General features: G+C 72.6%; 42 protein-coding genes and 1 tRNA gene (1 of these 43 running past the window's edge). 22 read left to right on the forward strand and 21 right to left on the reverse strand.

Annotated features, from left to right (window positions below):
- The first annotated feature begins 222 nt into the window (after positions 1-222).
- From AB0412_RS33515 to AB0412_RS33545, 7 genes are all read left to right on the forward strand, one after another.
- Positions 223-1,608: a hypothetical protein gene (locus tag AB0412_RS33515; protein ID WP_366406373.1), complete on the forward strand. Its 1,386-nt coding sequence runs from the start codon at positions 223-225 to the stop codon at positions 1,606-1,608.
- An 11-nt stretch (positions 1,609-1,619) separates the two neighbouring features.
- The gene (locus tag AB0412_RS33520) at positions 1,620-2,684 is read left to right on the forward strand and encodes a glutamate ABC transporter substrate-binding protein (protein ID WP_366406374.1); all 1,065 of its coding nucleotides are present in this window, start codon (positions 1,620-1,622) and stop codon (positions 2,682-2,684) included.
- A gap of 76 nt (positions 2,685-2,760) precedes the next feature.
- Entirely contained in the window at positions 2,761-4,098 is a 1,338-nt protein-coding gene (locus tag AB0412_RS33525) for a hypothetical protein (RefSeq protein ID WP_366406375.1), read from the forward strand.
- A gap of 19 nt (positions 4,099-4,117) precedes the next feature.
- Positions 4,118-6,814 (forward strand): tetratricopeptide repeat protein, encoded by a 2,697-nt coding sequence (locus AB0412_RS33530; RefSeq protein WP_366406376.1) that lies wholly within the window; start codon positions 4,118-4,120, stop codon positions 6,812-6,814.
- 3 nt (positions 6,815-6,817) lie between these two features.
- Positions 6,818-8,455, forward strand: coding sequence for a protein phosphatase 2C domain-containing protein (locus AB0412_RS33535; RefSeq protein ID WP_366406377.1), 1,638 nt, complete (start codon positions 6,818-6,820; stop codon positions 8,453-8,455).
- Positions 8,456-8,590: 135 nt separating this feature from the next.
- A complete protein-coding gene (locus AB0412_RS33540) occupies positions 8,591-9,937 on the forward strand; it encodes a VWA domain-containing protein (protein ID WP_366406378.1) in 1,347 nt (448 codons plus the stop codon).
- 102 nt (positions 9,938-10,039) lie between these two features.
- Complete coding sequence (locus tag AB0412_RS33545; protein WP_366406379.1) at positions 10,040-11,137, forward strand: FHA domain-containing protein; 1,098 nt, start codon at positions 10,040-10,042, stop codon at positions 11,135-11,137.
- A gap of 7 nt (positions 11,138-11,144) precedes the next feature.
- On the opposite strand, the gene AB0412_RS33550 is transcribed toward AB0412_RS33545, so the two are convergent.
- Positions 11,145-12,140, reverse strand: a complete 996-nt coding sequence (locus tag AB0412_RS33550) for a methyltransferase domain-containing protein (protein WP_366406380.1) — start codon at positions 12,138-12,140, stop codon at positions 11,145-11,147.
- Positions 12,141-12,393: 253 nt separating this feature from the next.
- Between AB0412_RS33550 and AB0412_RS33555 the strand changes: the two genes are divergently transcribed.
- From AB0412_RS33555 to AB0412_RS33570, 4 genes are all read left to right on the forward strand, one after another.
- Positions 12,394-12,807 (forward strand): globin, encoded by a 414-nt coding sequence (locus AB0412_RS33555; protein WP_366406381.1) that lies wholly within the window; start codon positions 12,394-12,396, stop codon positions 12,805-12,807.
- A 156-nt stretch (positions 12,808-12,963) separates the two neighbouring features.
- Positions 12,964-16,257, forward strand: a complete 3,294-nt coding sequence (locus tag AB0412_RS33560; protein ID WP_366406382.1) for an ABC transporter permease — start codon at positions 12,964-12,966, stop codon at positions 16,255-16,257.
- 1 nt (position 16,258) lies between these two features.
- Complete coding sequence (locus AB0412_RS33565) at positions 16,259-19,084, forward strand: FtsX-like permease family protein (protein WP_366406383.1); 2,826 nt, start codon at positions 16,259-16,261, stop codon at positions 19,082-19,084.
- 52 nt (positions 19,085-19,136) lie between these two features.
- Positions 19,137-20,114 carry an ABC transporter ATP-binding protein gene (locus AB0412_RS33570; protein WP_366406384.1) on the forward strand — a complete coding sequence of 326 codons (978 nt, stop codon included), beginning with the start codon at positions 19,137-19,139 and terminating at the stop codon, positions 20,112-20,114.
- 45 nt (positions 20,115-20,159) lie between these two features.
- Here the strand turns inward: AB0412_RS33570 and AB0412_RS33575 are convergent, their stop codons facing one another.
- The 7 genes from AB0412_RS33575 to AB0412_RS33605 all read right to left on the reverse strand — a co-directional run bounded on the left by AB0412_RS33575 (position 20,160) and on the right by AB0412_RS33605 (position 28,995).
- On the reverse strand, positions 20,160-20,825 hold the full coding sequence (locus AB0412_RS33575; protein WP_366406385.1) for a hypothetical protein: 666 nt from the start codon (positions 20,823-20,825) through the stop codon (positions 20,160-20,162).
- A complete protein-coding gene (locus AB0412_RS33580) occupies positions 20,822-21,259 on the reverse strand; it encodes a thioesterase family protein (RefSeq protein WP_366406386.1) in 438 nt (145 codons plus the stop codon). Before AB0412_RS33580 ends, AB0412_RS33575 begins: the two co-directional genes overlap by 4 nt.
- 6 nt (positions 21,260-21,265) lie before the next feature.
- The gene (ettA, locus tag AB0412_RS33585; RefSeq protein ID WP_366406387.1) at positions 21,266-22,930 is read right to left on the reverse strand and encodes an energy-dependent translational throttle protein EttA; all 1,665 of its coding nucleotides are present in this window, start codon (positions 22,928-22,930) and stop codon (positions 21,266-21,268) included.
- Between the two features lie 111 nt (positions 22,931-23,041).
- Positions 23,042-24,448, reverse strand: a complete 1,407-nt coding sequence (locus tag AB0412_RS33590) for a Cys-Gln thioester bond-forming surface protein (RefSeq protein WP_366406388.1) — start codon at positions 24,446-24,448, stop codon at positions 23,042-23,044.
- 233 nt (positions 24,449-24,681) lie between these two features.
- Entirely contained in the window at positions 24,682-25,170 is a 489-nt protein-coding gene (locus tag AB0412_RS33595) for a single-stranded DNA-binding protein (RefSeq protein WP_366406389.1), read from the reverse strand.
- A 278-nt stretch (positions 25,171-25,448) separates the two neighbouring features.
- A complete protein-coding gene (locus AB0412_RS33600; protein WP_366406390.1) occupies positions 25,449-27,383 on the reverse strand; it encodes a YfjP family GTPase in 1,935 nt (644 codons plus the stop codon).
- Between the two features lie 4 nt (positions 27,384-27,387).
- On the reverse strand, positions 27,388-28,995 hold the full coding sequence (locus AB0412_RS33605; RefSeq protein WP_366406391.1) for a dynamin family protein: 1,608 nt from the start codon (positions 28,993-28,995) through the stop codon (positions 27,388-27,390).
- 320 nt (positions 28,996-29,315) lie between these two features.
- Here AB0412_RS33605 and AB0412_RS33610 point away from each other — a divergent pair.
- A tRNA-Arg gene (locus tag AB0412_RS33610) sits at positions 29,316-29,388 on the forward strand.
- A gap of 86 nt (positions 29,389-29,474) precedes the next feature.
- Here the strand turns inward: AB0412_RS33610 and AB0412_RS33615 are convergent.
- The 5 genes from AB0412_RS33615 to AB0412_RS33635 all read right to left on the reverse strand — a co-directional run bounded on the left by AB0412_RS33615 (position 29,475) and on the right by AB0412_RS33635 (position 34,907).
- Positions 29,475-30,779 (reverse strand): hypothetical protein, encoded by a 1,305-nt coding sequence (locus tag AB0412_RS33615; RefSeq protein WP_366406392.1) that lies wholly within the window; start codon positions 30,777-30,779, stop codon positions 29,475-29,477.
- On the reverse strand, positions 30,776-31,813 hold the full coding sequence (locus tag AB0412_RS33620) for a ThiF family adenylyltransferase (RefSeq protein WP_366406393.1): 1,038 nt from the start codon (positions 31,811-31,813) through the stop codon (positions 30,776-30,778). The genes AB0412_RS33615 and AB0412_RS33620 overlap by 4 nt, the downstream gene beginning before the upstream one ends.
- A gap of 263 nt (positions 31,814-32,076) precedes the next feature.
- On the reverse strand, positions 32,077-32,658 hold the full coding sequence (locus AB0412_RS33625; protein WP_366406394.1) for a nitroreductase: 582 nt from the start codon (positions 32,656-32,658) through the stop codon (positions 32,077-32,079).
- Between the two features lie 27 nt (positions 32,659-32,685).
- Complete coding sequence (locus AB0412_RS33630) at positions 32,686-32,961, reverse strand: hypothetical protein (RefSeq protein ID WP_366406395.1); 276 nt, start codon at positions 32,959-32,961, stop codon at positions 32,686-32,688.
- A gap of 188 nt (positions 32,962-33,149) precedes the next feature.
- Positions 33,150-34,907, reverse strand: a complete 1,758-nt coding sequence (locus AB0412_RS33635) for a BTAD domain-containing putative transcriptional regulator (RefSeq protein WP_366406396.1) — start codon at positions 34,905-34,907, stop codon at positions 33,150-33,152.
- A gap of 491 nt (positions 34,908-35,398) precedes the next feature.
- On the opposite strand from AB0412_RS33635, the gene AB0412_RS33640 reads away from it, so the two are divergent.
- From AB0412_RS33640 to AB0412_RS33650, 3 genes are all read left to right on the forward strand, one after another.
- A complete protein-coding gene (locus tag AB0412_RS33640) occupies positions 35,399-37,198 on the forward strand; it encodes a 2-isopropylmalate synthase (protein ID WP_366406397.1) in 1,800 nt (599 codons plus the stop codon).
- Positions 37,199-37,312: 114 nt separating this feature from the next.
- Positions 37,313-38,902, forward strand: a complete 1,590-nt coding sequence (locus AB0412_RS33645) for an amino acid adenylation domain-containing protein (protein WP_366406398.1) — start codon at positions 37,313-37,315, stop codon at positions 38,900-38,902.
- A 46-nt stretch (positions 38,903-38,948) separates the two neighbouring features.
- Positions 38,949-40,289 (forward strand): cation:proton antiporter, encoded by a 1,341-nt coding sequence (locus AB0412_RS33650; protein ID WP_366406399.1) that lies wholly within the window; start codon positions 38,949-38,951, stop codon positions 40,287-40,289.
- Positions 40,290-40,400: 111 nt separating this feature from the next.
- Here the strand turns inward: AB0412_RS33650 and AB0412_RS33655 are convergent, their stop codons facing one another.
- The 4 genes from AB0412_RS33655 to AB0412_RS33670 form a co-directional block, all read right to left on the reverse strand.
- Entirely contained in the window at positions 40,401-41,927 is a 1,527-nt protein-coding gene (locus tag AB0412_RS33655) for a hypothetical protein (protein ID WP_366406400.1), read from the reverse strand.
- 85 nt (positions 41,928-42,012) lie between these two features.
- Positions 42,013-43,773, reverse strand: coding sequence for a BTAD domain-containing putative transcriptional regulator (locus AB0412_RS33660; protein ID WP_366406401.1), 1,761 nt, complete (start codon positions 43,771-43,773; stop codon positions 42,013-42,015).
- Between the two features lie 175 nt (positions 43,774-43,948).
- Positions 43,949-44,935: a DMT family transporter gene (locus AB0412_RS33665; protein ID WP_366406402.1), complete on the reverse strand. Its 987-nt coding sequence runs from the start codon at positions 44,933-44,935 to the stop codon at positions 43,949-43,951.
- Positions 44,936-44,999: 64 nt separating this feature from the next.
- Positions 45,000-45,752 (reverse strand): thioesterase domain-containing protein, encoded by a 753-nt coding sequence (locus AB0412_RS33670; RefSeq protein ID WP_366406403.1) that lies wholly within the window; start codon positions 45,750-45,752, stop codon positions 45,000-45,002.
- A 157-nt stretch (positions 45,753-45,909) separates the two neighbouring features.
- On the opposite strand from AB0412_RS33670, the gene AB0412_RS33675 reads away from it, so the two are divergent.
- Positions 45,910-46,413 carry an Lrp/AsnC family transcriptional regulator gene (locus tag AB0412_RS33675; RefSeq protein WP_366406404.1) on the forward strand — a complete coding sequence of 168 codons (504 nt, stop codon included), beginning with the start codon at positions 45,910-45,912 and terminating at the stop codon, positions 46,411-46,413.
- A gap of 59 nt (positions 46,414-46,472) precedes the next feature.
- Here AB0412_RS33675 and AB0412_RS33680 read toward each other — a convergent pair whose 3' ends face one another.
- From AB0412_RS33680 to AB0412_RS33695, 4 genes are all read right to left on the reverse strand, one after another.
- Positions 46,473-47,327 carry an alpha/beta hydrolase gene (locus tag AB0412_RS33680; RefSeq protein WP_366406405.1) on the reverse strand — a complete coding sequence of 285 codons (855 nt, stop codon included), beginning with the start codon at positions 47,325-47,327 and terminating at the stop codon, positions 46,473-46,475.
- Positions 47,317-48,582 carry an aminotransferase class I/II-fold pyridoxal phosphate-dependent enzyme gene (locus AB0412_RS33685; RefSeq protein WP_366406406.1) on the reverse strand — a complete coding sequence of 422 codons (1,266 nt, stop codon included), beginning with the start codon at positions 48,580-48,582 and terminating at the stop codon, positions 47,317-47,319. Before AB0412_RS33685 ends, AB0412_RS33680 begins: the two co-directional genes overlap by 11 nt.
- Before the next feature lie 122 nt (positions 48,583-48,704).
- On the reverse strand, positions 48,705-48,932 hold the full coding sequence (locus AB0412_RS33690; RefSeq protein ID WP_366406407.1) for a phosphopantetheine-binding protein: 228 nt from the start codon (positions 48,930-48,932) through the stop codon (positions 48,705-48,707).
- A 53-nt stretch (positions 48,933-48,985) separates the two neighbouring features.
- Positions 48,986-49,960, reverse strand: coding sequence for a chlorinating enzyme (locus tag AB0412_RS33695; RefSeq protein WP_366406408.1), 975 nt, complete (start codon positions 49,958-49,960; stop codon positions 48,986-48,988).
- A gap of 404 nt (positions 49,961-50,364) precedes the next feature.
- Between AB0412_RS33695 and AB0412_RS33700 the strand changes: the two genes are divergently transcribed.
- The 6 genes in view from AB0412_RS33700 to AB0412_RS33725 are tightly spaced (at most 24 nt apart) and all read left to right on the forward strand, a layout consistent with a single transcriptional unit that may run on beyond the window.
- Entirely contained in the window at positions 50,365-52,377 is a 2,013-nt protein-coding gene (locus tag AB0412_RS33700) for a fatty acyl-AMP ligase (protein WP_366406409.1), read from the forward strand.
- Positions 52,374-52,649: an acyl carrier protein gene (locus AB0412_RS33705; protein WP_366406410.1), complete on the forward strand. Its 276-nt coding sequence runs from the start codon at positions 52,374-52,376 to the stop codon at positions 52,647-52,649. Before AB0412_RS33700 ends, AB0412_RS33705 begins: the two co-directional genes overlap by 4 nt.
- Positions 52,650-52,673: 24 nt before the next feature.
- Positions 52,674-54,035: a radical SAM protein gene (locus AB0412_RS33710; RefSeq protein ID WP_366406411.1), complete on the forward strand. Its 1,362-nt coding sequence runs from the start codon at positions 52,674-52,676 to the stop codon at positions 54,033-54,035.
- On the forward strand, positions 54,032-54,775 hold the full coding sequence (locus AB0412_RS33715) for an SDR family oxidoreductase (RefSeq protein ID WP_366406412.1): 744 nt from the start codon (positions 54,032-54,034) through the stop codon (positions 54,773-54,775). Before AB0412_RS33710 ends, AB0412_RS33715 begins: the two co-directional genes overlap by 4 nt.
- Positions 54,768-57,041 carry a molybdopterin-dependent oxidoreductase gene (locus tag AB0412_RS33720; RefSeq protein ID WP_366406413.1) on the forward strand — a complete coding sequence of 758 codons (2,274 nt, stop codon included), beginning with the start codon at positions 54,768-54,770 and terminating at the stop codon, positions 57,039-57,041. Before AB0412_RS33715 ends, AB0412_RS33720 begins: the two co-directional genes overlap by 8 nt.
- Positions 57,038-57,671 carry the 5' portion of an alpha/beta fold hydrolase gene (locus tag AB0412_RS33725; protein ID WP_366406414.1) on the forward strand. The gene runs 305 nt beyond the window's last position, so 634 of the gene's 939 nt are visible here — the first part of the coding sequence; the start codon lies at positions 57,038-57,040; its stop codon lies off the right edge, out of view. The genes AB0412_RS33720 and AB0412_RS33725 overlap by 4 nt, the downstream gene beginning before the upstream one ends.

Here is a 57,671-nt window from a genome sequence, read left to right on the forward strand (position 1 = left end):
GACCGAGGACGGACACCACCGCCCCGGCCCCGCCCCACCCACCACCCGTAGGCGCTACGCGCACCCCCACCGAAGCCGCACTGGCGCCGCAGGCATGGCCACAGCAACCCCCCACCACCACCAGGGAACCGAACCCGAACCGCCCGGCGTATTCGTAGGGAGGTGCGGATGTCAGTCCCAGCGGCAATACTTGCCGCGACGGATGACCATGGGGGAGGTCAAGTGACACTGACACATACACGGAACGGCGAGCCACCACAGGCACAACCGACGGCACAACCGACGGCACCACCGCGCCGCACCGCGCTGGCGGAGGGCACCGACCGCCTACGCCAGGCCGCCACCACAGAACCCGGCCGCCTCCGCATCATCGGCGCCGTCCTCGCCGCCCTCGTCCTCACCTTCGGCGCCGTCACCGCCTGGCAGATGACCGACCGCGCGTCCGCCGCCGACGCCGTCCTCACCAGCAGCCAGCCCCTCAGCTCCGACGCCGCCGACATCTACCGTTCCCTCGCGGACGCCAACACCGCGGCGTCCAGCGGCTTCCTGGCCGGCGGCCAGGAGACCGCCGCCTCCCGCGACCGGTACGAGAAGGACATCCGCACGGCCGCCGCCAAACTCGTCAACGCCGCGGCCAACGCCGACCCGGACTCCCCCTCCACCCGGACCATCGCCAAGCTCAACCGCCTGCTTCCCGAGTACAAGGGCCTGGTGGAGCGCGCCCGCACCTACAACCGCCAGGGCTTCCCGGTCGGCGGCGCCTACCTCCGTTACGCCAACGAGAAGATGCAGCAGGAGATGCTCCCGGCCGCGGAGGACCTGTACACCAAGGAGAACCAACGCCTGCAGTCCGACTACGCGAACGCGACGCCCTACCCCTGGCTCGCCATCGCCCTCGGCACCCTCACCCTCGCCGCCCTCGCCTGGGCCCAGCACCGCAACTACCGGCGCACCAACCGCGTCCTCAACCACGGCCTGGTCGCGGCCACCGCGGCCACCACGGTCGTCCTCCTGTGGCTGACCGTCGGCCACACGGTCGCCCGCTCCGGCCTGAACGACTCGCACGACCACGGCGTCCGTTCCCTGAAGGTCCTGCACGACGCCCGCATCGCCTCCCTGAAGGCCCGCGGCAACGAGAACCTCACGCTCGTCGCCCGCGGCGCGGAGACGAAGAAGATCGGCGACAAGACCGTCGACGCGTACGACCACGACTTCGAACGCGACATGGACACCCTCGCCAAGGGCCTCACCCGCGCCGGTGAACTCGCGGACGACGACAAGGGCGAGAAGCCGGTCACGTCCGCCGTCAGCAACATGACCGAGTGGCACAAGCGCCACGACGCGGCCCGCGAGCAGGACGAGAACGGCAACTACCAGCAGGCGCTGGACAGGGTGATCGGCGCGAAGGGTGCGACCGGCGAGTGCTTCGACAGCGTCGACGCCAACCTCGCCACCGCGCTCGCGCACGAGCAGAACGAGTTCAAGCGGGCGGCGACCGACGGCCGGGACGCGCTGACGGGCCTGCCGGTGGGCGCGGCCGTCCTCGCCGTCCTCGGCGCGCTGGGCGCCGTGCTCGGCATCGGCCGCAGGCTGTCGGAGTACCGGTGAAAGGGGGCGTGATGACGAAGGCACGACGTGTGCGAGCCGGCCTGAGGGGCTGGGGCGGAGTAGGCGCGATGGCGACGGCCTGCGCCGTGGCCCTGATCTTCGCGCTGCTGCTCACCTGCACGGGCTCCGCGGTCCACGACACGGACGCGGCACCCGCGGCCCAGGCGGCAGCGGGGACGGGGGCAAGGACGGCGGCGGAGGCGGACGCGGCGGAGGACTGCACAGCCCCGGAGAAGCAGACCCTCTCCCCCTCCGACGCCGACGGCCCCACCATCGAGGCGATCAAGAACCGCCAGGGCGAGAAGCGCAAGCTGATCGTCGGCGTGGACCAGAACAGCTACCGCTGGGGCTACCGCAACCCCAACGGCAGCGACAGCGCACAGCTCGAGGGCTTCGACATCGACCTGGTGCGCCGCATCGCCGAGGACATACTCGGCGACCCGGACGCGGTCCAGTTCAAGGCGATCCCCACCGACCAGCGCATCCCGGCGATCCAGGACGGCCGCGTCGACCTGGTCGTCCGCACCATGACGATCAACTGCTCGCGCCTGGAGGAAGTGGCGTTCTCCGCCCCGTACTTCGAGACGGGCCAGCAGGTCCTGGCGCCGAAGTCCTCCCCGATCGAGGGGTACGACGAGACCCTCGCGAACCAGGAGATCTGCACCGCGACGGGCTCGACGGCGTACGCGAAGCTGGAGGAGGACAAGAAGAAGGGCGACCTGCCGGCGTCCACGGACATCTCCACCACGGTCCCCAACCAGCTCGACTGCCTGGTGCGGCTGCAGCTCGGCGAGGTGGACGCGGTCGTCAACGACGGGGCGCTCGCGGCGAGCCAGGCCGCGCAGGACCCGACGGTGGAACTCAAGGGCGACGCCTTCACGACCGAGTACTACGGCGTGGCGATGAAGAAGGACGCGGACGATCTGGTACGCCGGGTGAACCAGATCCTGGTCGACTTCCGCAAGGACACGGCGGACGGCTGGCAGGCGTCGTACGACAAGTGGTTGTCGGCGACACTGGTCGGGGATTCATCCAAGTCGGAGCCACCGGCACCGGAGTACCTGCGCAAGAGCTGACCGTCCCCGACCGAGCCACGTCAGGAACCACGACCGGCCCCCACGACCGGACCCAACCCGCAACGAGAGGTGATCGATGGGCGACACGGACCCCGCCGGGCCGGTGATGGACCGGGACGAGGTGGACCGTGCGCTGGCGCGGCTCGGCGCCGAGCACGAGGCGATCGAGACCTCGCTCCTCGCCCTGCAGGACCACGCGGGCCGAAGACTCCTGGAGGGCGCCGAGCTCACGGGCCGCACCGCGGAGCGCTGGAAGACCACGGAGGCGGCGATCACGCTGCTGTGGACGTACTTCGACGCGTACACGGGCGCGTTGCGCACCGCCCGGGAGATCCGGTCCCGCCGCCGCTGGTCCAGCCGCGAGGACCTGGCGGAGCTGACGGAACTGCTGCGGGGCGAGTCCGTCACGGTCGCGGGCTCGGCGGCCGCCACCGCCAACGCGCCGACGCTGCACGGCGCGCGGGGAAGCCGCCTGACCGAACGCTACTCGCTCGCCACCCTCGTCGACCGGATGAACGAGCTGTACGCGTCCTCGCTGGACGTGGTCGTCGCCGCCGACGCGGTGTGGTCGGCGCTGCCCGCGCGGATAGATTTACTGGCCGCCGAACTCCAGCGCACCCGCAAGCTCGCCCACTCCGTGGGTGTACGCCCCGGCGAGCACCCGGCGGGCGACGACCTGGAGCGCATCACCCGCACCCTCAGCCGGCTGCGCGAGGAGGTCGTGTCCGACCCGCTGGCGTTCTGGCAGCCGGCCGAGGGCAGTTCGGCGCCGGGCGGCGGGAAGCCCGACACCACCGTGTACGACCGTGAGGCGCGCGCCCTGGAGGACGTGCGCCGGGAGATCGACGCGGTGCTGACGGTCCGCCAGGACGCGGAGAAGCGCATCGTGCGCCTGCGGGACGTGCTGTCCCGCGCCGACCGCACGCTCGCCGAGGCCCGTACGGCGCGCGGTGAGGTGCTGGCGAAGATCGCCGCGACGGAAGTGCCGGTGGTCAGCGGTCCGCCGACCGTGCTGCAGGAGCAGCTGGCGACGGCCGCGGAGTACCGCAGACACGCGCAGTGGCACCGCCTGTCGCCGCTGCTGGAGTCGCTGGAGCAGAAGGCGGAGGACGAACTGCTGCGCGCCCGGGAGTCGTTGACCGCGGTCACCGCCCCGCTGGCGGTCCGTGCCGAGCTGCGCGGCCGACTGGACGCGTACAAGGCGAAGGTGGCCCGGCACGGTCTGGCGGAGGATTCGCTGCTGGTCGAGCGGTACGAGAAGGCGCGCCGCATGCTGTGGAGCGCGCCCTGTGACCTGCGCGCCGCCGAGCAGGCCGTGCTGCGCTACCAGCAGGCGGCGGCCGAACTGCTCGGCTCCGCACCGCGGGTGCCCGGCCAGGGCGGTCCCGAGGACCGGCGGGGGTCCGGCGCATGAGCGACGAGGGGGAGGCACCATGACGGCGATCCAGCCACAGAACGAACCACCGAACCACCCACCGGCGCCGCCCCCGGGCGAGCCCCCGAATCATCCGCCGGCCCCACCGGTCCCGCCCCAGAGCGGCCCCCCGGCCGAAGCCGCGAGCCCCTCGGGGTCCGCGGCTCCCCGCGCCTGCCAGCGCCCCGGCTGCGGCGGCACGTACGAGGACGTGGGGGGCGGCGAGCTGTACTGCGACACCTGCGGCCTCGCCCCGGTCGTGTCGTCGAGCGGCATGGTCGGCTCGACCCCGACCGGCATCACCGCCGGCGGCAAGGGCTCGCGCGGTTCGGCGGGCAGCGGGAGTTCGCGTTCCAGCAGCCGCAGTGCGCGGACGTCGTCGCAGTCGTCGAAGTCCCGCCGCTCGGTGTCGGGGCGCCTCTCGCGCTCGCTGTCGGGCCGCAGCACGGGCCGCTCGGTGTCGGTGCGCAGCTCCGGCTCCGCCGCGGGCTCCTCGGGCCGTGGCCGACTCGGTGCCGGGCTGGTGTCGGTGCCTCCGATCCCGCGGCCCGATCCGCGGGCGATGGTGCTGGACAATCCGGAGGTGCCGGAGCGCAAGCGGTTCTGCTCGCGTTCGGACTGCGGTGCGCCGGTGGGCCGGGCGCGCGGCGGCCGGCCGGGCCGCACGGAGGGCTTCTGCACCAAGTGCGGGCACCCGTACTCGTTCGTCCCGAAGCTGCGCGCCGGGGACGTGGTGCACGGCCAGTACGAGGTGGTCGGCTGTCTGGCGCACGGCGGTCTCGGCTGGATCTACCTCGCGGTGGACCGGGCGGTCTCGGACCGCTGGGTGGTGCTGAAGGGTCTGCTGGACACCGGCGACCAGGACGCGATGGCGGCGGCGATCTCCGAGCGGCGCTTCCTCGCGGAGATCGAGCACGCCAACATCGTGCGGATCTACAACTTCGTGGAGCACCTCGACCAGCGCACCGGCTCCCTCGACGGCTACATCGTCATGGAGTACGTCGGCGGCAAGTCGCTGAAGGAGATCGCCAACGCACGCCGCACACCGGAGGGCAGGCGTGATCCGCTGCCGGTGGAGCAGGCCTGCGCGTACGGCATCGAGGCGCTCGAGGCCCTCGGCCATCTGCACAGCAGAAACCTTCTGTACTGCGACTTCAAGGTCGACAACGCGATCCAGACAGAGGACCAGCTGAAGCTGATCGACATGGGCGCGGTGCGCAGGATGGACGACGAGGAGTCGGCCATCTACGGCACGGTCGGCTATCAGGCGCCCGAGGTGGCCGAGGCCGGTCCCTCGGTGGCCTCCGACCTGTACACGGTCGCCCGGACGCTCGCCGTCCTCACGTTCGACTTCCAGGGCTACACCAACGTCTTCGTGGACTCGCTGCCCGACCCGGACACCATCGAGGTCTTCCGGCAGTACGAGTCGTTCTACCGGCTGCTGGTCCGCGCCACGGACCCGGACCCTGCGCGCAGGTTCGCCTCCGCGCAGGAGATGAGCGAGCAGCTGACGGGCGTCCTGCGCGAGGTGGTCTCCCTCCAGACGGGCCGGGCCCGCCCGTCGCTGTCCACCTTGTTCGGCCCGGAACTCCGCGTCACGGACACGGACCTGTTCCCGGTGCTGGACGGCGAGGTCTCCGCGCTGGGCGCCCGCCCGCTGCCCACCCGGCAGAAGGGCGCGCTCCCCTCCCCTGCTTCCTTCACCGGCGCCGCGGGTGCCCTGCGGCCCGGCGGCGGAGCCGCCCTTGCGCCGGGTGCCGGGGTGCCCACGCTCGTGCGGCCCGTCAACACCGCGGCCGCCGCGCTCGCGCTGCCCGTGCCGCACGTGGACCCGTCCGACCCCAACGCGGGTTTCCTCGCGGGCCTGTTGACCTCCGCTCCCGGTGAGCTGATCAACGCGCTCGCCGCCGCGCCCGCTCCGTCGGCCGAGACCCGGCTCCGGCAGGTCCGGGCCTGGCTGGAGACCGGCGAGTCGGGCACCGCGCTGGAGGCGCTGCGCGTGCTGGAGGAGCAGGATCCCGACGACTGGCGGGTGGTCTGGTACCGCGGGGTGGCCGGTCTGGTCACCGGCGACCACGAGGCCGCCGCGCTCGCCTTCGACGCGATCTACGACGCGTTTCCCGGCGAGATCGCCCCCAAGCTGGCCCTCGCCCTGTGCGCGGAGGTGCTGGGCCAGTTGGACAACGCCGCCGAGTACTACCGCCTGGTGTGGTCGACCGACCCGAGCTATGTGAGCGCGGCGTTCGGTCTCGCCCGGGTCCAGCTCGCGACGGGTGACCGGTCCGGTGCCGTACGGACGCTGGAGTCGGTGCCGGAGGCGTCGATCCACTACACGGCCGCGCGTGTGGCGGCCGTACGGGCGCGGCTGCGCGGACGCACGGCCGCCCCCGGTGACGTACGGTTCCTGGACGATCTGACCGCCGCCGCCGGTCAGGTCGAGGCCCTGGAGGCGTACGGCCTGGATCCGGCGCGCCGGGAACAGTTGTCGGCCGAGGTCCTCGGCTGTGCGCTGGACTGGGTACTCTCCGGGGGCCAGGGTTCCGTTCTCTCCCCGGCAGGGGGACGGACGCTGCTCGGCAGCGGGCTGGACGAGCGGGGCCTGCGCTTCGGTCTGGAGCGCTCGTACCGCATGCTGGCCCGGCTGGCGCGGAGCGGTGAGGAGAGGATCGACCTGGTGGAACGTGCCAACCGTTACCGCCCCCGGACGTGGGTGTAGTTGATGTCGCAGATGCCTCAGCAGGCCGCTCTGTCGAAATGCCCGAGCTGCGAGGAACCCCTCGAGTCGGGTGATCGTTTCTGCGGTGCGTGCGGATACGACCTGTCCGCCGTTCCCGCGCGGCCGCAGGACCAGCCCACGATCGCCATGAACGGCTCGGTGCCGTCCCCGAGCCCGCCGGAGCGCGGCTATCCCCCGCTCCCGCCCGGGCCTCCGGCCGCGCGCCCCGCCGAACCGGCCTGGCCGGCCGCCCCCGACGGCACCGCCGCCCAGACCCCGCCCCACCGCCCGACCGACCTCCCTGGCACCGACTCGGCCGGGGACGCCCTGCCCGGCACAGACCCGGGCGCCGCCCGGCCCGGTGAGCCCCACCGGCCCGGCCACGGCGGCCACGCCACCCCCGGCACGGCAGGACGCCTGGACGCGGCATCCGGTCCCGGCGGCCCCGCCGCGACCGGGCACACCGCCCCGGCCGGCGGCCCTGTTCCGCCTCCGGCGCCCGCCGCGCCTCCCGCGTCGGCGGCGAACCCCGCCGCGCCCCCGCCCTCGGGCGTGCGCTTCGACCGGCCGGCCGAGCCGGACCTGCCGTCGCCCGCCCCTGCGCACTCCCCCCGGACCCCCCAGACCCCCGGCGGGGTCTACCAGCCCGCCCAGCCCGACGACTACCCACTCCAGGCACCGGACCCCCGCGTGGCCGCCGACCCGGCGCGGACGCAGCCCGCGGACGGGGCCGTGTGCGTGGCCTGCCGCGCGGGGCGGGTGGACGACGACGGCTACTGCGAGAACTGCGGCCACGCCCAGCCGCGCGAACGGGACCATATGGAACAGGAATGCGGCCCCGTGGCCGCGGTCAGCGACCGTGGCCTGCGCCACCACCGCAACGAGGACGCGTTCGCCATCGGCACCACGGCGCTGCCCGACGGCTCCCCCGCCTCCGTGGCGATCGTCTGTGACGGCGTCTCCTCGGCGACCCGCCCGGACGAGGCCTCGCTGGCCGCCTCCCGCGCGGCGAGCGAGTCGCTGCTCGCGGCACTGCCGCGCGGCACGCACCCGCAGCAGGCGATGCACGACGCGATCCTCGCCGCCGCCGACGCGGTCAACGCCCTCGCCGACGAGCCCTCCGGTGCCCGGGAGCACGCCCCGCACCAGAACGCCCCGGCCTGCACGATCGTCGGCACGGTCGTCACCAGCGGCCTGCTGATCGTCGGCTGGGTCGGCGACAGCCGCGCCTACTGGGTGCCGGTGGACCGCTCCGCGCCGCCGGCCCGGCTCACCGAGGACGACTCCTGGGCCGCACAGATGGTCGCCGCGGGTCTGATGGGCGAGGCGGAGGCGTACGCCGACCAGCGTGCCCACGCGATCACCGGCTGGCTCGGCGCGGACGCCTACGAACTGGAGCCGCACACCGCGTCGTTCAAGCCGGACCGGCCCGGCCTGGTCGTGGTCTGCACCGACGGCCTGTGGAACTACGCGGAGTCCGCCGAGGAGATGGCCGAGGTGGTGCCCACGGACGCGGCCGTGCGCCCGCTGCACAGCGCCCGGGTGCTGGTCGGTCATGCCCTGGACGGCGGGGGCCACGACAACGTAACAGTGGCTCTGGTGCCGTTCCCCGCCGCCGCTCAGGGGGCAGGATCGGCCTGAGGCCGCGTACGGGCCGGGCACGAGCCGCGTAGGGCGGGCCTCTTGCGGGGAAGTATCAACGGGCCGGAGGGGACCGGTCCGTCATCCGACGTCGCCCCGCGCCTCGCGGGGGCATTGAGGGGGATCGAAGCTGGCATGGCCAAATTCTCGAAGTCGAACGTGCCCCAGTTCTCGGTGGACGTGTACCAGAACGAGTACCTGCCGGAGGGTGCCGGCGAGGTCAACGCCATCGTCACGGTGACCGCGACCGGCGGCGGCACCATCGGCAGCGCGGTGACGGCACCGCACCTGTACGCGCCGGGCGAGGGCCCGTCGGCGGCCGTCGTGCTGATGGTCGACTGCTCGGGTTCGATGGACTACCCGCCGACGAAGATGCGCAACGCCCGCGATGCCACGGCCGCCGCGATCGACGCCCTGCGCGACGGGGTCCACTTCGCGGTCGTCGGCGGCACGCACGTGGCGAAGGAGATCTACCCCGGCGGCGGGCGTCTCGCGGTCGCCGGCGCCACCACCCGCGATCAGGCCAAGCAGGCGCTGCGCAAGCTGAGCGCGGGCGGCGGCACGGCCATCGGCACCTGGCTGCGGCTGGCCGACACGCTGCTGGCGTCGGCGGACGTGGCGATCCGGCACGGCATCCTGCTCACCGACGGCCGCAACGAGCACGAGTCGCCCGAGGATCTGAAGGCGGCCCTGGAGGCCTGCGCCGGGCGCTTCACCTGCGACGCCCGCGGGGTGGGCACCGACTGGGAAGTGAAAGAAGTCACAGGGATCGCCTCGGCGCTGCTCGGCACCGCCGACATCGTCGCCGACCCGGCCGGACTGGCCGCCGACTTCACGCAGATGATGGAGACGGCGATGGGCAAGGAGGTCGCGGACGTCTCCCTGCGGCTGTGGACCCCGGTGGGCACGACTGTGAAATTCGTCAAGCAGGTCGCGCCCACGGTCGAGGAGCTCACCGACCGCCGCGCCGAGGCGGGTCCGCGGGCCGGCGACTACCCGCTCGGCTCCTGGGGTGACGAGTCCCGCGACTACCACGTGTGTGTCGAGGTGCCGCCCGCGGGCATCGGGCAGGAGATGCTCGCGGCCCGTCTGTCCCTGGTGATTCCGCAGCCGGACGGCAGTGTGGAGAACCTCGGGGCGCAGGGCCTGGTGCGGGCGGTGTGGACCGACGACATGGCCGCGTCGACGTCCATCAACCCCCAGGTCGCGCACTACACCGGGCAGGCCGAACTGGCACAAGCCATCCAACAGGGGCTCGATCTGCGCAAAGCGGGCGATTTCGATGGAGCAACGGCCAAACTGGGCCGTGCCGTTCAGCTCGCGAGTGCCTCCGGCAACGCGGATACTGCGAAACTGCTTGCGAAGGTGGTGGACGTCGTGGACGCCGCGACCGGTACTGTGCGACTGAAGGCGAAGGTCGAGGAGGCCGACGAGATGACGCTCGAGACTCGGTCCACCAAGACTGTTCGTGTAAAGAAGTGACCTGTACGTCCCGCACGTGCCTGTAAGTGAACGAGCCTGACCCCTTGGGGTTGGAGAAATCCGGTCGGATGCGGCCGGAAAAGGAGAGGGGGAAGCGCCGACATGCCGACCTGCCCGAACGGACACCAGTCGGGTTCCGACGACTGGTGCGAGGTCTGCGGTCACCGCATGGCGGGTGCCGTGCCTCCACCTCCTCCCCCGCCGCCCGCGCCCGGCGGCGGCTACGGCTTCCCGTCCCCCGGCGGCCAGCAGGGGCACGGTGGCCCCGGCGGTTTCGGCGGCGGCCAGCCCGAGCTGTGCCCGCAGTGCCGCACGCCGCGTGAGGGCGGCGCGCCGTTCTGTGAGGAGTGCCGCTGGAACTTCCTGACGAACACGGCGACCTCGTACACCCCGCCCGCCCCACGTCCGCAGGCCCCCGGCCCGGGCGGTCACTACCAGCAGCCGCCCGGCCCGTCGTACGGCGGCGGCGACTCCTACGACTACCAGGGCTCGCGTCCCTCGCAGATGAACCGCCCCGCCGAGCCGATCCCGCCGGGTCCGCCCGGGTACGGCGGCCAGGGCGGTCACGGCGCTCCGCAGGGGTACCAGTCCGGACCGCCGGCCCCGCCCGGATACCCGCAGGAGACCGGCCGGCAGCAGCAGGGCGGTCCGTCCTACGGCGGTGACGACGACTGGGTGATCTCCCCGCCGACGGGCGGCCCCGGGCAGCAGGGCGGCGGCTACGGCTATCCGCAGCCCGGCGCGACCCAGGCGCCGCAGGGCCCCGGCGGCTACGGCCAGCAGCACCAGGGCCCGGCCACCTGGACGGCGACCATCGGTCCCGACCGTGAGTACTTCATGGCGATGATGCAGCGCTCCGGCCCCGAGGCCGCGGGCCTGAACCTGCCCGCGTACTCGCCGGAGCAGCAGCGCACGCTCACCGGCAACCAGGTCACCATCGGCCGCCGCCGCCACTCCACCGGCGACACCCCCGACATCGACCTGTCGACGCCGCCGGAGGATCCGGGCGTCTCGCACCAGCACGCGGTGCTGGTGCAGCAGCCGGACGGCAGCTGGGCGGTCGTCGACCAGAACTCGACGAACGGCACGACGGTCAACGGCGGCGAGGAGCCCATCCAGCCCTTCGTCCCGGTCCCGCTCCAGGACGGCGACCGGGTGCACGTGGGCGCCTGGACGACCATCACCATCCGCCGGGGCTAGAGACTGCTCAGTCCTGCCCGGAGGGCGGCGGCCAGACGTCCGGGCCGCCCGGGTCGTCCAGCCAGGCCCGGGTGTCGTCGCCGTCGACGGTGAGGCCGTAGCGTTCGCGCTGCGGCCTTCCCGTGCGCTCCCACACCTCGTACGCCTCCCGCGGGTCGAGGCTGCCCGCGGTCAGCGCCAGCAGGAAGCGGAACAGGTCGTTCTGTACAGCCTCGTCCGGCAGCCCCGTCACATCGGGCGGCGTCGGCCGCGCCCGGCTCGCGCCGCGCAGCGGGACGAAGTAGGCGGGGGTGTGCAGGAAGCGGCCCTCGGCGTGGCCGGCGTCGCGCACGGTGAGGGCGATGACGCCGGTGGCGTACGGGGCGAGGATCCGGCCGCCGGGGCGGCACTGCGCCGGCCAGGCGGGCGGGATCGAGGGCAGGGCGCAGGTCGCGATGATCCGGTCGAAGGGGGCGCGTGCGGGGACGCCGCGGGCGCCGTCGCCGGTGACGACGGCCGGGTGGTGGCCGGCGGCGGCCAGATGCCGGCGGGCCGACTCGGTGATCTCCGGGTCGAGGTCGATCGTGGTGACCAGGTCGTCGTCGCCGAGCCGGTGGGCTAGCAGGGCGGCGTTGTAGCCGCTGCCGGTGCCGATCTCCAGGACCCGGTCGCCGTCCCGGACGCCGAGGGCGGCCAGCATCTGCGCCATCAGGGACGGCTGGCTGCTGGAGGAGAGCAGCTCGCCGTCGCGCAGCAGGGTCGCCAGCGGGGTGTCCTGGTAGGCGCCCCGCAGCCACCGCTCACGCGCCTCGGGGTCGGGGCTCTCGCCCCACCGGCGCTCGTAGCCGCCGACGACGCCGACGTAGTAGGACGGCACGAACAGGTGCCGGGGCACCGCCGCGAACACCTCGCGCCAGACGGGGTCGTCGTCGAAGGCCCCGCTCGCCTCGATCTCCCGCACCAGCGCGTCGCGCGCCGGGACGGCGAGTTCCTCCAGCTCCGGCCGCACCGCATGCCCGCCCATGCCTCCACGGTACGGGCGCACCGGCCGCCGGGGGCGGGTCCTAGGGGGTGTCCGCAAAGTCGCGTCGTCCGCCCGAAGGGCGGGCCCTGCGGCGTCCGGTGCGTGCTCTCGGTGTGCCGGGCGGACATCCGCGTACTGGTTGTACTCGGGTGTCCGCCCGGTGCGGCGAGAGGGCGTGCCGGGCGTCGCGGGGCAGGCGGGACTTTGCGGACACCCCCTAGGGCTTGAGTCCTATGCCGGCCGGTCTGAGACCATGGACGGCGTGACAGAGATTCGGCGCGGCACGCTTCAGGAGCAGACCTTCTACGAGCAGGTCGGCGGGGAGGAGACCTTCCGCCGGCTCGTCCACCGTTTCTACCAGGGTGTGGCCGAGGACCCGCTGCTGCGGCCCATGTATCCCGAGGAGGACCTGGGCCCGGCCGAGGAGCGGCTCGCGCTGTTCCTCATGCAGTACTGGGGCGGTCCGACGACGTACAGCGAGAACCGGGGTCATCCGCGGCTGCGGATGCGGCACGTGCCGTTCAAGGTCGACCGCGCGGCGCACGACGCCTGGCTGAAGCACATGCGGGACGCCGTGGACGAGCTGGGGCTGTCCGAGGAGCACGAGCAGACCCTGTGGAAGTACCTGACGTACGCCGCCGCCTCGATGATCAACACCCCGGACTGATCCCCTCGGCGGCCCGGTCGGCTGTGCGGAATCCGGTCCCGCGTCGCCGGTATCCGGTCACGATCCGGTCAAGTCCGGGCTACAAGCGCTTACCCCCGGCCGGTCACCTCTGACACCATCGCCCGGAGGTCTGGACAACACGGGCGGGGGGCTCGGGTGGGGAGCGCGGGAGGTCTGGCGAGGTTCGTCCTCGCCCGTGCGCGGGCCCACCGGCCGCTGCTCGCCGCCGCCCTGCTCACCGTCCTGCTGACGACCGCGGTCCTGGCGACCCTCACGGCGTACTCCGCCGCCATCGGCGACGCGGCCCTGCGCCACGCGCTGGGCGACCGGCGCAGCGCCGCCGACACCACCCTCGTCGTCGAGGCGGACGTACCGGCTCACGCGCGTGCCGACGCCGAGGCGGCCGTCCGCGAGGGTGCGCGCAAGGCCTTCGACGGGCTGCCGGTGACGCTGCGCACCCTCACCCGCTCCGGCCCGTACGTCCTTCCCCGCTCCCTGCAGCCCGCGGCCGAGCGCGCCACGACCGACGACCCCGACCTCACGCACTTCGCGGCACTGGACCCGGCCCAGGTGCGGATCACCGCGGGCCGCATGCCCCGCGCCGCCGGCGCCGCGACGGTCGAGGCCGCGCTGCCCGAGGCCGCCGCCCGCCGCCTCGGCCTGGAACCCGGCACCCGTCTCTCCCTCACCGACCGCCTCGGCGGCCCGTCGGTGCCGGTGCGGATCACCGGCGTGTACCGGCCCGTGGACGTCACCCGGCCATACTGGCGACTGGACGAGCTGCGCGGCCGCGGCACCGTCGAGGTCGACTTCACCACGTACGGCCCGCTGCTCGCCGCCCCGTCCGTGCTGGCCGGTGAGCGGGTCAGTGCCGGCGGGACGTCGTGGCTGGCGTCGGCCGACTTCGCCTCGCTGCGCACCGAGCGGATCGACGCGCTGCGCGAGGCCATGCGCGCCGGCACCGCCGCCCTGCGCGAGGACCCCGCCCTGGACGGTGCGGCGGACGCGACGAGCGCGCTGCCCACCGTCCTCGACCGGGTCGAGCGCTCACTGCTCGTCTCCCGCTCCACCCTGCTGATCATCGCTCTCCAGCTGGCCCTCCTCGCCGTCTGCACGCTGCTGCTCGTGGCGAGGCTGCTGAGCGCCGAACGCGCGGGCGAGACCCGGCTGGTGCGGGCGCGCGGCGGGTCCCGCGCCCAGGTCGCCCGGCTCGCCGCGCTGGAGGCGCTGCTGCTGGCCGTGCCCGCCGCGGCCTGCGCCCCGCTGCTCGCGGGCCCGCTGACCGGTCTGCTCGCAGGGCAGGGCGCGCTGGCCCGGATCGGGCTGCGTCTGGACACCTCGGTCGGTGACGTGGCCGGGCGCGGCACGGTGTGGCTGGTGGCGGCGGACGTGGCGCTGGGCTGCGCCCTGGCCGTCACGGTGCCGGCCCTGACGTCGTCCGTGTCGTTGTCCGCGTCCGGCCGGGCCCGCTCGCTGCCCGGTGCGGTGCGCGCGGGTGCGGACGTGGGGCTGCTGGCGGTGGCCGCGGTCGCGTACTGGCAGCTGAGCCGGCAGCCGTCCGGCGCGGTGAGCCGTGACCTCGCCGTCGACCCGCTGCTGGTGACCGCCCCGGCGCTGGCGCTGCTGGCCGGCACGGTGCTGACGCTGCGGCTGCTGCCGCCGGTGGCGCGGCTGGCCGAGCGGCGGGCGGCCGGCAGTCGCGGGCTGCCGGGGGCGCTGGCGGGCTGGCAGTTCAGCCGCCGCCCGATGCGCGGCGCCGGCCCCGTGCTGCTGCTGGTGCTGGCCGTGGCGCTCGGCATGCTGGCGATCGGCCAGGGCTCCTCGTGGGAGCGCTCGCAGGACGACCAGGCGGACTTCCGGGCCGGTGCCCAGGTGCGGGTGCTGGCCGCCGGTGACAGCGAGCCGGGCCGCACGGCGGCGTACGCGGCGGTCCCCGGCGTCCGTACGGCCGCCGCCGCGTACCGTACGGCGGTGCCGCTGTCCGGCAACCGCAGCGCGACCGTGCTCGCGCTGGACACCGCGCACGCACGCGAGACGGTGCTGATGCGCTCCGACCTGGCCGCCGAGCCGGCCGGCGTCCTGCTCGCCGGGCTCACGCCGAAGGGCGGGACGACGGGTGTGCGGATCCCGGCGGACACGCGGCGGCTGACGCTGACGGCGCGGATCGCGGGCGCCGCGGCGGACACGGCGGTCGAGGTGCGGGCCACGCTCGTCGACGCGTACGGCGTCCCGTACAAGCTCCCCCTCGGCCGGCTCTCCGCCGACGGGCGCACCCACCCCCTCGGCCTGGACCTCGCCGCCGCCTCCGAAGGCCCCCCGGGTGTCCTGACGCTGACCGGGCTGCAGCTCGACCTGACCCAGCCGCTCGGGCGCGCAGAGCAGCACCGCTTCACCGCGACCGCGCTGACCGCCACGGACGGCGACGGCCGGGACCGGCGGCTGGCGCTCCCCGCGGCGTCCTCCGACTGGGCGCTGTCCGCGAAGACCGGCGGCACCGTCTCCTCGCCCGACGCCCGCACCAGCCCGACCCGGCCCCGGCTCACCTCCGCCGACCCGCTGACCTTCGCCTACGGCACCGGCTACCTCCCCCGGGAGAGCTCCTGGGCGGCCTCGCCGGTCACCGTCCGGATGCAGCTGCCGCAGCGGGAGACGCCGGAGGTCACCGGCGTGGCCACGGACCGCTATCTGGCCTCGACCGGCACCCGCACCGGGCAGCGGGTGGACGTCACGGTCGACGGCGTGACGGTGCCGGTGCGGATCACGCACGCGGTGCGGGAGCTGCCGTCCGCGCCGTCCGGCGGGGCGGCCGACGGCGGGGCCCTGCTGCTGGACCTGCGGTCGGTCAACCGGGTCCTCCAGGCCCGCCACGGCGAAGGGGTGGCGCCCACCGAGTGGTGGCTGCGGACCGCGCCGGGCGCGTCCGCGCGGGTGGCCGACGCACTGCGGGCGCGGCCCGATGTCGATCCGTCCCGGGTGGTGGTGCGCGACGAGATCGCCGCGGAGCTGCGCGACGACCCGTTCGGCGCCGGTCCCGAGGCGGCGTTCGGCGCGGCGGCGCTCGCGGCGGCGGCCCTGACGGCGGTCGGTTTCGCGGTGAGCGCGGCGGGGGCGCTGCGGGCGCGGTCCGCCGAGTTCGCGGTCCTGCGTGCCCTGGGCGCCTCGCGACGGCGGCTGGCGCGGGTGGTGCTGCTGGAGCACGGCGTGCTGGTCGCTCTGGCGCTGGCGGTGGGTGTGCTGCTCGGGACGGTCCTGGCGCGGGCGGTGATCCCGCTGATCATGCTGACGTCCGAGGCCTCCCGCCCGGTACCGGAGGTCCTGGTGGAACTCCCGCCCGGCCGGGTCGCGCTGCTGCTGGCCGCGGTCGCGCTGGCACCCCTCCTGGTCACCGCGGCGCTGTCCCTGCGCCGCGCGGACCCGGTGACGGCGCTGCGGGAACGGGGAGGCGAGTGAGGTGACCGACCGGATCCCACGGTCCAGGCTGGTCGCGCCCTGGGTGCGGACCCGGTTGCGGGCCGCGCCCGGGGCCGCGCTGGCGCTGGCGCTGCTGGTGGCGGTGACGGCGTTTCTCGCCGCCGCGCTGCCCCGTGCCGTGGACCGGTACGGGGACGCGGGGTTGCGCCGGGCCATGGAGTCGGCCGGAGCCGACCGCGTCACCGTGCGGATGACGGCGCCGCAGCCCGCCTTCGGGCTGTCGCAGCAGGAGCGGGAGACCGCCCTGCGCGGCGCCGCGCTGAGCGCGTACCAGGCCGAGATCCTCGATCTGACCCGGCGCTTCCTCCCCGTCGACCCCGGCCAGTCCTCCTACGGGGTGCGGACCGCCGAGGACGAGGAGATGTCCGAGTCCTGGCTGCCCCGGCCGGACGGGCTGCCCGCACGGCTGGGCCTGGCCGCCCAGCACGGGCTCGCCGAGCACTCCCGGCTGCGGGACGGCCGGCTGCCCCGGGCGCCGGAGCGGGTCACCGCGGCCACGGCCGTCGTCGAGGGCGCCGTGACCACCGACACGGCCCGGGACCTGAACATCGAGGTCGGCTCGGTCCTCCGCTTCCCGGGCGTGGAACGCGGCCCGCTCTCGGTGCGGATCACCGGCATCGTCGAGCCCCGCACACCGGACGGCGCCTACTGGTCGGCCGACCCGCTGCTGCGCACCCCCACCCTGACGGTCCTCGCCGGCGACCCGGAGATGCGGCAGTACTGGAAGGGCGTCCTGCTGCTGCCGCCCGACGCGGCCCCTGCGCTGCTGGGCACCCCGATGGACCCCTGGCGCTACTGGCAGCCCGTCCCGGCCGTCGGCGACCTGCACGCCCACGAGGCATCCCGGCTGCAGTCCGCCGTCGCCTCCCTGGAGTCCGGGCCGGGCCGGCAGCGGGTGCGCGCGGCCACCTCACCCGACATCGCGACGAGCACGGAGCTGGACGAGGTGCTCGCCGAGTACACGAGGCTGCGCTCCGCCATCGGTCCCATGGTCGCGGTCGCCGCCTTCGGCACCGGCACCGTCGCCGCGGTCGTCCTGCTCATGGCGGGCGGTCTGGCCGCGGACCGGCGCCGCGGCGAGCTCACGCTGCTGCGCGCCCGTGGCGGCTCCCTGCGGGGCGTCGCCGGCCGGCTGCTGGCCGAGACGGCCGTGGTCGTGGTGCCCGCGGCCGGTGCGGGGCTGGCGGCCGCGTGGTTCCTGCTCCCCGACGCCCGGCCGGCCCACGCCGTGGCGGCCGCCGCTGCCGTCGCCGTGCTCGCCTGTCTCGCCCTGCCGCTGCGGGCCGTCGCCGCGCACCGGGCCGTGCGTGTCCACGCGGCCCGCGAGGACGCCGCCACGGCCCGGCCCTCCCGGCGCCGTACCGTCGCCGAACTCACCCTGCTCGCCCTGGCGGTGGGCGCGGTGGTGGCGCTGCGCACGCGGGGCACGTCGGACGGGGCGGACGCCTCCGGGGACCAGTTGGTGTCCCTGGCTCCCGTGCTGGTGGCGGTGATCGCCGCCTTCGTGCTGGTGCGGCTGTACCCGTTGCCGCTGCGCGGTCTGGCCCGTCCGGCCGGGCGGCTGAGGGGCGTGGTCGGCCCGCTGTCCCTGGCGCGCGCCGGCCGCGCCTCCGGCTCGGCGGTGCTGCCCCTGCTGGCGCTGCTCACCGCGCTGACCACGGCCGCGTTCGGTGGTTCCGTCCTCACCGGCGTGGCCGAGGCGCGGGACCGGGCGGCCGTGCTCACCGTCGGCGCCGACGCCCGCGTGGAGTCCCTGCACGCGCTGCCGTCCACGCTGGCGGAGCGGGTCCGGGGGGTGCCCGGCGTACGGGATGTCACCGCGGTGGGCATCTCCTACAACGCCCGCCCGCTGGACGGCGAGCAGACCGTCCCGGTGGCGGGCGTGGACCCGGCGGACTATGCGGCACTCGCGCGGCGGACGGGGGTGGGGGCGTTCGACCGGGAGGCGCTGGCGGCGCAGAGGTCGCCGGGGCCGCCGGAGTCAGCGGGAGCGGCGGAGCCGCGGGAATCGGCGGAATCACCAGGAGCGCAGGACTCGCACGGGTCCCCGCAGCCCGTGCCCGCCCTGGCCTCCCCCGACGTCGCCGAGCGCTACGGCACCCGCCCCTTCCTCGTGCGTATGGAGGACGGCAGTTCCGTCACGGTACGGATCGCGCTGGTGCGGGAGCGCACCCCGGCCGTGTCCGGCGCGGCGTTCCTGGTCGTGGACCGCTCCGCGCTGTCCGCCCGTGCCGCCCGCCCGACCGCACTGCTGGCGACCGGCGCCCCCGACGGTGCGGCACTGCGCCGGGCGGCGGGCACCGGGCCGACGGTGCAGATCCGCGCCGAGGAGCGCGCCGGGTACGTCGACTCGCCCCTGCAGTCCGGCGCCGAGCGCGTCTACACCGCGGCGGTGGCGGCCGGCGCCGGCTATGCCGTCCTCGCCCTGCTGCTGACCCTGCTGCGCGCCGCCCCCGAGCGGGCCGCGCTGCTGGCCCGGCTGCGCACCATGGGCCTGACCCGGGCCCAGGGCCGCCGCCTGCTCGTCCTGGAGTCCCTGCCGCAGTCCCTGCTCGCGGCGCTGGGCGGCGCCCTCACGGCCTGGGCCACCATCCGGCTGCTCGCCCCCGGCATCGACCTGACCACCATCGCCGTCCCGGCCACCACCTCCCCGCCGGGCCGGGCCGCGCTGCACACCGACTGGGTGGCGCTGCTGGTACCGGCACTGGTGGTCGTGGTGCTCACCGTAGGGATCGCGGTGGTGCAGGCGTGGTGGACGAGCCGCCGGGGCTCGGTACGCGAGCTGAGGGTGGGCGATGCCCGATGACCCCGCTGCCGCCACGGCACCCCGCGATCGCATCCGGAGGAGGAGGTCCCCGATGACCACGAATCCCACCCTGGCCGACCTGGCCCACCGCGTCACGGCGGACCGCGACCGCCCGGCCTTCGGCCATGACGCGCTCATCACCTGCGACCGTCTGGTGCGTGTCTTCACCGCGGACGGCGTGGAGGTGCAGGCCCTGCAAGGGCTGGACCTGCTGGTCCGTGAGGGCGAGCTGATGGCGCTCGTCGGCGCCTCCGGCAGCGGCAAGTCGACCCTGATGAACATCCTCGCCGGACTGGACACCCCGACCGCCGGTGCCGCCCGCGTGGCCGGCCGCGATCTGCTCACGATGACCGCCCGGGACCGGCTCGCCTACCGCCGCGAGGTCGTCGGCTTCGTCTGGCAGCAGACCTCCCGCAATCTGCTGCCCTATCTCACCTCGGCACAGAACGTCGCCCTGCCGATGCAGCTACGCGGTGGTGCCGGAACCGGACGGGGCCGGGGCCGCGCCGCCCGCCGGGCCCGCGCCGAACGGGTGCTGGAGCTCCTGGAGCTGCTGGAGGTCGCCGACTGCCGTGACCGCCGCCCGCACGAGATGTCCGGCGGTCAGCAGCAGCGGGTCGCCATCGCCGTGGCCCTCGCGGGCGATCCGTCCGTGCTGCTCGCCGACGAGCCGACGGGCGAACTCGACTCCCACACCGCGGAGCAGATCTTCGCCGCGTTCCGCACCGCGAACGAGCGGCTCGGCACCACCATCGTGATCGTCACCCACGACCAGGCGGTGGCGAGCGAGGTCCGCCGCACGGTCGCCATCCGCGACGGCCGCACCTCCACGGAGGTCCTGCGCCGCAGCGAGGTCGACGAGACCACCGGCCACGAGCGGGTCGTCGCCCGCGAGTACGCGATGCTGGACCGCGCGGGCCGGCTTCAGCTGCCCGCCGAGTACACCAAGGCCCTGGGCATGCGTGACCGCGTGGCCCTGGAACTGGAGGAGGACCACATAGGAGTCTGGCCGGACGACGCCGGGGAGTGAACGCGCCCCTCAAGGGGCGCGGGACTCACGTAAGGGGCGCGGGACTCACCGCACGCTGAGCCCGAGAGCCCCGGCCCCCGCCCGACGCAGGGCGATCGACCCGTAAGCCGTCCGCAACCGCAGCCATGCCCCGGACGACAACAACACGGGATCGGCACCCCGGAGGAACCCCAGTGCCTGTGCGGCATGCACCGCCCGCACCGGCAGCCCCGTCTCCCCGACGGTCCGCGACCAGATCTCCCGCCCGATCCGGTCGAGCTCGGCCCGTGTACGCGACTCGGGCGCCAACGCCTCCGTGCGGGACCGGAATTCAGCAACGCTGGCGGCGACGAGGGACCGCAGCGCGTCCACCGCCGGAAGCCCGGCCACCGGCACCCAGCCGCCGCGCGGCGGCAGCACCCCGGCCCACGGCGGTCCGGTCACCGCACCCGGCACGACGGCCGTGGCGGCGGCCTCGTCCACCGACTCGAGCAGCTCACCGGCGGAGACGGTGAGGTCGAGGGTGACGTCGAGCCCGTTCTCGTACGGCTTGGCGAGCCGCACCGCGCGGACGGCCAGCACCTCGAAGGACGGCGGCCGGCCGAAGACGGCCAGCGCGGTCCCGGCCGCCTGCATCCGCACGGCCGCCGAACGGTCGTAGTGGAGCAGCCGGGAGAGGAAGGCCGCGAGATCCGCCGCCTCCCCCTCGTCGGCGAGGTGGAGCACCGTCATGCGGCGACGGCCTCCTCCTCGTCACCGGCGCGGTCCTCTTGCCCGGTGTCGTCCGTGTACTCCTGGAGGAACTCCCGCTCCTCCTCGGTGATCCGGCGGGGCCGCTGTGCCTCGAAGTCGAACGGCACGATCACGGTCGACGCCCGGACGTAGATCTGGTCGCCGTCCTTCACCTCGTAGGCGATGGTGAAGGACGCCGCCCGTATCTCCGTGACCCACAGTTCGATGTCGACCGGGTGGTGCCGGTGGACGAGCTGCCTCTTGTAGTCGATCTCATGGCGCGCCACCACGGACCCCTGCTTGAACTCCTTGTCCGGGCGGAACAGGAAGTCGATACGGGCTTCCTCCAGGTAGCGGAGGAAGACGACGTTGTTAACGTGGCCGTACGCGTCCATGTCCGCCCAGCGCAGCGGGCAGCGGTAGATGTGCCGCAAGATCGATCAGCCCCGGGTCAGCTTCTTGTAGGTGGCGCGGTGCGGACGCGCGGCGTCCGGACCCAGCCGCTCGATCTTGTTCTTCTCGTACGACTCGAAGTTGCCCTCGAACCAGAACCACTTGGAGTCACCCTCGTAGGCGAGGATGTGCGTGGCCACGCGGTCCAGGAACCACCGGTCGTGGGAGACGACCACGGCGCAGCCGGGGAACTCCAGCAGCGCGTTCTCCAGGGAGCTGAGCGTCTCGACGTCCAGGTCGTTGGTCGGCTCGTCGAGGAGCAGCAGGTTGCCGCCCTGCTTGAGGGTGAGCGCGAGGTTCAGGCGGTTGCGCTCACCGCCGGAGAGCACCCCGGCCGGCTTCTGCTGGTCCGGGCCCTTGAAGCCGAACGCGGAGACGTACGCACGCGAGGGCATCTCGACCTGGCCGACGTTGATGTAGTCGAGCTCGTCGGAGACGACCGCCCACAGCGTCTTCTTGGGGTCGATGTTCTCGCGGCTCTGGTCGACGTACGAGATCTTGACGGTGTCGCCGACCTTGATGTTGCCGGAGTCGGGCTGCTCCAGCCCCTGGATCATCTTGAACAGGGTGGTCTTGCCGGCGCCGTTCGGGCCGATGACACCGACGATGCCGTTGCGCGGCAGCGTGAAGCTCAGGTCGTCGATGAGGACCTTCTCGCCGAAGGCCTTGCTGAGGTTGTTGACCTCGACGACGACGTTGCCCAGACGCGGGCCCGGCGGGATCTGGATCTCCTCGAAGTCCAGCTTCCGCATCTTCTCGGCCTCGGCGGCCATCTCCTCGTACCGGGCGAGACGCGCCTTGGACTTGGCCTGGCGGCCCTTGGCGTTGGACCGCACCCACTCGAGCTCTTCCTTGAGCCGCTTGGCGCGCTTGGCGTCCTTCTGGCCCTCGACCTTGAGACGGGCCTGCTTGGTCTCCAGGTACGTGGAGTAGTTGCCCTGGTACGGGTAGGCGCGACCGCGGTCGAGCTCCAGGATCCACTCGGCGACGTTGTCCAGGAAGTACCGGTCGTGGGTGATGGCCACGACGGTGCCCTCGTACTTGGCGAGGTGCTGCTCCAGCCAGTTCACCGACTCGGCGTCGAGGTGGTTGGTGGGCTCGTCGAGCAGCAGCAGGTCGGGCTGTTCGAGCAGCAGCTTGCACAGGGCGACGCGGCGGCGCTCACCACCGGAGAGGTTGGTGACGGGCCAGTCGCCGGGCGGGCAGCCGAGGGCGTCCATGGCCTGCTCGAGCTGGGCGTCGAGGTCCCAGGCGCCTGCGTGGTCCAGCTCCTCCTGGAGCTTGCCCATCTCCTCGAGGAGCGCGTCGGAGTAGTCGGTCGCCATCAGTTCGGCGATCTCGTTGAACCGGTCGAGCTTGCCCTTGATCTCCGCGACACCCTCCTGGACGTTCTCCAGGACGGTCTTGTCCTCGCTCAGCGGGGGCTCCTGCAGCAGGATACCGACGCTGTACCCGGGCGAGAGGAACGCGTCACCGTTCGACGGCTGCTCCAGCCCCGCCATGATCTTCAGAACGGTCGACTTACCGGCGCCGTTCGGGCCGACGACGCCGATCTTCGCCCCCGGCAGGAAGTTCAGGGTGACGTCGTCGAGGATCACCTTGTCGCCGTGCGCTTTGCGCGCCTTGCGCATGGTGTAAATGAACTCAGCCAAGAGAAACCGTCCGGCAGCTTGAAATCAGGCAGTGGGCAGATACACCCCATCTTGCCGCACCGCCACCCCTGGGCGGAAACCAGTATGGGGCGGCGGTGCTGACCTGGGGCTTCAGTGGCGGCGGCGGGCGATGACCAGGCCCGCTCCGCCGACGATCACCAGGGCGATCGCGGTGCCCGCGATCCAGGGGGTGGCCGCGGACGCGCCGGTTTCGGCCAGGTCGCTGTCGTCGGGGGTGCCGGCCAGGGGCGTGGGGCTCGGGTCGGTCAGGGACTGGGTGGCGGTGCCGGTCTCCGCGGCGCGGGTGCGGCAGTCGAGCAGGCCGGTGAAGCGCTTCTCGAATCCGTCCGGGCCGTGGACGGTGAAGTCGTACGTCCGGTCCTCGCTGAGTGGGACCGTCACCGTGCGTGACGCACCGGCCGCGATGATGTACTTCAGGCCCATCACCTCGAAGGTGAAGGGCGCCTCGCCGGGATTGGTGGCGGTGATGTCCACCCCGCCCTTGGCGCAGTTCTCGCGGGCGGACACCGCCGGTATCGCGCCCTTCGCGGCCCAGCTCGCACCGGCCGTCGCCGAGACCGTCGACTCGCTGGAGCCCGCCAGGATCTGTGTCTGGCTGCGGCTGTCGGAGGCGAACGCCCTACCGACCGGCACCGTGGTCGAGGCGTGCACGGTGAGCTCGGCGGTGTCGGCCGGCGCGTCCTCGGGCACGTCGAAGTACAGCCGGCTGCCGTCGGCCGCGGTGGTGACGGGCTTGCCGTCCTGGTCGACGATCCGCACGCCGCTGGTGGCGGCGTCCGCGGGCGGCGAGACCGTCACGCCGCGGGCGTCGGTGCGTACGGTGACCGGGCCGAGCCGCTCGCCGGGGCGGCCCGAGACCGCGGGCGGGTCCAGGGCCAGCGACGCCCTGGGCTCCGGCTCGTCGCGGGCGCTCCTGTGCAGGTAGTCCGCGAGCTGCTCGGCCTGCGGGTCGACGGCGTCGACGTCCACGTCGTCGGAGTAGCGCCAGACCGCCACCTGGGTGCCCGCCGCCGCGTCCTGTTCGGTGAGCCGGCCCCGGACGCCCGCCTTCTTCGCGAGCGCCGCGAGGTCGTTCACCTGGGGGTAGGAGTGGTGCAGGATCCAGCGGATCCGGCCGGCGTTGTCGTTGGTGCCCAGCGAGGTCCCGCTCCAGGGGGTCTCGTGGTACCGGGCGTCCCTCTGCGTGGGGGTGTGGATGTCGACGCAGTACGTCTGCAGCGTGCCGCCGCCCTCGACGGACATCTCGAACAGGCCCGCGGAGATCTGCTGCTCCCCCGCGGCGCCGCGTATCACGGCCGCGCCGTAGGTCTTCAGCCCGGTGATGGTCGCGGTCGCTCCGCTGCGGTACTGCCCGGTCCCGGTGTCGTCGGCCGCGGCGGCCGTCCCGGCCCCGGCCCCGGCCAGCAGACCGGCGGCGAGTCCCGCCACCAGGGTCCCGGCGGCGAGGCGGGCCGCCCCACGCTCGCGCGTGGACGACGCAGAGAACGAAGCAGACACCGAATTCCCTTCCGAGCAGGACCCGTTGACGTGGGGGGGCGGTCCCACCAGCAGAATCACCGGCCCCCAGAGCCCCAGGAGCCATTTCGGCATCCTAAGGACCTGGCATGACGCGCCGGCCGGTGATCCCGTCGGACGGCTGATCCGACTCGGAATCGTTATCGCCGCATGCGCAGATAAGCCGTAGTTCGGTCAGCGCCGGACACGCGACGTGCGCGCGCCCGGCGCTGACGTCATGTCACCGCGGCTGGTTCAGGCTGCCGTTGCGGGATGCTCGCCTGCGCGTCGGCCGAATCACCGGGCTCCGTCTCCCAGTTGGGCTCGGACCGGTCCCGGGGCGCGGGGCCGGCCGTCTGCTCGGCGCGCTGCCTGCGCTGGAAGGCGGACGTCCCGCGGGTGAGGTCGTGGCCGATCGCCACCGCGTCGATGTCCGCCGACATCCAGCCCTGCTGTCCCTCGCGCATCTCCGTGCGCACCTTCAGCCGGCCCTGCACGATCACGGGGTCGCCGACCGACAGGGACGCGGCGGCGTTGGCGGCGAGCTGCCGGTTCGCCCACACCGTGAAGAAGTTGGTGTGCCCGTCGGCCCAGGTGCCCTTCTCCCGGTCCCAGTACCGGGATGTGACCGCGAGCCGGAACCTGGTCGACTCGCCGGAGGCCATCTCCCGGTGCACCGGCCGCGTCGCCACATTGCCCACCGCGCAGACCATCGTCTCGTTCATCGCGTCTCCCTCCCTCACCCGCGCGCCGTCACCGGCGCCGGGCGGATACGCGTACGGGCCCGTCCCGTACGGAAGCGTCCGCCGCGACGGCCGCCGCATCTGCCGCAACCGTCGCCGCGCAGCCAGACTGCCTCCGCCGGGCCGAGCCCGCTGAGCGCTGTGGACCCCGGCCGGCCTGTGGAGAACCCCGCCACCCGAACGAGCCGCTCCGGTCCTCGGCACCGGGCGCACCTCCCCGAACGCTCCCCCGCCTTGCCCTCGCCGCCTCCCCGGCGCCCTCACCTCCCCCCGGCGCCGGCCCCCACCCCCGCGACCCGCCCGTACCGCTCCCGTACCTCGCGGTACCGCAGCAGCTCCGCCGCCACGGGATCGAGGACCCGGGCCCGGCCGCACCCGGCCGCCGCCTCCCGCAATCGTCTCTCCGCCTCCGTCCCGTACCTCCGCGCGGGCCCTCTGGCCGCCATCTTGCAGCTCCACTCGATGAGCGGCCCGCCCACGATGCCGATCACCATCAGCAGCACCGGGACTCCCAGGTTCGGCGACATCACCCCGATGATCTGGGCCAGCAGCCACAACCCGCCCAGGAACTGAAGGACCGTCATGGACGCCTGGGCGAGCACGGCGGCCGGCCACCACCCGGGGCGCGGCGGCCTCCCCGGCGGCAGCCCCGCCCGCACGGCCAGCTCGTCCAGCGCCTCCGGCAGCCCCTGGGAGCCGCGCGCGGCCGCCTCCCGCACCGCCTGCGCCCACGGAGCCGGCAGTCCGGCCGAGGCACGGTCCGCCACCGTCCGCACCGCCTGCTCCACGCGCTGCCGGGCGGTGGCCTCCTCGTCGGGCTGCACGCGTGCGGCATGCCGTCCGGTGGGGGGCTCACGGCGTTCCTGGCACCAGCGCCACAGCCGCAGCCACGGGGTGCCGCACGCCCGGTTGGCGTTGCGCAGCCAGGCCCGTTCGGCCGCCTCGCCCGCCGCCGTGGCGCCCACGGCGTCCGCGAGGCGGGCCGAGAACTCCTCCCGCGCCTCCTCGCTCAGCCCGGTGCGGCGGCGGGTGGCGTAGACGGGCCACAGGCGGGCCGCGGCGATGTCCACGTCCGCGGCGATGCGGCGGGAGGGGGCACCACGCTCGGCGACGAACTGCCCGAGCGCCTCGCGCAGCTCTCCGACCCCGTCGCCGGTGAGCGCGGACAGCGCCAGCACGGTCGCGCCGGGCTCGCCGTACTCGCCGAGGGCGATGCCGTCCTCGTCGAGCAGCCGCCGCAGGTCGTCCAGGACCTGCTCGGCGGCCTCGCCGGGCAGCCGGTCGATCTGGTTGAGGACGACGAACATGACCTCCGCGTGGGCCGCCATGGGCCGCAGATACCGCTCGTGCAGGATGGCGTCGGCGTACTTCTCGGGGTCGACGACCCAGATCACCGCGTCGACGAGGCGCAGCACCCGGTCCACCTGCTCGCGGTGCTGCACGGCGGCGGAGTCGTGGTCGGGCAGGTCCACCAGGATCAGTCCGCGCAGTTGCTCGTCCGCGTCGGGTCCCGCCTGGAGCGGGCGCCGCCGCAGGCGCGGCGGGATGCCGAGGCGTTCGATGAGGCTCGCCGCGCCGTCGCTCCAGCTGCACGCGATGGGCGCGGCGGTGGTGGGGCGCCGGACGCCGGTCTCCGAGATGGCGACCCCGGCGAGCGCGTTGAACAGCTGCGACTTGCCGCTGCCGGTCGCGCCGGCGATGGCGACGACGGTGTGCTGCCCGGAGAGCCGGCGCCGCGCGGCGGCCTCGTCCAGCACCCGGCCCGCCTCGGCGAGGGTGCGGCTGTCGAGCCGGGTGCGCGAGAGGCCCACCAGTTCGCGCAGCGCCTCGAGCCGCGACCGCAGCGGCGGGTCGTACGACAGCGGGGTCACGATCTGCTGCACGGGCGGGCGGGTCTCCGTCACGGTGTACGGCTCGGATCCGGTGGTCTCGTTCACGCGCCGCGCGATGAGGCCGTCGTCCCAGGGGCCGCTGTCGCCCGTGCGACGCGCGGGTGCGCCGGTGGACCGGTCCGCGGCCCGCTCGCCGGCGTTCCCGTCGGACGTGCCGCCGACGTCGTCCGTGCCGGACCCGCCCGCCTCGGGGCGGCTCTTCTCGCCCTCCGCGGGCCGGGGCCGTTCGGCGTCCCCGGAGTGCTCGGGGTGCTCGGGGTGCTCGGGGTGCTCGGTGTGGTCCTGGTCAGTGACGGCGGTCACCGAATCACCTCTCCTTCTGCAGTACGGACAACGCGGCGATGAGCTCGGCCTGTGGTTCCGGGTGCACCTCGAGCGCGTCGAGCGGGGCGAGCCGGCGTTCGCGTTCGGTGTGCAGGATCCGGTCCACGTGCTCGATGAGCAGCCGGCCGCCCCGGTCGCGCAGCCGCAGCGCCCCGTGCGCGCCGATCCGCTCGGCGAGCCGCTCCCCCGCGGCCCGCCCCCGGCGCCCGCCCAGCAGCGCCGTGGCAACGAGGGCGGCGACCACGTCGGGGTCCGGCGCGACGCTGCGGTCGAGCTCGCGCACCTCGTCCTCGGCGAACTCCTCGAGCTCGCGCCGCCATCGCCGTACGGCCAGTCCGATCCGGTGCTCGGCGCTCTCCGCCGCCGTGTCGCGGGCGGCGAGCTCGGGGGCGGCCGCCGCCGGTTCGCGCCGCCAGGCGTCGTCGATGCGCTCGTCGGCGGCGGTGACGGCGCACAGCAGCAGCTCGCCCAGGCTCTCCACGAGGGTGTCGAGGAGTTCCCCGGGGGTGCAGTCGAGGGGGAAGGCGCGCCACCGCTTGAGGGCGTCCCCGGCGAGCACGGCGCCGGCCTGCAACCGGCCCCGCACGCGCGTGTGCTCGCTGTCGTACGCGGTCTCGACGGCGGCGGTGAGCCGCAGCGCGGCCGCGTACTGCGCGGCGGCGGCACCGGCCAGTTCGGGCATGCGGGTGCCGAGGGAGTCGAGGACGCCGTAGGCGGTGCGGGCCATGGCGTGCTGGCGGGCGGCGGGGTCCTGGGTCTGGTGGACGAGCCAGGTGCGCAACGCGGCCACGGCGGTGGCGGGCAGCAGTCCGCCGCCCCAGGCCGACTCGGGCAGCTCGGGCACGGTGAAGCGCGGTACCTGGCCGAGTCCGGCCTTGGTGAGCAGGGCGCCGTACTGCCGGGACACCTCGCCGATCACCTGGTGGGGAACCCGGTCGAGGACGGTCACCAGGGTGACGTCGTACTCCTTGGCGGTGCGCAGCATGTGCCAGGGCACGGCGTCGGCGTACCGGGCGGCGGTGGTGACCATGATCCAGATGTCCGCGGCGCAGATCAGCTCGGCGGCGAGGACGCGGTTGTCGGAGACGAGGGAGTCGATGTCGGGGGCGTCCAGGAGGGCGAGGCCGGGCGGGACGGTGTCGGCGGTCTCGATGCGCAGCACGCGCGCGGGGTTCTCGCCCGGGAGCAGCAGGTCGTCGGTGGGATCGTGCCGGTGCGCCCACACGCGCGTGAGGTCGGGCAGGACGCGCATCCCGCTGAACCAGTGATGGTCCTCCGGATGGCAGACCAGCACCGGTGTGCGTGTCGTCGGCCGCAGCACGCCCGCCTCGCTCACCCGGCGGCCCACGAGGGAGTTCACCAGGGTGGACTTCCCGGCCCCGGTGGATCCGCCGACGACGGCCAGCAGGGGGGCTTGGGGGTCTCGCAGCCGGGGCACCAGATAGTCGTCGAGCTGCGCGAGCAGTTCGTCGCGGTTGGCACGCGCGCGTGGAGCCCCCGCCAGGGGCAGCGGGAAGCGTGCGGCGGCGACACGCTCGCGCAGGGCGGAGAGTGCGTCGAGCAGCTGAGGCCGTACGTCCAAGGTCACCACATGCGAAGAATGCCCAATTTTAGGGGAATTCTGAAGCATATGAGCATGTCTGCGCGCCGACTGGACGCAAGGGACAGAAAGGATGACTGGGACAGGGGCGCACTCCAGGCATAACGAGTGCACAACACCCGATGCGCGAGTCGCCAAAAGCGGTGCACGATTCGTACCCGCCTGCGATTATCAGGACCGCTTCACCGAACCTCCACATCGAGCCATGGAGGCGAGGCGACAGGGGCAAGGACGCGGGAGCCCTATCCTTGTCCCCGGCAACGTCAGGGACCCGCCACACCCGGGAACCACGACGCCAGGCCACCACACCGGCCCCCGTAGCTCAGTGGATAGAGCAGGCGCCTTCTAAGCGCTTGGCCGCAGGTTCGAGTCCTGCCGGGGGCGCGCACACCCTCCGACCAGCGCGAGCGCTGGTCTCTTTCATGTCCGGCGCACCGCGCATCGCCCTGAGGGCAAGCGCCTCCCGGGAATCATGCCGTCGGCGGCCGACGGGTCATCAAGCGCAGGGCCAGGGTCTCGGCGGCCAGGGCGGCCACGAGGGCGAGTGCCGCGCCGGCCACTCCGGGCAGTGACGCCGAGGGCAGCAGCAGGCCGGACGCCAGGAAGACACCCAGGTGCACGGCCGCGGCGCGCGGCAGCGCCCTGGTCGCCCCCCGGACGATCGCGAGGGCACGCAGCCGGCCGCGGACGGCCCACAGCGGCGGAGCGACCGTCAGCAGCGCCAGCCACCGCAGCCCGAGCTCCGCGGGAGCGGCCGGGACGTTGCTGAAGCCGGCCACGTACAGACGTGCCAGCGGGGTCAGCACGACCAGCAGGGACACCGCGAGCAGCGCTCCGGCGAGGAGCGCGGTGAAGCGCCGCAGCACCCTCGGGTCGCCGGAGCGTTTCAGGAACGCGGCGCCGACCGCGTCGAGGTCGGACAGCGGCACGGTGCCCAGGGACAGCAGTCCGTACAGAGCGGGCCACACGATCAGGGACGCGGCGGCCTGGTCGGACCGGGCGATCACGACGGTGGTCACCAGCGCGGGGCTCATGTTGAGCAGCACGCCGGACGTGATCCGCGCGTGCTGCAGGAGGATTCCGCCGCCCGGGGCACTCGGGGCCGGTACCGGCTCCAGACGCCGGGCGGACAGGCCCAGGCAGAGGCTCTCGGCCCAGGCGCCGGCCGACAGGGCGAGCCCGCCGGTCGCCGCCGCGGGCACCCCCGCCTGCCAGAGCCCGACGGCCGCGAGCACGGTGGCGCCGATCCGGGTGCCCGTGGCCACCGCGATGGGCCGGGTGAGGTCGCTGTCGATCAGCCGGCCGTGGAGATGGCGGCGCACCGCCACCGCGAGCGGCGCGGACGCGAACGCCAGCAGGCACAGCCGGAAGTCGGCCCGGAGATCCTCCGGCAGACCCAGCAGCGCCGGGAACCCGGTCGACAGGCCCGGCACCAGTGCCAGGCCCAGCAGCACGGCACAGCCCAGCGCCCCGGTCGCCAGCGCCCGCCGCAGCAGCTCACCGGAACCGCGGCGGGCCGACTCGGCGACCACCAGCGGGGCCAGCGCCAGGGCCGGTGAGTTGACCACGAACAGCACCGACAGGCCGACGCCCAGGGCCGCCATCGCCGGCGCGCCCCCGGGCATCCGGCCGACGACCGCCACCACCAGCGGGATCTCCCAGGCCAGCATGGACGAGCCGAGAGCGGTGGGCAGCCAGGACCGGGCGAGCGGGACGACACCGGCTCCCGTCGCCTCACCGGGGGCCGGGGCGGAGGAGCGCTGAGCCGTGGTCACCGCGGTGGCCGGCCCTTCTGGCACGGGCAGCCGGACCGGAACGAGAACTCGGTGAAGTCGAACGTGAGCGTCTCGGTGTTGACGTACAGGCTCCTGCCCGCGGTGCGGGAGGTCGACTTGGCGCCCGACACCAGGCCGATCACTTCGTTGACGGCGATACCGGCCACCATGGCCACCAGCGTTCCGGTGAGGCTGCCCGACTTCTCCGGACGCAGGATGGTCAGATCGCGGATGCCGACGCACTCCATGCACGGAGTCCGCCCCGGCAGCATGGTGGGGCCCACCCGGGCGCCCTTGTCCGTGATGCCGATCTGGCCGAACGGCACACCGGTGCGCAGGCTCGCCTCGTTCGACCAGCGGATCGCCTGGTTGCGGGGGCGGTCGTAGGCGTTGAAGAAGAAGTCGGCGCCGTCGACGAGCTTGACGATGTCGTCGGCGGACTCGATGCGCGTGTGGTGGGGCACGAACCGTGAGCGCGTGTTCTGCAGCGCGAGATGACGCTCCAGCGCCTGCAGTTTCGGGACGCCCACGTCCTGTTCGTCGAAGGTCGGGTGCGTGGGCAGGTTCTCCTCGGCGAAGGTGTCGAAGTCGACCGCTTCCAGGGTGCCTATCCCGGCGGCGTTCAGCAGCCGCAGCAGCGTCGTACCGCCCGCTCCCGTCCCGATCACCACGACGCGGGCCGCACGCAGCCGGCGCATGCCCTCGTACCCGTCCCATCCTGGACGGTCGTACAGGCGCAGGTGGTTGATCTGCCGGCTCCAGCGGCGCAGGTCGTCCGGTGCGAGGTCCGGGGTGGCCGCCGCGTCGTCCAGCACGCCCTGGGCGTCGAGGGCCGCCAGCCAGTCGTCCGTCTCCGGGAACCGTGCGCGCAGTTCGTCACGGGTGAGGGCACCGTCGAGGGCGAGGGTGAAGGCGATCATGTCCTCGGTGGGGTCGGCGATCTGCACCTTCTCGGGGCCGATCCCGATGTAGAGGTGCGGATCCCCCGCCACCTGATGGATCCGCAGGAACTCCTTGATCCTGGGACGCCGCATCGTGTGTCTCCTGTTCTGTCGGGTGCGCAGCGGCACGGTGACGGCGCTGTGGCGGAGGACGCGCGGGTCCCCCGCCACAGCGCACAGGTGGGCGGCGGGCGTCAGATGACGTTGCCGTGCCACTCCTTGACCAGACCGTCCTCGTACACGCGGGTGACCTTCATGACTGACTCCTCCCTTCGTGGCTCGTCGGGCATGGGCACACGTGACCGGACCGGCCGGCCACGAGCTCGGGGTGGTGACGCAGCATCAGGGGTACGGCCTCAGCAGCAGGCCTCCACCTGCAGGTGCGGCACCTCGATCTGGCTGAGCGTCCGGATCCGGGCACGTGGGTCCGGCAGCCGGCGCGGGGGCGGGGCGGCGACGGCGGTCCCCGTGTACAGCCAGCCCAGCAGTTGTTCGCCCGGGTCCAGCCGGAGCAGGGTGCGCACCGCTGTGTCCCGGGTGAGGGAGCCGGTGCGCCAGATGGACGCGTAGCCGCGGTCGTGCAGCAGCAGGGTCAGGGTGTGGATCGCCGCCACCGTCGACGCCAGCTGCTCCCAGCGCGGAACGGTGCGGTGAGCCACGGGCGAGAAGACGATGGCGATGAGCAGCGGCGCGCGCAGCGGCTTGGCGGCGGCCCGCTCGCGGGCGAGGGGGTCGTCTCCCGCCCGCGCCGCGAACGTCCTGCCCAGTTCGGCGCGTTCCTCGCCGCGCAGAGTGATCAGTCGCCAGGGCAGCAGCCTGCCGTGATCGGGGGCGGTCATCGCGGCCTCCACCAGGGCGAGCAGCTCCCCGTCGTCGGGGGCAGGCTCGGTGAGACGGCCGACGCTGCGCCGAGTCAGCACTGTCTCCAGGGTCTCCATCTCAAGCCCTTCCGTGAGCGAGCGGGACTACGCGCCGACGCCGACCGAGCAGGGAATCAGCGGGAGGTGGTGGACGGGGGCGCCGGCCGGCCGCGCGGCGGCCAGCAGCACCTGGGTGAGTGCCTCCCGGTGCTCCGGCTCGAGGACCACCTCGATCCGGTCGCTGCGGTCGTGACCCGCGCCGGGGAACTTGATCCTGATCTGCAGGGCGACGCTGCCGTCCGTGTCGGTCACCGCGGCGACGACGCCGTCGACGACACCCGGCACCAGGGGAAGGACCGCCGGGTGGCCGGTGTCCGTCACGGTCAGACGCTGTGATCCCACATGCTTCCTCTCGTACGTGCCCCGAGGGCACACCTGCTCCGACGACACCGGGCGAACGGCACGCGGACGGCACCGGATCCCGTGACTCGAGGTCACCTGATGAAGCGTCGCCGTCGTCGTCCTCAGCCCGTCCTCGGAGCGTCCTCATGTGCTCCGCGAGTGCGGTGTCACGTGCTGAGGATCTCGGCGGAGGGCTCCGCAAGCAGCGGCGGTTCCTCCTCGGCGAGCTGCGCGGCGTAGGAGTGCAGCAGCTCGTGGATGGCGTAGCGATCGGGTCCGGACGCGCTCAGCAGATGGGCGTCGACCAGCGATTCGAGGAGCCGCTCGGCGTGCGGCACCGACAGGCGGGCGATCGCGGCGACGACCCGCGCGTCGATCGCGCCGGCGGGCACATGGCCGAGCAGGCGGAAGATGTGCCGCTGGTCCTCGCCGAGCCCCCGGTAGGACTGGCGGAACACCTCGGCGAGGCTGTCCCCCTGCGCCTCCAGGGTGACCATCCACTGTCTGCCCACCCTGAGACGGGACGCCAGGTAGGCGACGGACCAGGAGGGACGGTGGCGGAGTTTGGCCGCGGCGAGCCGGATCGCGAGCGGCAGGCCGCCGCACAGCTCCACCACGTCCTCGACCGCGCCCGGCTCCCTCAGCGGCCGGTCGTCGCCGACGATCTTGCCGAACAGTGCGCGCCCCTCGGACTGGGACATCTCCTGCAACGTCAGATGACAGCTCGCCATGAGATTCATCAGCCGGTTCCGGCTGGTCACCACGGTGAGGCAGCCGGGGGCGGCCGGCAGCAGGGGGCGGGCCTGGTTGGTGTCCGTGACGTTGTCGAGGACGATCAGCGCCCGGCGACCGGCGAGCATGCGGCGCCAGACGGCGACACGTTCCTCCAGTCCGCGAGGAATGCCCTCGGGCGGCACGCCCAGTTCCGACAGGAGCATCGCCAGCGCCGCGCCCGCTTCCCGGGGGCCGCCCGCCGGAGCGTGGCCCTGCAGGTCGACGAACAGCTGGGCGTCCGGGTACAGGGGCGTCAACCGGTGTGCGGCGCGCAGGGCCAGAGTGGTCTTGCCCATGCCCGCCATGCCGTCGATCGCGATGATCTCGGGACCGGATCCCCGTGCCGGGGGCCTGGTCTGCGCGGAGCGGCCCACCTCCTGCATGATCCGCTGTTCCCGGGCCCGGCCGGTGAAGTGCGCCGCGACGGCCGGCAGATTGTTGCGGCTGAACGAGATGTTCTTTTTGGGCGTAGCGCGCGGAATTCCCCCGAGAATGAGACGGTGCGCCTTCTGGAGTTCCGTTCCCGGACTGACGCCGAGTTCTTCCCTGAGAATGCGACGGGTCCGCTCGAAAACCGTGACGGCGCGGGCCTGGGCTCCGGAACGGTGCAGTGCGAGCATGAACTGAGCCACCAGACGCTCGCGCAGCGGGTGGTCGTTCACCCACACGGAGAGTTCACCGAGAATTGACTTCTCGTTGCGCGTCTCCAGTTCCAGCTCGACGCGCTGCTCCATGACCACCAGTCGCAGTTCGTCGAGCGCCGCGATCTGCGCCTGGAGCGCCGGCCGGTCGAGACCGCCGAGGACCGGGCCGCGCCAGTCGGCGAGGGCGGCCCGGAATCCGTCGAGAGCCTGCTCGCGGCGGCCTTCCGCCAGATGCTGACGGGCTTCGGCGGCGCGGCGGGTGAACCGCCTCGCGTCCACGCGGCAGCCGTCCAGCGCCAGTCGGTAGCCGTCGCCCGCGAGCTGCAGGACCTCGCCGAGCCCGGGGAGGATCCGGCGCAGGTCGGAGATGGCGTTGCGGATCTGCTTGGCGGCCGTGGGCGGAGCCTCGGGCCCCCACACGATGTCGATCAGACGGTCGATGGACACCGGGCTTCCGTCGGCGAGCAGCAGCGCCCCGAGCACCGCCTGCCGCTTGGCTCCTGACACGTGTAATTCATGATGCTCGGCACGCACCTCTAATGGTCCGAGAATGCGGAACTCCACCACGACACCCCCGTTTTACGAGCCTTTTGAGAACAGTTGGTCAAATAGCGCTCCGACAACACGCCAGGAGCCTACTTTCCCTGCAGAGAATTGGTAAGGACCTTTTCACGGAGTGAGATTGCGCAGGTCGTCACGCTTCTGCCGGTGGCACTGTCGACAGGCAAACACGCAGGACGTGCGGGGCGGTACCGGACCTCGCAAAGATGGCTGAATTCCGGCGGGCCCGGCGTCTTGCCTGCCGCCGGTTCCGGGACTTCTCCGCCCTTCGGGCGCACTCGGTCGTTCCGCCGTGCGTGACATTTCGGCCGCGTCGCCCCGGACCGGCCGGCCGGACCCCGGAATGAGGATGGCCCGAGGACGCGATGAGGACGCCGGGGGTGACGGTCGACGGGTCGGTTGTCGAGTCAAGGATCGCTCAGGGAGGCTGATTGCGTATGGCCGGGGCCGGGACGCGGGGTACGGACGAGGGAGCACGGGCGGCGGGCGACGGTGCGCGTGCGGCGGGGCAGCCGTGGTGGAACGCGCAGCGCGGCTCGGGGATGTCGTTCGAGCGGTACGGCCGGGCGACCGACCGGGTGCCGCGGACGGCGGCGCCCCGGGACTGGCCGGGACAGGTGATCGGGCACGCCCCGCTGTGGGCGTCGGTGGATCTGCGGGACGGCAACCAGGCACTGGCCGATCCGATGGACGCCGAGCGCAAGGGCCGGATGTTCGACCTGCTGGTGAGTCTGGGGTTCAAGGAGATCGAGGTCGGTTACCCGGCGGCCAGCGAGGCGGAGTTCTCCTTCGTCCGCGAGCTGATCCGCCAGGACCGGGTGCCCGACGACGTGACGATCGTCGTCTTCACTCCCGCCCGCCCGGAACTGATCGAGCGGACCTTCGAGTCCCTGCGCGGCGCACGGCGTGCCGTGGTGCACCTGTGTCTGGCCACCGCGTGCCTCTGGCGCGACGTGGTATTTCGGATGTCACCGCAGGAGCTGAAGTCGTACACGCTCGACGCCGCGCGCCACGTGGCCCGGCTGGCCGACGCGATGCCGGACGCGAACCTCCGCTACGAGTTCTCGCCGGAGACGTTCAACGTCACCGAGCCGGACTTCGCGCTGGAGGTCTCCAGCGCCGTCGTCGCCACCTGGGACGCCTCCCCGGACCGCCCGGTCACCCTGAACCTGCCGACCACGGTCGAGACCGACACTCCCAACGTCTTCGCCGACCAGGTCGAATGGATGTCCCGCAACCTCGACCGCCGCGAGTCGGTGATCCTCTCCGTCCATCCGCACAACGACCGCGGCACCGCGGTCGCCTCCGCCGAACTCGCCCTGATGGCGGGCGCCGACCGCGTCGAGGGCACGCTGTTCGGCAACGGCGAGCGGACCGGCAACGTCTGCCTGGCCACCCTCGCCCTGAACCTGTTCAGCCACGGCGTCGACCCGCAGCTGGACTTCTCCGACATCGACCGGGTGCGCCGCACCGTCGAGGAGTGCAACCAGATGCCCGTCCACGCCCGCCACCCCTACGTCGGTGACCTGGTGTACACGGCGTTCTCGGGCACGCACCAGGATGCCATCGGCAAGGGGCTGACGGCCCTGGACGACCAGGCGGCGGCCCGGGGAACCAGCCCGCGCAGCCTGCCCTGGCAGGTGCCGTATCTGCCCATCGACCCGAAGGACGTCGGCCGGACGTACGAGTCGGTCGTGCGCGTCAACAGCCAGTCCGGCAAGGGCGGGATCGCCCAGGTCCTCAAGGCCCACTACGGCCTCGATCTGCCCCGGCCGCTGCGGGTCGAGTTCGCCCGCACGGTCCAGGCCGTCACCGACCGCACGGGCACCGAGCTGACCTCCCGTCACCTGTGGGACATCTTCACCGAGACCTATCTGGAGCCCCGGTCCTGGCTGCTGCTGAAGGACATCACCGAGGAGCGGGCCGACGCGGCCACCACCACGGTCCGGCTGTTCCTCGCCGGGCCGGACGGCGAGGAGTCGTCCCTCACCGGCACCGGTGAGGACCGCGTCGTCGCCACCGTCTCCGCGCTGCGGGCCGGCGGCCACGAGGTGACGCTGCACGCGCACACCGCCCACCCGACCCCCGACGGCCGCACCGCCGCCTACGCGCATCTGACGTACGCCGGTGACACCGTCCACGCCGCGGGCCTCCACCCCGACCCGGCGACCGCCGCCGCCTCGGCGGTACTGAACGCCGTCAACCGCGTCCACGGCGACCGTACGCGCGCCGTCTGACGCCCTCCGGTCTCGCACCGCGGCGTCCGACGCACCCGTCGATCCGACGCACCCCGTCGTGCCGACGCACCCCATCCTTCCGACGCACCGCATCGATCCGACAAGGAACATCACATGGTCTTGACAGGCGCCAAGGTCCCGTTGCCGGACGAGCGCATCGCGCACCGCGTCTTCGAGTCGCACGCCGCCCGGCATCCGCACCGGACGGCCCTCACCTGCGGCGACGAGCGGCTCACCTACGGGGAACTCAACGCCCGCGCCAACCGGGTGGCCCACTATCTGTCCTCGGCGGGCGTCACACGCGGCTCGGTGGTCGGCGTGTGCATCGACCGCTCCTCGAGCGTGCTCGTGTCCACCATCCTCGGCGTCCTGAAGACCGGCGCCGCATATGTGCCGCTGGATCCCTCCTACCCGGAGGAACGTCTGCGGCTGATGATCTCCCAGTTGCCGGGGATGCGCATGGTGGCGGCCGGCGCGCAGACACGGGCACTCGTGGACGGACTCCACGGCAGGGTCGTCGACATGGAGGATCCCGCGCTGCGACTGGAACGGTTCGCGGCGACGGACCCGTCGGTGCCGATCGACTCCGGCGACCTGTGCTACGTGGTCTTCACCTCCGGATCCACGGGCACGCCCAAGGCCACGGCGGTGCGCCACGAGGGCTGGTTCAACCTGCTCAACTGGCTCACCGTCGAGTACGGGCTGGACCATGAGTCGGCCAATCTCCTCGTCAGCTCCTTCGGGTTCGACATCAGTCAGCGCAGCCTGATGACGCCGCTGTTCACCGGCGCGCCGCTGCACCTGCTGCCGAGCCGGAGTTTCGACGTGGCGCTGGCCTACCGGCTCATCGGCGAGTTGGGGGTACGGACCCTGCACTGCGCGCCGAGCACGCTGTATCTCCTGGTCGACCGCGAGACGGACACGGGCGGTGACGTCCTGACCGGGCTGCGGTACGTCTTCATCGGCGGCGAGCCGATGTCCGCCGCGCGGGTCCGCGAGTGGGCGACCCGCGAGGGCAACACCTGCCTGCTGCTGCACCAGTACGGCGTGGCCGAGTGCACGGACGTCGCCTCCTCGCACCGTATGGTCGACTACGCCTCCTACACCGCAGGCCCGATGCCCGCGGGCCCCCCGGTGTACAACACGGAGATCCACATCCTGGACGGCGACCTGAAGGAGCTGCCGGCCGGTGAGGTGGGAGAGATCTGCATCTCCGGGGTCAGTGTCGGGGCCGGCTATCTGAACGCGGGCCCCGAGGCCCGGGCCAGGTTCGTCACCGTCGAACGGGACGGCACGGCCGTACGGCTCTACCGCACCGGTGACCAGGGCTGTGCGACCGAGTCCGGTGAACTCGTGGTCGTCGGGCGCCTCGACCACCAGGTGAAGATCCGCGGGATGCGCATCGACCTCGGCGACGTCGAGCACGCCGTGCGCCGCCATCAGGACGTGCGGGACGTGGTGGTGGTGCCGGTGCACTCGGGGAAGAACGACACTCGCCTCGTGGCCCTGGTGATCCCCGCGGCGGACCGGTTCGACGAGCGTGCGCTGCGCCGCGATCTGCTCGGGACGCTGCCGCGGAACATGGTGCCGCAGCAGTTCGTCACGCGGGAGACCTTCCCGCTGAACCCCAACGGCAAGATCGACCGCAAGGCCCTGGCGGGCAGCCTTCAGCAGAACGCCCCCATGGCAGACGCGAGGAGCTAGCCCCGCTCGGAGCGTCTTCCGTCCTTCGACATGGGAGAGTCGGACCTTGGCAACACTCACCCTCGCCGCCGCCCCCGCGCCCGGGATCTCGGCGGGTCTGCTGAGCGCACTGGCGCTGGTGCTGGCCGCGGCGTTCGTCTTCGCCAGACTCGCCCAGCGGGTCCGGCAACCGGTCGTCGTCGGCGAGATCGTCGCCGGTGTCGTGCTCGGGCCCAGCCTGCTGGGCCTGCTGCCGGGCAACCCGGTCGATCTGTTCTTCCCCGAGGACGTCAGGCCGTATCTGCAAGTGCTGTCCCAACTCGGGCTGGTGCTCTTCATGTTCGGCATCGGCTACCAGTTCGACACCTCGCATCTGCGCCATCTGGGCCGCCGGATCACCGCCGTGTCGCTCGGCTCGGTGGCGCTGCCGTTCGCCCTGGGGGCGGGGCTGGCGGTGGCCCTGGCCCCCTGGCTGGACCGTTCGGACATGAAGACGGACGGTCTGCTCGTGCCGGCCCTCTTCCTGGGAGCGGCGATGTCCATCACCGCCTTCCCGGTCCTGGCCCGGATCATCAGCGAACGCGGCCTGCACAAGGACCGTACGGGCGCCGTGGCGGTGGCCTGCGCGGCGATCCAGGACTTCCTGGCCTGGATCATCCTCGCGGTGGTCGTGGCACTGGCCAACAGCACCGGTCCCTGGCCGCTCGCGCGCATGGCGATCGTCTCGGCCGCGATGCTGGCCGGTCTGGTCTGGGTCGTCCGCCCCGCCCTGGTCTGGGCCCTGGCACCGGAGCGCACATGGTCCGGCAGCATGGTCACCCATGCCGTGCTGGTCGTCGGCCTCCTGGTGAGTGCCTGGGCCACCGAGGCCGTCGGACTGCACGCCGTGTTCGGGGCGTTCGCCTTCGGTGCCGTGGTCCCTCGCGCGCAGGTCGACGCGAGCGCTCCCGAGGTACCCGAGCGGATCGAGCAGGCCAGCCTGCTGTTGCTGCCGGTCTTCTTCGTCGTCACGGGTCTGTCGGTGAACGTCGGCGGTCTCGGCGGCCACGGCGCGGTCATCCTGCTGGCCGTGCTCGTGGTCGCGGTCGCCGGCAAGTTCCTCGGGGCGGCGGGCGCAGCACGTCTGACAGGAGCCACGGGGCAGGAGGCGGCCGTGCTCGGTGTGCTGATGAACGCCCGCGGGCTGACGGAGCTGGTCATCCTCAATGTCGGTCTGGGCCTCGGTGTCCTCGACGGTCAACTGTTCACCGCCATGGTCGTGATGGCGATCGTGACGACGGTGATGACCGGACCCCTGCTGGACCGCTTCCACCGGCCGTCGGAGGCGTCGAGGCCCGGCGGTCCGGCCCGGCGGGACGAGCCCCGCTCCCTGGTCGATCTCTCTTCCCGGAAGGAAGGCGACGGGTAGGACACTCGCGGAGCGCGCGCGGTCACCGAGGAACTGGCCACGCGCCGGACGTGCCCGTCGCGGGGAGGCGGTGGCAGGACCGCTCCTGGCCCCCGCCTCCCCCGCGCTCCGTCAGACGGCCGCCCAGGCGCTGTTCAGCGCCTCCTGGCCGAACGGCGTGGCCACGCCCGCGAGGACGTGCGCGAGAGCCGCGTAGCACACGGCGTCCTGCTCGCTGAGGGTCTCGCTCTTCGCCAGGTTCTTCTGCAGCCGGTACAGCTGGGTGAAGGCCTGCTTGAGGTCCTGCCGGGTCAGCAGGCCCTTGATCTGACCGGCGGCCTTGGACACCTCGCCGGAGCGTTCCGGCCCCGCGGTGAGGTCGCGGGCGCAGAGGGCCTCGTGGACCGTCAGGAAACGCTGGGAGGGCTCGATGTGCTGGGGCTTGACCGAGAGGGTGTCCAGCGGGGCGGCGTTGACCAGGAGCGCGAGGCTCAGTACCTCCTGCGGGGTGTCCGGGTCCGTGCCCTTGGCCGGCTGGGCGTTGCCCACGACGACGACCTCGGGGGCGTTCTTGCCCTCGGGCGCGAGGCCCGGTTCGGCCAGCAGCAGCCGCAGTGCCAGCAGGTCGTCCTCGACCCGGGTGGACGGGGTGACCACGGTGAGGTCGGCGGAGCGCACGTGCTCCTCCACCGCGCTGAGCACACCGGAGACGTCCAGGCCGAGCGTCGGTCCGTCGTCGGCGTCTGTGCGGGCCACCGTCCGGCGGCGCGGGTCCCACGGCACGTCCGTACCGCCCTCGGGGGTCACCGTGGCGATGCGGAAGGTGCCCATGCCGGAGTCGGTGTGCTCCACGACCAGTCCCCGTTCGGCGACGGCGGCGAAGTACACGTTCTTGGCCTCGTCGAAGGGCAGTCCGTCCGCGGAGCCGGACCGGTAGGCGTGGCCGGACTTGATGTAGGGCGGCTTCACCCAGTCCGCCGGGGAGCCGTCGTAGTCCCTCGGCGCCAGCGAGAACCGGACGGGGAGGCCGACCTTGCGGCAGAACTCCAGGTCGGGCAGGTTGTGCCCGGGGTTGAGGAGGACCGCTCCGGTGCCGAACTCGGGCTTCACCCAGTCGCCCACCCAGATGGGCAGCAGGTCGCCGGTGAGCGGATGGCGGCAGAAGCGTCCGGTGAAGGCGGCGTGCTCGCCCGGGCCGAGACCGGTGCTCAGCGGGTGGCCGGGGTGCACGGCGACAGCACAGGAGCTGGGCAGTCCCGTCCAGTCGGTGACGAAGGTGGTGAGCGACGCCGGCTCGTCGGGGCCGGTCTCGGCCCGGGGCTCGAGGGGGAACTCGAAGAGGGCGCCGACGGACCGGCGGATCAGCTTGCGATGACGGGACACCGTGGACTGCGGCCAGGCGCCGTCGTCGTCGGCGGCCACCCGGTCGCGGGCTGCACGGGTCGGGACGTAGCGCACCTCGTTGTCGGTACCGACCAGCGTCGCCGCCTCGGCGAGCCTGGTCACCGCCTCACCGGAACTCGCGGCGCCCGTGGCCACCGTCGCGTCCGCGCCCTCGGCGGAACGCAGCCGGCACAGGTACGCACCCCAGGCCTCGCTGCGGAGGTTCACCGCGGCCGATTCCGGATCGCGAAGGACCAGGACGATTGTGCTCCTCACTCATGACTCCAATGCGATGAGAGATGGTTCGGGTGTGTGCCCCGGAGGGTTCCGAGGCAGGCTTGCGGGCCGTGTCGCCGCGCTCTCACGGGCAGGGCACGGCCTGCACCGGCTCGGCGCGGAGGCCGGACCGGTGCGGGACGGGGTCCAGGGCCGCTTCTCCGGCGAGCTGGACGGCGTACGCGTGCAGCAGTTCGTGGACCACATAGCGCCCCGGGGTGGATGTGGTGAGCAGATGGGCGTCGACGAGCGACTCGAGGAGGGTGTCGGCGTGCATGAGGGACAGCCCGGCGAGACCGGCGACGTTGTGTGTCTCGATGTGGTCGCCGGGGAGCCGGCCGAGCAGCCGGAAGACGCGCTGCTGACTGGGGGTCAGGCCCTCGTAGGACTGGCGGAACACCTCGGTCAGGCCGCCGTCCTCCGCTTCGAGCAGGCGCAGCGGCTGCCTGCCGGTGGCGAGCCGGGAGGCGAGGTACGCGACGGACCAGGAGGGGCGGTGCCGCAGCTTGGCCGCGGCCAGCCGGATCGCGAGCGGCAGACCGCCGCACACCTCGACGACGAGATCCACGGCGTCGCGCTCCTGACGCACCCGCTCGTCCCCGACGATCCGGCCGAACAGCTCCCGGCCCTCCGTGAGGGACATCTCCTGGAGCGTCAGCTGGCAGGTGGCCATGAGGTCGGTCAGCCGGGTGCGGCTGGTCACGATGGTCAGGCAGTGCGGTGCGCCGGGCAGCAGCGGCACGATCTGCTGGGTGTCGGCGACGTTGTCGAGCAGGATCAGCGCACGGCGGTCGCCGAGGAGCCGGCGCCACATCGCGGCGCGTTCCTCCACCCCCACCGGTACGGAGTCCGGCGGCACCCCGAGGCCGGACAGCAGGACACCGAGGGCGGCCTTCGGGTCCAGCGGCCGGTCCTCCACCGCGCAGGCCGCCATGTCGACGCAGAGCTGCGCGTCGGGGTACAGCGGCGTGAACTCGTGCGCGGCGTGCAAGGCCAGGGCCGTCTTGCCGCTGCCCGGCATGCCGTCGATCGCGATGACCGGCGGGGCGGCGGAGTACGAGTGGCCGCCCGCCCCGTGGCGGTGCACCACGTCGCTCAGCAGCCGCCGTTCCCGAACCCGGCCGGTGAAGTGCACGGCCCCGGCCGGCAGGTTGTTGTACCGGGCGACGGGCAGGGTGCGGGGCGCGGCGGGAAGGTCGCTGAGCAGGATGTGCCGGTGGAGTTCCTGCAGTTCCGCCCCGGGGCTGACGCCGAGTTCCTCCTTGAGGACCCGGCGCGTCTGTTCGTACACGGTGAGCGCACGCGCCTGCGCCCCGGAGCGGTAGAGCGCCATCATCAACTGGGCGACGAGCCGCTCGCGCAGCGGATTCTCCGCGACCCATGCGGAGAGTTCCCCGATGACCGACTCGTGGTCGCCCAGCGCGATGTCGAGCTCGATCCGTTCCTCCATGACCGCGAGGCGCAATTCGTCGAGCCCGGCGATCTGAGCGCGCAGCACCGGGCTGGTCAGCCCGGTCAGTGCGGCACCGCGCCACAGCAGCAGGGCCCCGTGGAATTCCTCCCGCGCTTCCTCGAGGCGTCCGGCCTTGCGCAATTCCCGGGCGCGGGAGGTCTGTTCCACGAAGCGGTCGGAATCGAGGCGGCACCCGTCCAGCCTCAGCCGGTAGCCGTCTCCCACCAGGGTGAGCCGCTCGGCGAGCTCAGGATGGAGTTTGCGCAGATCGGAGGCGGCGTTTCTGATCTGCTTGGCGGCGGTGATCGGCGCCCGGTGCTCCCAGACGGCGTCGATCAGACGGTTCAGAGGGACCGGCTTGCCGTCGGCGAGCAGCAGGGCGCTGAGAACCATCTGCCGTTTTCTGCCGGACACCGGTAAGTGTTCTCCGTGGTACCACATCTCGAGCAGACCCAGAATGCGAAATTCCAACACCGGACCCCCGAACCTCCCAAACGTCGATGGCCGTTCCAGGATCGTTTCCGGAAATGGACTGGTGATTTGGTGTGCCGTGTGCGGGGCCGGTGCGTCATCGCGCGCCGGTCTCGACCAGAGCCTCGCCGTCCCCGTCCTTGTCGCCGTCCCCGGCCCCGTCCTCGTCGCCCGCGGGTGTCGCCGGAGCGGACCGGTGTCCGCTGATCACCGCGATGAACGCGCCGCCGATCATGAGCAGCGCGGTGGCGCCCTGCGTCCAGGTGAACGACTCCCCGAGGAACATGAACGAGAACAGGGTGCTGAACAGCGGGACGGCGAACATCATCACCGAGGCCGTGGAGGCGCCGACGTCGCGGATCCCGCGCACGTACAGCAGGTAGGCGACGGCGGTCGGACCGATGGCGAGGTAGACGGCGTTGACCCAGAAGCCGCCGGACAGGCCGCTCCAGGCGACGTCGCCGAACTCCGGTGCCGCCATGACCGCGAGCGCCACGGAACCGGCGACGGTCGCGTACATCACCGCCTGCACCGGGTCCATGCCGATCACCAGCTTGCGGTTGAGCAGCGTGTACAGGGACCAGACCGCGGCACCGACGAGGAAGATGGTGTCGCCCGTCAGCCGGTCGGCGCCGCCTGTGCCATGGGCGTTGGTCGTCACGAAGAACAGCGCCGCGCCCCCGACGCCCACCACGAGGCCGAGGATGCGCACCGGCCGCGCCGACTCGCGTCCGGCGAGGATCAGGGCGGCGGTGGTGATGACCGGGGTCAACGCGGGGAAGATGACGCCGCCGTCGCTGGCCGGAGCCATGGTGACGCCCCAGAAGAACAGGGCGTTGTAGCCGAAGACGCCGACGAGACCGGCCACGCAGGCGCCTATGACGGCCCTGAGCGGCGGGGCCTGCTGCGACCGCCGGACGGCGGTGATCAGTAACAGCACCAGGGCGCCCCCGCCGAACCGGAACAAGGCCGCGACCTCGTGCGGGAGATGCTCCACCGCGTACTTCGACGACGGGAAGGCACTGCCCCACAGCACCATGGTGAACAGCAGCCACCCATAGGCTCCGAGCGTCTTGTTCTTCATGTCGGATCACTCTCGTTCGTGTTCGATGTCCAGTGGCGGGCGCGGCGGGGCCGGCGCCCGGCCGTCACACCCCTCGCAGGGCGGCGGCGACAGCGGCGTGCACCCGGTCGGCGTGCGCGAGGACGGCGAAGTGGTCACCGGGCAGCTCGTGCAGCGTGAACGTCCCCGTGGTCTGCGCCTGCCAGGCGGCCAGCTGGGCCACCCCCGCCCTCGGGTCGTCGGTCGCGGCGAAGGCGGTGATCGGGATGTCCAGCGGTGGTTCCGGTGTGTACGCGTAGGCCTCGCTGACCGCGAAGTCGGCGGTGAGCAGCGGGTGGAGCATCCGCAGCATCCCCGGGTCGTCGAGGACCCAGTCGGGGGTGCCGCCGTGCCGGCGCAGGACGTCGGCCAGCTCCTCGATGGTCAGTTCGCCCAGCCGGGAGGAGCGTTCCGCGATCTGAGGGGCACGGCGCCCGGCGACGAAGAGGTGGGCCGGTTCCGGCGCGCCGATCCGCCGCAGTCGCCGGCACAGCTCGAACGCGGCGATGGCCCCGGTGCTGTGGCCCAGGACGGCGTACGGGGCGCGGACGGCGGTGGCGACGTCCTCGGCGAGCGCGGCCACCAGCGGGCCTGCCTCGCTCAACGGGGCCTCGTGCCTGCGTGTCTCGCGGCCCGGCGGCTGGAGCGGGCAGAGGCCGATCCAGTCGGGCAGGCCGGCGCCCCAGGCCCGGTAGGCCGAGGCCCCCGCACCCGAGTGCGGCAGGCAGAGCAGCCGGATGTCCGCGTGGTCGGCGGTGCCGAACGGCAGCCAGGGACTCTGCGTGGGCTGCGTGGTCATGATCGCCTTTCTGCTCGAGGGGGGCCGGGGGGAGTCCGGACAGCCGAGCCGACCCGCGGCAGCGGGTTCGCGCACCTTGGCGGATACAGCAGAAAGCCTGGCAGCTCTTGCAGCTTCTTTCCACCAGCCCCGAAACTCCTGCGGTAGCTTGGAGGTCATGCCGAATTTTGATGAGATCAACCAGGGCCTGCTGCTGGAGCTTCAGAAGAATGCGCGCCGCTCCAACCGGGAGCTCGCCCGCACCCTCGGGATCGCCGACTCCACCTGCCTGGAACGCGTCAAGGGACTGCAGCAGAACGAGGTGATCACGGGATACACCGCCGAGGTGAACCTGGACGCACTGGGGCGTGGCCTGAAGGCGATGATCGCGGTACGGATCCACCCCAAGAGCCGTCATGCCGTGGAGTCGTTCCGCGAGTTCGCGCTCGGCCTCAGCGAGGTCCTCGACGTGTTCGTGGTGTCGGGCAGCAACGACTTCCAGGTCCTGGTGGCCGTCCAGGACCCGCAGCATCTGGAGGATTTCGTGCTGGACCGCATCGCGCAGTTCCCGTCGGTCGCCGACCTGCACGCCTCGCTGGTCTACGAGCACCTGCGCCGGCGACCGGTCGAGATCCTCGCGCCCAAGCCCAAGCGCCGCCGCTCCGAGAGCCCCTGGAGCTGACGGGCCGGGCGCGCCGGGGGCTCAGGCACAGGGCGGCGAGCGCGAGCGGGCCGTGGCCTTCAGGCGGCCGGCGCCCCGGTCCCGGTGCGGGCCACGGCGTGCATGAACGCGGCCATCTCGGCCGCCGAACCGGCCGGATCGGTGAACAGCGCGTAGTGGCCGCCCTTCGGCAGCACCGACAGCCGGGCCCCGGCGACCGCCTCGGCCGCCCGGCGCGCGTTGCGGTGGCCCACCATCTCGTCGTCCTCGCGGGCCATGAACAGCGACGGGACGGACAACCGGGCACAGGCCGCGGCCGGGTCGTAGTCGCAGGTCGCGTGGATTCCCGAGGCGAACCTGGTCAGCGTCGCGACGTCGCGCCGGTAGGGGCGGGTGAGCATGACCGTCAGCTCCTCGTCGAAGACGCCGAGCACCGCGGACTCGTTGCCCCGGGGACGTACCGCCTCGTGGTAGAAACCGGCGCGGCCGGTGTCCGCGGCGATCTTCGCGCACATGTCGAACACCGCGTTGCCGAGCCGCGCCCCTGGAACCCCGTCGAACAGCAGGGCGCCGTCGACCGAGGTGAACGACAGGGCACGCGCGCCGAGCGCACGGGTGGCGAACAGCGCGATCGAGGCACCGGTGCACCAGCCGGCCACATGGACCCGGGTGAGCCCGAGGGTGTCCAGGACGGCCAGGGCGTCCGCGACATGGTCCTCCAGCGTGGCGGCCGCCGGGCCCTCGGGCCCCGGGCTGCCGCGCAGTTCCCAGGTGACGAGGTTCAGCCCGTGGGCACGGAAGTGCTCGCCCAGACCGGCGAGGAGGGCGTTCTCCATGCCCACCGCGTTGACGAAGAGCACGGCCGGCCGGTCGTCGTCCCCGCAGACGGCGGCGCGCAGGACCAGGCCGTCCCTGCGGACGTCTTCAGTGCGCACCGCGCATCTCCTCCAGTGCCGTGGCGAGGCGCCGGATCCCCTCGGCGATCACCGGTTCGTCGGGACTCAGGCTGAGGCGCACGCAGCGGGTGGCGTGCTCCGCGAGGAAGGGCGTGTCGAAGGGCGGCACGAAGAAGTGGCGGCCCGGGACGACGAAGACCTTCTTGCGCTTGAGCGCTTCGTACAGGACCAGGTCGTCGAACCAGTCGTGGTCGATCCACAGCCAGCAGAACATTCCGCCCTCGGTCGCGTGCAGCCGCCAGTCGACCGTGTCGGGCAGCAGTTCGTGCAGCAGTTTTTCGGCCACCAGGCGCTTGTTCCGGTAATACGGCCGGATCACCTCGGTGGTGAGCCGGTCGAGGGCGCCCGAGGCGATCGCCCGTTGTGCGGTCGCCTGGATCAGCTGCGGGGCGTGCAGATGGGAGTTGGCGGTGAACGACAGCATCGCGTCGATCGCCTCCCGCGGGCCGATGGCGAATCCGAGCCGCTCGCCGGGGACGCCCGCCTTGGACAGGGTGAAGCAGTTGATGACATGGGGGTGCAGCGGCGGATCCACCGAGGTCTGGGCCACCCCGGGGAACGGATCGCCGTACGCGTGGTCCAGGAACAGCGGGACGTCGCGTTCCTCGGCGATCTCCATCAGTCCGGCCAGCGCGTCCGCCCGGATGCTGCGGCCCGTGGGGTTGCCGGGGCTGGAGACCAGCATCATCCCCATCGAGGGCTGCCGGCGCACCGCCTCCAGGTCGAAGGTGTAGCGGAAGAGACGGTCGTCGAGGAGCTCCACTCCGGGAGCGACCCCGACGATGCCGCCCTCGTCCATGCTCAGTCCCTGGTAACCGGTGTAGTCGGGGACGGACGGCAGGACCAGGCGCCGGTCGCCGTCCGGGTACGGGCCGGTGAAGACGCACGTCGCCATGAACGCCAGCATCTGGCAGCCGGCGCCGACCAGGACGTTCTCCGCCGTGATGTCCCAGCCGTAGCGGCGGTTGAAGTAGCGCACGATCGTGTCGACGAGCTGGTCGGAGCCGCGTGAGGGCCCGTACCGGCCGCTGCTCTCGGCGAAGCGCCGGGCCAGCGACTCCTCCTGCAGCCGGCGCCAGGTGCCGGTCACCTCCTCGATGGCCGCCGGGTTGCCCGGGCTCAGATTGACCCAGGTTCCGCCGGAGGTGCCGGACGCGGCGAGGGCGATGTCCTCCATGATGCTGCGGATGCCCGACAGGCCGCCCATCTTCGCGCCCCGCGAGGAGAGTTCCACCGGCTGATCCTTCCGTTCGACAGCTCGAACAACGATGCATCGATGCGCTGAAATGCGTCGCAGCGCGCCCCGCGGGGGACACCGGTGCCTCCCGGTGTCCCCCGCGCGGTCGTGGGCGGGTGTCAGGACACCGCGACCCGGGACTCGAGGTGGTCGGAGATGCTCCTGATCGTGGAGTGCCGGAACAGCTCGTCCATCGGCACCTCGACCCCGAGCTCCTTGGTGATCGCCCCCTGGATCTCGGCCATGATGAGCGAGTGTCCCCCGAGGGCGAAGAAGTCGTCGTCGTCAGCGATGTCGTCGAGCTTGAGGGCGTCTTCCCAGATCTTGCTGATCTTCTGCTGAATCACGCTGTGTCCTCTCTGCCGTCGCCGGCCGGATCACCGTGCCGGGCACAGGCGAATCAGTGGGTGTTCTTGACGGCGAACGGCTCACCGTGGGCGTTGGTCGTCCGCAGCCGGTTGTGGCCGTAGGTGTCGCGCCCCGAGACCACGACGGCGCCGTAGTTCGCGAGATCGAAGTCCTGGCCGTGCGCGGTGTAGGAGTCCTGGTCCGGGTAGACGCGGACGTGCGTCGGCACATAGCGCGAGGTGATCGCGAACCGGGTCTCGCGGTCGGTGATGTTGGGCAGCGAGCCGTGCACGCAGGAGGCGGTGAAGATCAGCGCCTCGCCGGGCTGCATCTCCACCTCGACGACGTCCTCGGGGCGCGGCTCCCAGTTCGGGTCCACGGCGAAGTCGGAGAAGTCGTAGCCGTAGAAGCCCGTCTCCTTGGTGAACGTGGTGACGTGGTCGGTGTCGTAGCGCTGCTCACGGCCGCGCGCCGGCGACTTGCTCTCGTCGAAGATGCGCTCCCGGTGCGAGCCGCGGACGAACTTCATGCAGCCGGTGCGCTTGGTCGCCGGGGTGAAGGTGGTCCACACCGTGATGTCGATGTACGCGTTCCAGTCCGTCTCCGTCGGCAGCAGCTGGGGCTTGCCGGTGGCGTAGCTGTAGTCGCGGACCTGGTGCCACTCGGTGCCCCGGGAGCCGGGGAACTTGGCGAAGAACTCGGTGCGCCACGACAGGACGTCCGGCCCCAGGATGGCGTTCAGGTACTTGAGGATCGTCGGGTGCGTGACGTGCCGCGACAGCTCCGGGATGTCCAGGTGCCGGTCGTAGTTCATGCTGTTCTGGAACACCGAGTGGGTGGTGTCCTGGTTCTTGACGCGTACCTCGCGCAGGATCTCGGCGGCCTCGTCCGGTTCGTAGAGCTTGACCGGACCGATGAAACCGTCCTGCATGAATTGCGTGATGTCGTCCTTGATGTCATCGGGGACTATCGCGTCGCCGGCAATGGCCACAGCTGAACCCGAGGGACCGATCTGAGTCTCGGTCATCGCGAGGTCACGTCCTTTCCATGATTCCCGAAGCGCTCGTCGGAGTCGTGCGTGCAACTCGTGGTGCTTTCGGTGGACCATCCTCGGCGGCTTCGTCCTCGTACTGTCCTCGCCACGTCCTCGCCGTCCTCCGGCCGGTTCCCGCGCCCTGAAACGACGCTTTTCCGCCACTCCGCCGTCCATAAGACGAGGGTTGACAGCCCGTCATTCGCGTCCGATGCTGGGCGGCATTCGTGGCGCGGCCGGTCGATGCCGGCACACCGCCCTCGGCGGCGCCACAGGCCGGGCACGACCTGCTCGCCGAAACATTTCACCCCGGATTTCGGGGCTCTTCACGCCACTTCTTTCGGCCGCTGTTCAACGACATTCCTTGCGGCACTCACCACGACAGGGGGCGAATCTCGTTGGCCGAGAGCGCGACCTTCGCGGACATTCTCGCGTCCTGCAGACGCGACGACCGCGCACTGCATTTCCCCGGGGACCAGCACCAGGAGACGGTTTCCTACGCCGAACTGGCCGACCGCACCGAGACGCTCGCGCTGCGCTGGGCCGCGCTGGGTCTGTCCCCCGGTGACCGGGTCGTCCTGCTCATGGCCGGCGCCCGGCCTTTCGTCCTCGCCCTCGGGGCGGCGCTGCGCGCGGGCCTCGTCGCCGTGCCGGCCGCACCGCCCTCGTTCACCAGCCACCAGGACGCCTACCGCGACCACCTTCGTCGGCTGTGCCGGGCCTCCGGTGCGTCCGTGTGCCTCACCGAGGAGGTCTTCACCGGCTCTCTGCGGGAGCTGGAGCTGCCCTGCCGCGTGCTGCCCTTCGAGGCGCTGACCGGGGCACGCCCCGGTCCGTCGAGCGCGCCGCCCGCCCCCGAGGACCTCGCCCTCATCCAGTTCACCAGCGGCAGCACCGGCCGGCCCAAGGGGGTCGCGGTGGAGCACGGGCGGCTGCTGCGGCACGTACGGGCCCTGTCCGCGGCCCTCGCCGTGGACCCGGACGCCGACCGGGGTGTGTCGTGGCTGCCCGTCCATCACGACATGGGGCTGATCGGAAAGATCTTCACGCCTCTGCTCACCCAGACCAGCACCTGGTACCAGTCGCCGATGCGGTTCGTGCGCGACCCGCTGGGCTTCCTGCGGCTGATGAGCGAGGTGCGCGGCACCATCTCCTTCGCCCCGAACTTCGCCTACGGGCTGCTCGCCGCCAAGGCCGCCGTCGCCCCGCCCACGGGCCTGGACCTGTCGGCCTGGCGGATCGCCGGCTGCGGCGCCGAGCCGGTGTCGACCGGCACGCTGCGGCGCTTCGCCGCCGCCTACGCGGGCAGCGGTTTCCGCGCCGAGGCCCTGCGGCCCTGCTACGGCATGGCCGAGGCGACCCTCGCGGTGTCCGTCGCCCCGGCGCCGGGCGGGCTCGCCACGACGGTGGTGGACGCCCGCCGCCTGGCCGAGGAGCGCCTCGCCGTCCCCGTCGCCGCCGGCGGCGAGGCGATCGAACTCGCCTCCTGCGGACGCCCGCTGGACGGGACCGAGGTGCGGATCGTCTCGGCGGACGGGCGGGAGCTGCCCGAGGGCCACGAGGGCGAGGTGACCGTGCGCAGCACCCACATGGCGCTCGGGTACTACGCGGACGCGGAGCTGACCGGCCGGACCTGGAAGGACGGCCGTCTGCACACCGGCGATCTCGGGTTCCTGCTGGCCGGGGAGCTCTATGTGACCGGCCGGAGCAAGGACCTGATCATCGTCAACGGGCGCAACCACCAGCCGCACGACATCGAGCGGGAGGTCGAGTCGGTGGCCGGGGTGCGGCCGGGCGGCTCGGCGGCGGTCGCGGTGCGCCGCGGCGACACCGAGGCCGTGCGCATCGTGGCGGAGGCGAAGACGTACCCCCCGCCCGCGGGGCTCGCCGAGGAGATCGCGGCGCGGGTGCGGACGCAGTTCGGCATCCCCGTCCGGGACGTCACCGTCATCCGCAAGGGGGCGCTGCCGAGGACGAGTTCGGGAAAGAAGCAGCGCGCCCGGACCGCGGTGCTCCTCGACACGGGCGCACTCGGCGACGTCACCCCGCCAGCCGAAGTCCCGGCGGCCGAGGTCACCCCGGCAGCGCAGGTCACCCCGCCGCCCCCCGCCGTCTCACCGGTGCCGGCCATCGGCAGTCGCTATGCCGTCCGGCCCGGCGACACCATCACGGAGATCGCGTTCCTCGCGTACGGCGACGCCCGGCGCCATCAGGAACTGGCGCTGCACAACAAGGACGTGGCCGGATTCAAGGCGGCCCGGCTGGCGGTGGGAATGGTGATCGACATTCCGGAGCCGGACTACCTGCCCATGCCGCGCGGACTCGGCGGACTGCGCGGAGGCGTCGGCAAGTCCTTCTCCGTCCGCCCGGCTCACAAGAACCCAGCGCCATCGAGGAGAGCTGAGACATGACCGCACAGTCTGCCGCGCAGCCGGAGACGCAGGACCACATCTGGCTGACCGTTCAGAAGGCCATCTCCGAAGTGGCCCGGATCGAACCGGCCGAAATTCGGCTCGACAGTCCCGTGACCGGGCTGAGGAACGTGGACTCCATCCTCCTTCTGGAAATCCTGGTCCGGGTCGAGGCCGAACTGGGCATCGAGATCGACGAGCAGGAACTGTTCGACATCAACACCGTCCGGGACTTCGCGGCCTACTGCCGCAAGGCCGCCCCGACCGACTGAATCAGCCGAGACCGGAGTGGACTCATGGCACGCAAACGCACACTGCTTCTCATATCACCGACGGCCTCGTTCTTCGGCCGGAACGAAAAGCACCAGAAGTTCAAGCGGGAGTGCCGCGAGTTTCAGTTCTTCGACTACACCTGGACGGGTTTCGCCACCGGCCTGCTGATCGTCGGAGCGCTCACCCCGCCGTCGTACGACGTCCGTTACATCGACGAGAACATCGAACCGGTCGATTTCGACGCCGACGCCGATCTCGTCGCCCTGACGGGGATGACCGCGCAGGCGGACCGGATGTACGAGATCGCGGCCGAGTTCCGGGCCCGCGGCATTCCCGTGGTCGCCGGCGGGCTGCACGCCAACCTGCTGCCCCACGAGGTGATGCGGCACGTCGACGCGGTCTGTGTCGGCGAGGCGGAGGCGGTGTGGCCCGAGGTGCTCCACGACTTCGAGCAGAACCGGCTCAAACCCATGTACCGGCAGACGAGGCGCACCGACATGCAGACCGCGCCCCGGCCCCGCTACGAACTCGCCCACCGGCGCTACTACCCCAGCATCTGGGTGGAGACCTCCCGGGGCTGCCCGCACAGCTGCCGGTTCTGCGCCGCGACCATCCGCTACCGCGACAAGCTCGGCTACAAGTCGATCGACCAGGTGATCGCCGAGGTCGAGGCGGTCCGCGACCGCTGGGACAGCCCGTATGTGCTGTTCTCCGACGACAACTTCGTCGTGGACCGCCATCGCACCCGGGAGCTCCTCACCCGGCTCAAGCCGCTCGGCGTCAAGTGGAGCGGGCAGTCCGACGTGTCGTTCTACAAGGACCCCGAGATCCTCGACCTGATGCACGAGAGCGGCTGCATGACGATGCTCATCGGCTTCGAGAGCGTCTCGCAGGACACGCTCGACGGCATCGACGAGCGCAACTGGAAGTACCGCGCGCTCGACAAGTACGTGGAGGCCACGAAGACCATCCAGGACCACGGGATCGGGGTGTACGGGGCCTTCTCCCTCGGCCTGGACACGGACACGAAGGACTCCTTCGAACAGACCTCGCGGTTCATCAAGGACAACTACCTGGCGGGCGTCCAGGTCTCCTGCGTGACCCCGTTCCCGGGGACGCCGCTGCGCGACGACATGGAGGCGGAGGGCCGGATCCTGCCGGACAAGTCGTGGTCGTACTACACCGTCTTCGACGCCTGCTTCCAGCCGCGCAACATGACCCCGGAGGAGCTGGAGGACGGCACGCTCGGCATCTACCGGGACTTCTACAGCCGTGAGTTCTCCCTCGCCAAGACCCGGCACTTCAAGTCCATCTACCGCAACCTGGTCCGCAAGAAGAGCGAGCGCGAGTCGGCGCTGGCCACCTCCGGCCGGAGGATGGTGTGAGGGCGATCGTCATCGGGCCCGGCGGGCTCGGCACCGCGATCGTCCACGCGCTGAGCGACGCGGGCCACGAGGTGGCCGTCGGCCTCAGGGGGGACCCGGACGAGCTGCCCGGCCTCGGCATCGCCCGCCGTCGCGTCGACGTGACCGACCCGGAATCGTGCAAGGCGTTCATGGCGGCCGTGTGGAAGGACGTAGGCCCCTGCTCGGCCGTCGTGAACTGCTTCGGCGCGCTCGACGAGGCGCCGGTGCTGGGTTCCCCGGCCGGCCACCTGGAGCGCCTCCTGGAGGTCAATGTGCAGGCCGTCGCCCATGTGTGCCGCGCGGCCGTGTTCCGGATGATGAAGAACGGCGGGGGGACCATCGTCAACGTCGGCTCGGCGGTGTCGCGAGCCGGGGTGCCCGGCCTGAGCGCCTACTCCGCCGCCAAGGGCGCGCTGTCCGCCTACGGCCGCGCGCTCGCGGCGGAACTCGCCCGCTACCGCATCACCTGCAACACGGTGCTGCCCGGCTTCATCGACAGCGGCCCCACGGCGCGGCGGAGCGAGCCCTGGAAGAAGGCGGTGGCCGGGCACATCCCGCTCGGCCGGCTCGGCACCCCCGACGATGTCGCCGCGCTGGTCACGGCACTGGTCTCGCCCGCCCTGGCCTACGTCACCGGCCAGGAGTTCGTCGTCGACGGCGGCTGGACGCTGGGCTCCCCCGCCCTGACCCGGGACCTGATGGAGTCCGGCCGTGGCTGACAAGGCGAAGAAGACCCTGTGCACCTTCTGCGGGGTCGTCGACCAGGTCACCGTCGAGGACGGCGGACGCGTCCGGGCGACCGGCAGCCTGGGCGTGTGCGTCAAGGGCGCCCACTACTTCCAGAAGCACCTGAGCGCCGACCCGACCGAGGTCGCCCGCTTCACCAGCCCGCTGCTGCGCACGCCGTACGGCTGGGAGCAGATCTCCTGGGACTACGCCATCGACATGGTGGCGGACACGGTGCTCGCCGACCGCCAGGAGTTCGGCCGCGACGCCCTCGCCTGCTACGGCGTCGGGCAGATGACGCTGGAGTCCCTGTGGCTCGCCAAGAAGTTCTTCCAGGGCCATCTGGGCACCAACAACATCTGCTCGAACGCCGAGCAGTGCCTGGCGAACAACGCCGGCGGGCACGAGCTGGTCTTCGGCAACGAAGGGCCGTTCGCGGCGTACGACGACTACCGCGAGGCCGACGCCGTCTTCTTCTACGGGCACAACCCGGCGATCAACCACCCCACGGTCTTCCAGCGGTACGTACGGCGCAACCGCGACGCCGTGAAGGTCGTCGTCGACCCGCGCCGCACCGCGACCGTCGAACGGCTGCAGGCGGACGACCCCCGCACCATCCATCTGCCGGTCCGCAGCGGCAGCGACATCCTGCTGAACATGATCTTCGCCCGCCATCTCCTCGACCGCGGCGCGGTGGACCGCGACTACGTCGCCCGGGCCGTCGACCCCGACAGCGCGGACGCGTTCGTGCGGATGGTGACCAGGGGTCCGTACTCCCTCGACGAGGCCGTCCCCCGTCTCACCCCTGCCGGCATGCCCGTCGAGGAGATGCGCTCACGCGTCCTGCGCGCCTGCCGGCTGTGGGAGAGCGAGCGGGTCGTCACCACCAGCTCGGTCGGCATCAACCAGACCGTCGGCAGCAGCGGCGTCGCCTCGATCCTCAACCTGCATCTGCTGACCGGCCAGCTCGGCGCGCCGGGCCGCGGCCATGTGCGGCTCGCCGGCCAGTCCAATGCCTCGGCGGAGCTCGCCATGGGCTATTCGGGCCGCCTCCTGCCGTTCCGGATGCGGTTGTCGGACCCGGAGCACCGGGCGAGGGCGGCCGAGCTGTGGAAGCTGCCCGCCTGGCGGATCAACCCCGCCCAGGGCCTGCCGGTGGCGTCCTTCGCCACGTCCGAGCGGCTGCGGACGCTGTTCGTCTTCGGCACCAACCCGGCGCGGAACTTCCCCAACCTCGCCCAGTGGCGCGAACGCATGATGGACCTGTGCGTGATCTACGTCGACTCGTACTACAACCCGGAGATGCTCGAGTACGCCGACATCGTGCTGCCGTGCCGCACCAAGCACGAGACCTCGGGCGTCTTCCTCAACGGTGAGCGCCGGCTGCAGTACATGGAGGCCATCGAGGAGCCGCCGTTCGAGGCGTGGAGCGATGTGCGGATCGTGTGTGCCGTGGCCCGCAGGATCGCCGAACGCCTCGCGGGAGCCGAGCCGCCCGACGTCGCCGGGCTGTCCGAGGACGACGTCGACGCCCTCGTCGCGCGGGGGAACGGCGACCTGTCCGCCCGGGCGCTGGACGAGGCGTTCCGCTACCCGGTCGACGAGTACGGCGAAGTGCTCAGCGAGCCCGTGTGGGAGGAGATCCAGGCGGCTTCACGCGGTTTCTACAACGAGTTCTGCGACGGCACCGGCCGGCCCATCACCCTCGCGGACATCCGCTCGGGCGAGGGGGTCCAGTGGGGCGGCGAGCGCCGCTACACCCGTACCGGCCCGGACGAGGAGGTGTCCTTCCCCGGGGTGTTCGCGGCCGACCGCCACCGGGCCCGGTTCCATCTCCCGCCGCCGGAGCGGCTGGTGCCGTTCGGCGAGCGCAACGACCGGCAGTTCGTCCTGATCACCGGCCGCGGCGGCATGGGACCGACGGCGCGCCGCCGCGACGTGGCGATGTTCAACTCCGCCACGGCCACCGGCGAGGCGCTGTGGCCCGCCGCCAACAGCGTGTACGTCAACCCGGCCGACGCCGGCCGGCTCGGCGTCACCAGCGCCCAGCGGGTCCGGCTCAGCAACGACCTCGGCAGTCTGGTCTGCCCGGCCGAGCTGAGCGACGACGTCCCCAGGGGCCATCTCTACCTGACCTTCCACCCCGACCACGCGGGCACCCACCCGAACGTGCTGACCAGCTCGGACCACTGCGATCCGCACACCTGGCAGCCCCTGCTGAAGGACACCCAGGTCGACCTGGAGCCCCTCCCCTCATGAACCGGACGCCTCTGACGGGCCCCGGCTACCCGGTGCGCCTCTACCGCCGCTTCAGCACACCCCCGCCCGCCCCCGGCCTGGAACACCCGGGGGACTACGGGCTGACGCCCCGGCCGTTCCGGGTCCGGACGGCGGACCGCGTGGGCATCAGCGGGTGGTCCTTCGTCCCGGACCGCCCCTGGGGCGTGGTGATCCTCTGCCACGCCCGCAACGCCGGGAAGTCCCGTGTGCTGCGGCAGGCCGCCCTGCTGCACGGGCGGCAACTGACGGTCGTCACCTTCGACTTCCGCGGCTGCGGGGACAGCGAAGCGCCGCGTGGGCGCGGGCGGAGTCTGCGGGCCCCGCTGGCCGATCTGGAGGCCGTGGCCCGTCATGTGGAGCGGGAGCACGCACACGACGCGCTGCTGCGGCACCGCATCGCCCTCATGGGGTGCTCCTTCGGAGGCAACATGGCCATCGCGCACGCCGGCACGGCGGACCGTCACTACCCCGCGGTGATCCTCGACTCCACACCCCTGGTCCGCTGGCAGGACATGCTGCGCACGCTGCTGCGCGAGGAACGCCGCGGCAGCCGGGCGCCCAGGCTGCGGGCCGCGGTCGACCACGCCGTCATCCGCGCGCTGGTCGCGC

This window comes from Streptomyces sp. NPDC052012 (assembly GCF_040689265.1).
GTDB lineage: Bacteria > Actinomycetota > Actinomycetes > Streptomycetales > Streptomycetaceae > Streptomyces.

What these genes read in the sequence shown, in the direction of transcription:
- AB0412_RS33520 (WP_366406374.1), top strand. Translation starts at nt 1,620, where the DNA reads ATGACGAAGGCACGACGTGTGCGAGCCGGCCTGAGGGGCTGGGGCGGA.
- AB0412_RS33525 (WP_366406375.1), top strand. Translation starts at nt 2,761, where the DNA reads ATGGGCGACACGGACCCCGCCGGGCCGGTGATGGACCGGGACGAGGTG.
- AB0412_RS33530 (WP_366406376.1), top strand. Translation starts at nt 4,118, where the DNA reads ATGACGGCGATCCAGCCACAGAACGAACCACCGAACCACCCACCGGCG.
- AB0412_RS33535 (WP_366406377.1), top strand. Translation starts at nt 6,818, where the DNA reads ATGTCGCAGATGCCTCAGCAGGCCGCTCTGTCGAAATGCCCGAGCTGC.
- AB0412_RS33540 (WP_366406378.1), top strand. Translation starts at nt 8,591, where the DNA reads ATGGCCAAATTCTCGAAGTCGAACGTGCCCCAGTTCTCGGTGGACGTG.
- AB0412_RS33545 (WP_366406379.1), top strand. Translation starts at nt 10,040, where the DNA reads ATGCCGACCTGCCCGAACGGACACCAGTCGGGTTCCGACGACTGGTGC.
- AB0412_RS33550 (WP_366406380.1), bottom strand. Translation starts at nt 12,140, where the DNA reads ATGGGCGGGCATGCGGTGCGGCCGGAGCTGGAGGAACTCGCCGTCCCG.
- AB0412_RS33555 (WP_366406381.1), top strand. Translation starts at nt 12,394, where the DNA reads ATGGACGGCGTGACAGAGATTCGGCGCGGCACGCTTCAGGAGCAGACC.
- AB0412_RS33570 (WP_366406384.1), top strand. Translation starts at nt 19,137, where the DNA reads ATGACCACGAATCCCACCCTGGCCGACCTGGCCCACCGCGTCACGGCG.
- AB0412_RS33575 (WP_366406385.1), bottom strand. Translation starts at nt 20,825, where the DNA reads ATGACGGTGCTCCACCTCGCCGACGAGGGGGAGGCGGCGGATCTCGCG.
- AB0412_RS33595 (WP_366406389.1), bottom strand. Translation starts at nt 25,170, where the DNA reads ATGAACGAGACGATGGTCTGCGCGGTGGGCAATGTGGCGACGCGGCCG.
- AB0412_RS33620 (WP_366406393.1), bottom strand. Translation starts at nt 31,813, where the DNA reads ATGCGGCGTCCCAGGATCAAGGAGTTCCTGCGGATCCATCAGGTGGCG.
- AB0412_RS33625 (WP_366406394.1), bottom strand. Translation starts at nt 32,658, where the DNA reads ATGGAGACCCTGGAGACAGTGCTGACTCGGCGCAGCGTCGGCCGTCTC.
- AB0412_RS33640 (WP_366406397.1), top strand. Translation starts at nt 35,399, where the DNA reads ATGGCCGGGGCCGGGACGCGGGGTACGGACGAGGGAGCACGGGCGGCG.
- AB0412_RS33645 (WP_366406398.1), top strand. Translation starts at nt 37,313, where the DNA reads ATGGTCTTGACAGGCGCCAAGGTCCCGTTGCCGGACGAGCGCATCGCG.
- AB0412_RS33660 (WP_366406401.1), bottom strand. Translation starts at nt 43,773, where the DNA reads ATGGTTCTCAGCGCCCTGCTGCTCGCCGACGGCAAGCCGGTCCCTCTG.
- AB0412_RS33665 (WP_366406402.1), bottom strand. Translation starts at nt 44,935, where the DNA reads ATGAAGAACAAGACGCTCGGAGCCTATGGGTGGCTGCTGTTCACCATG.
- AB0412_RS33670 (WP_366406403.1), bottom strand. Translation starts at nt 45,752, where the DNA reads ATGACCACGCAGCCCACGCAGAGTCCCTGGCTGCCGTTCGGCACCGCC.
- AB0412_RS33675 (WP_366406404.1), top strand. Translation starts at nt 45,910, where the DNA reads ATGCCGAATTTTGATGAGATCAACCAGGGCCTGCTGCTGGAGCTTCAG.
- AB0412_RS33695 (WP_366406408.1), bottom strand. Translation starts at nt 49,960, where the DNA reads ATGACCGAGACTCAGATCGGTCCCTCGGGTTCAGCTGTGGCCATTGCC.
- AB0412_RS33705 (WP_366406410.1), top strand. Translation starts at nt 52,374, where the DNA reads ATGACCGCACAGTCTGCCGCGCAGCCGGAGACGCAGGACCACATCTGG.
- AB0412_RS33710 (WP_366406411.1), top strand. Translation starts at nt 52,674, where the DNA reads ATGGCACGCAAACGCACACTGCTTCTCATATCACCGACGGCCTCGTTC.